The 57,671-nt window shown below is 44.8% G+C and carries 48 protein-coding genes and 1 pseudogene (2 of these 49 cut by a window edge); 8 read left to right on the forward strand and 41 right to left on the reverse strand.

Annotated elements, in window-relative coordinates; all coding sequences use genetic code 11:
* The 18 genes from LDN30_RS10920 to LDN30_RS11005 form a co-directional block, all read right to left on the reverse strand.
* A protein-coding gene (locus LDN30_RS10920) for a ferritin (protein WP_223929494.1) crosses the window boundary here: on the reverse strand, positions 1-358 show its 5' portion. 164 nt of this gene lie to the left of the window's left edge; 358 of the gene's 522 nt are visible here — the first part of the coding sequence; the start codon lies at positions 356-358; its stop codon lies off the left edge, out of view.
* Positions 359-589: 231 nt separating this feature from the next.
* On the reverse strand, positions 590-1,600 hold the full coding sequence (locus LDN30_RS10925) for a hypothetical protein (RefSeq protein WP_223929495.1): 1,011 nt from the start codon (positions 1,598-1,600) through the stop codon (positions 590-592).
* Positions 1,601-2,100: 500 nt separating this feature from the next.
* On the reverse strand, positions 2,101-4,536 hold the full coding sequence (galA, locus tag LDN30_RS10930) for a beta-galactosidase GalA (RefSeq protein ID WP_223929496.1): 2,436 nt from the start codon (positions 4,534-4,536) through the stop codon (positions 2,101-2,103).
* 144 nt (positions 4,537-4,680) lie between these two features.
* Positions 4,681-5,574 (reverse strand): DMT family transporter, encoded by an 894-nt coding sequence (locus LDN30_RS10935; RefSeq protein ID WP_223929497.1) that lies wholly within the window; start codon positions 5,572-5,574, stop codon positions 4,681-4,683.
* Between the two features lie 8 nt (positions 5,575-5,582).
* On the reverse strand, positions 5,583-6,962 hold the full coding sequence (locus LDN30_RS10940; protein ID WP_223929498.1) for a cytidylate kinase family protein: 1,380 nt from the start codon (positions 6,960-6,962) through the stop codon (positions 5,583-5,585).
* 132 nt (positions 6,963-7,094) lie between these two features.
* Positions 7,095-7,805, reverse strand: coding sequence for an SDR family NAD(P)-dependent oxidoreductase (locus tag LDN30_RS10945; RefSeq protein WP_223929499.1), 711 nt, complete (start codon positions 7,803-7,805; stop codon positions 7,095-7,097).
* Positions 7,806-9,566: 1,761 nt separating this feature from the next.
* Entirely contained in the window at positions 9,567-11,033 is a 1,467-nt protein-coding gene (locus LDN30_RS10950) for an NADH-quinone oxidoreductase subunit N (protein ID WP_223928019.1), read from the reverse strand.
* Positions 11,034-11,044: 11 nt separating this feature from the next.
* Positions 11,045-12,562, reverse strand: a complete 1,518-nt coding sequence (locus tag LDN30_RS10955; protein WP_223929500.1) for a complex I subunit 4 family protein — start codon at positions 12,560-12,562, stop codon at positions 11,045-11,047.
* Positions 12,563-12,565: 3 nt separating this feature from the next.
* Positions 12,566-14,593 carry an NADH-quinone oxidoreductase subunit 5 family protein gene (locus LDN30_RS10960; RefSeq protein ID WP_223929501.1) on the reverse strand — a complete coding sequence of 676 codons (2,028 nt, stop codon included), beginning with the start codon at positions 14,591-14,593 and terminating at the stop codon, positions 12,566-12,568.
* Between the two features lie 13 nt (positions 14,594-14,606).
* Positions 14,607-14,915 carry an NADH-quinone oxidoreductase subunit NuoK gene (gene nuoK, locus LDN30_RS10965; RefSeq protein WP_223928013.1) on the reverse strand — a complete coding sequence of 103 codons (309 nt, stop codon included), beginning with the start codon at positions 14,913-14,915 and terminating at the stop codon, positions 14,607-14,609.
* Complete coding sequence (locus tag LDN30_RS10970; RefSeq protein ID WP_223928011.1) at positions 14,912-15,466, reverse strand: NADH-quinone oxidoreductase subunit J family protein; 555 nt, start codon at positions 15,464-15,466, stop codon at positions 14,912-14,914. Before LDN30_RS10970 ends, nuoK begins: the two co-directional genes overlap by 4 nt.
* Before the next feature lie 2 nt (positions 15,467-15,468).
* On the reverse strand, positions 15,469-16,050 hold the full coding sequence (locus LDN30_RS10975) for a 4Fe-4S dicluster domain-containing protein (protein ID WP_223929502.1): 582 nt from the start codon (positions 16,048-16,050) through the stop codon (positions 15,469-15,471).
* A gap of 85 nt (positions 16,051-16,135) precedes the next feature.
* Positions 16,136-17,242 (reverse strand): NADH-quinone oxidoreductase subunit NuoH, encoded by a 1,107-nt coding sequence (gene nuoH / locus LDN30_RS10980; protein WP_223928007.1) that lies wholly within the window; start codon positions 17,240-17,242, stop codon positions 16,136-16,138.
* Between the two features lie 41 nt (positions 17,243-17,283).
* Positions 17,284-18,858, reverse strand: coding sequence for an NADH-quinone oxidoreductase subunit D-related protein (locus LDN30_RS10985; protein WP_223928006.1), 1,575 nt, complete (start codon positions 18,856-18,858; stop codon positions 17,284-17,286).
* The gene (locus LDN30_RS10990) at positions 18,858-19,667 is read right to left on the reverse strand and encodes an NADH-quinone oxidoreductase subunit B (RefSeq protein ID WP_223928004.1); all 810 of its coding nucleotides are present in this window, start codon (positions 19,665-19,667) and stop codon (positions 18,858-18,860) included. Before LDN30_RS10990 ends, LDN30_RS10985 begins: the two co-directional genes overlap by 1 nt.
* Complete coding sequence (locus LDN30_RS10995; protein ID WP_223928002.1) at positions 19,658-20,020, reverse strand: NADH-quinone oxidoreductase subunit A; 363 nt, start codon at positions 20,018-20,020, stop codon at positions 19,658-19,660. Before LDN30_RS10995 ends, LDN30_RS10990 begins: the two co-directional genes overlap by 10 nt.
* Positions 20,021-20,591: 571 nt before the next feature.
* Positions 20,592-22,163 carry an FN3 associated domain-containing protein gene (locus LDN30_RS11000; RefSeq protein ID WP_223929503.1) on the reverse strand — a complete coding sequence of 524 codons (1,572 nt, stop codon included), beginning with the start codon at positions 22,161-22,163 and terminating at the stop codon, positions 20,592-20,594.
* A 251-nt stretch (positions 22,164-22,414) separates the two neighbouring features.
* Positions 22,415-23,374: a helix-turn-helix transcriptional regulator gene (locus tag LDN30_RS11005; RefSeq protein WP_223929504.1), complete on the reverse strand. Its 960-nt coding sequence runs from the start codon at positions 23,372-23,374 to the stop codon at positions 22,415-22,417.
* A 700-nt stretch (positions 23,375-24,074) separates the two neighbouring features.
* Between LDN30_RS11005 and LDN30_RS11010 the strand changes: the two genes are divergently transcribed.
* Entirely contained in the window at positions 24,075-26,306 is a 2,232-nt protein-coding gene (locus LDN30_RS11010; RefSeq protein ID WP_223929505.1) for a cytochrome c biogenesis protein CcsA, read from the forward strand.
* A 268-nt stretch (positions 26,307-26,574) separates the two neighbouring features.
* The gene (locus tag LDN30_RS11015; protein WP_223929506.1) at positions 26,575-27,441 is read left to right on the forward strand and encodes a GLPGLI family protein; all 867 of its coding nucleotides are present in this window, start codon (positions 26,575-26,577) and stop codon (positions 27,439-27,441) included.
* 21 nt (positions 27,442-27,462) lie between these two features.
* Here the strand turns inward: LDN30_RS11015 and LDN30_RS11020 are convergent, their stop codons facing one another.
* The gene (locus LDN30_RS11020; RefSeq protein WP_223929507.1) at positions 27,463-28,230 is read right to left on the reverse strand and encodes an MBL fold metallo-hydrolase; all 768 of its coding nucleotides are present in this window, start codon (positions 28,228-28,230) and stop codon (positions 27,463-27,465) included.
* Positions 28,231-28,401: 171 nt separating this feature from the next.
* On the opposite strand from LDN30_RS11020, the gene LDN30_RS11025 reads away from it, so the two are divergent.
* Positions 28,402-28,785 carry a rhodanese-like domain-containing protein gene (locus LDN30_RS11025; protein ID WP_223929508.1) on the forward strand — a complete coding sequence of 128 codons (384 nt, stop codon included), beginning with the start codon at positions 28,402-28,404 and terminating at the stop codon, positions 28,783-28,785.
* Between the two features lie 648 nt (positions 28,786-29,433).
* Here LDN30_RS11025 and LDN30_RS11030 read toward each other — a convergent pair.
* Positions 29,434-32,766, reverse strand: coding sequence for a pectinesterase family protein (locus LDN30_RS11030; protein ID WP_223929509.1), 3,333 nt, complete (start codon positions 32,764-32,766; stop codon positions 29,434-29,436).
* Positions 32,767-34,802: 2,036 nt separating this feature from the next.
* Complete coding sequence (locus LDN30_RS16410) at positions 34,803-35,060, reverse strand: RtcB family protein (RefSeq protein WP_262901949.1); 258 nt, start codon at positions 35,058-35,060, stop codon at positions 34,803-34,805.
* A 260-nt stretch (positions 35,061-35,320) separates the two neighbouring features.
* On the opposite strand from LDN30_RS16410, the gene LDN30_RS11040 reads away from it, so the two are divergent.
* From LDN30_RS11040 to LDN30_RS11060, 5 genes and pseudogenes are all read left to right on the forward strand, one after another.
* The gene (locus tag LDN30_RS11040) at positions 35,321-36,274 is read left to right on the forward strand and encodes a WCX domain-containing protein (protein WP_498043768.1); all 954 of its coding nucleotides are present in this window, start codon (positions 35,321-35,323) and stop codon (positions 36,272-36,274) included.
* A gap of 51 nt (positions 36,275-36,325) precedes the next feature.
* A pseudogene (locus LDN30_RS11045) lies at positions 36,326-36,813 on the forward strand (exonuclease domain-containing protein).
* Positions 36,814-37,287: 474 nt separating this feature from the next.
* Positions 37,288-37,791, forward strand: a complete 504-nt coding sequence (locus tag LDN30_RS11050; protein ID WP_223929511.1) for a hypothetical protein — start codon at positions 37,288-37,290, stop codon at positions 37,789-37,791.
* A gap of 79 nt (positions 37,792-37,870) precedes the next feature.
* A complete protein-coding gene (locus LDN30_RS11055; protein ID WP_223929512.1) occupies positions 37,871-38,020 on the forward strand; it encodes a hypothetical protein in 150 nt (49 codons plus the stop codon).
* Complete coding sequence (locus tag LDN30_RS11060) at positions 38,017-38,445, forward strand: type II toxin-antitoxin system VapC family toxin (protein WP_223929513.1); 429 nt, start codon at positions 38,017-38,019, stop codon at positions 38,443-38,445. The genes LDN30_RS11055 and LDN30_RS11060 overlap by 4 nt, the downstream gene beginning before the upstream one ends.
* A 391-nt stretch (positions 38,446-38,836) precedes the next feature.
* Here the strand turns inward: LDN30_RS11060 and LDN30_RS11065 are convergent, their stop codons facing one another.
* The 20 genes from LDN30_RS11065 to LDN30_RS16345 all read right to left on the reverse strand — a co-directional run.
* Positions 38,837-39,394 carry a hypothetical protein gene (locus LDN30_RS11065; protein WP_223929514.1) on the reverse strand — a complete coding sequence of 186 codons (558 nt, stop codon included), beginning with the start codon at positions 39,392-39,394 and terminating at the stop codon, positions 38,837-38,839.
* Positions 39,395-39,505: 111 nt separating this feature from the next.
* The gene (locus LDN30_RS11070) at positions 39,506-40,693 is read right to left on the reverse strand and encodes a hypothetical protein (RefSeq protein ID WP_223929515.1); all 1,188 of its coding nucleotides are present in this window, start codon (positions 40,691-40,693) and stop codon (positions 39,506-39,508) included.
* Positions 40,690-41,205 (reverse strand): hypothetical protein, encoded by a 516-nt coding sequence (locus LDN30_RS11075; RefSeq protein WP_223929516.1) that lies wholly within the window; start codon positions 41,203-41,205, stop codon positions 40,690-40,692. The genes LDN30_RS11070 and LDN30_RS11075 overlap by 4 nt, the downstream gene beginning before the upstream one ends.
* Position 41,206: 1 nt before the next feature.
* Complete coding sequence (locus LDN30_RS11080) at positions 41,207-42,265, reverse strand: nucleotidyltransferase family protein (RefSeq protein WP_223929517.1); 1,059 nt, start codon at positions 42,263-42,265, stop codon at positions 41,207-41,209.
* Between the two features lie 93 nt (positions 42,266-42,358).
* Positions 42,359-43,108, reverse strand: a complete 750-nt coding sequence (locus LDN30_RS11085) for a WecB/TagA/CpsF family glycosyltransferase (protein ID WP_223929518.1) — start codon at positions 43,106-43,108, stop codon at positions 42,359-42,361.
* 12 nt (positions 43,109-43,120) lie between these two features.
* Positions 43,121-44,134: a DUF2971 domain-containing protein gene (locus tag LDN30_RS11090; RefSeq protein WP_223929519.1), complete on the reverse strand. Its 1,014-nt coding sequence runs from the start codon at positions 44,132-44,134 to the stop codon at positions 43,121-43,123.
* Position 44,135: 1 nt separating this feature from the next.
* Positions 44,136-46,097: a hypothetical protein gene (locus tag LDN30_RS11095; protein ID WP_223929520.1), complete on the reverse strand. Its 1,962-nt coding sequence runs from the start codon at positions 46,095-46,097 to the stop codon at positions 44,136-44,138.
* Complete coding sequence (locus LDN30_RS11100) at positions 46,094-46,693, reverse strand: hypothetical protein (RefSeq protein WP_223929521.1); 600 nt, start codon at positions 46,691-46,693, stop codon at positions 46,094-46,096. Before LDN30_RS11100 ends, LDN30_RS11095 begins: the two co-directional genes overlap by 4 nt.
* Positions 46,680-48,206, reverse strand: coding sequence for a VPA1262 family N-terminal domain-containing protein (locus LDN30_RS11105; RefSeq protein ID WP_223929522.1), 1,527 nt, complete (start codon positions 48,204-48,206; stop codon positions 46,680-46,682). The genes LDN30_RS11100 and LDN30_RS11105 overlap by 14 nt, the downstream gene beginning before the upstream one ends.
* Positions 48,207-48,240: 34 nt before the next feature.
* Positions 48,241-49,431 (reverse strand): glycosyltransferase, encoded by a 1,191-nt coding sequence (locus tag LDN30_RS11110; protein ID WP_223929523.1) that lies wholly within the window; start codon positions 49,429-49,431, stop codon positions 48,241-48,243.
* Positions 49,432-49,439: 8 nt separating this feature from the next.
* Positions 49,440-50,639: a Coenzyme F420 hydrogenase/dehydrogenase, beta subunit C-terminal domain gene (locus tag LDN30_RS11115; protein WP_223929524.1), complete on the reverse strand. Its 1,200-nt coding sequence runs from the start codon at positions 50,637-50,639 to the stop codon at positions 49,440-49,442.
* Positions 50,640-50,641: 2 nt separating this feature from the next.
* Positions 50,642-51,331: a glycosyltransferase family 32 protein gene (locus LDN30_RS11120; RefSeq protein ID WP_223929525.1), complete on the reverse strand. Its 690-nt coding sequence runs from the start codon at positions 51,329-51,331 to the stop codon at positions 50,642-50,644.
* A 67-nt stretch (positions 51,332-51,398) separates the two neighbouring features.
* The gene (locus LDN30_RS11125) at positions 51,399-52,562 is read right to left on the reverse strand and encodes a polysaccharide pyruvyl transferase family protein (RefSeq protein ID WP_223929526.1); all 1,164 of its coding nucleotides are present in this window, start codon (positions 52,560-52,562) and stop codon (positions 51,399-51,401) included.
* Positions 52,559-53,575, reverse strand: a complete 1,017-nt coding sequence (locus LDN30_RS11130) for a glycosyltransferase family 2 protein (RefSeq protein ID WP_223929527.1) — start codon at positions 53,573-53,575, stop codon at positions 52,559-52,561. The genes LDN30_RS11125 and LDN30_RS11130 overlap by 4 nt, the downstream gene beginning before the upstream one ends.
* Complete coding sequence (locus LDN30_RS11135; RefSeq protein ID WP_223929528.1) at positions 53,559-54,290, reverse strand: beta-1,6-N-acetylglucosaminyltransferase; 732 nt, start codon at positions 54,288-54,290, stop codon at positions 53,559-53,561. Before LDN30_RS11135 ends, LDN30_RS11130 begins: the two co-directional genes overlap by 17 nt.
* A gap of 157 nt (positions 54,291-54,447) precedes the next feature.
* Positions 54,448-55,380 (reverse strand): alpha-1,2-fucosyltransferase, encoded by a 933-nt coding sequence (locus tag LDN30_RS11140; RefSeq protein WP_223929529.1) that lies wholly within the window; start codon positions 55,378-55,380, stop codon positions 54,448-54,450.
* A 10-nt stretch (positions 55,381-55,390) separates the two neighbouring features.
* Positions 55,391-56,191 (reverse strand): family 6 glucosyltransferase, encoded by an 801-nt coding sequence (locus LDN30_RS11145; RefSeq protein ID WP_223929530.1) that lies wholly within the window; start codon positions 56,189-56,191, stop codon positions 55,391-55,393.
* Complete coding sequence (locus tag LDN30_RS11150; protein ID WP_223929531.1) at positions 56,188-57,243, reverse strand: glycosyltransferase family 2 protein; 1,056 nt, start codon at positions 57,241-57,243, stop codon at positions 56,188-56,190. The genes LDN30_RS11145 and LDN30_RS11150 overlap by 4 nt, the downstream gene beginning before the upstream one ends.
* Entirely contained in the window at positions 57,234-57,536 is a 303-nt protein-coding gene (locus LDN30_RS16530) for a DUF1919 domain-containing protein (protein WP_373316919.1), read from the reverse strand. The genes LDN30_RS11150 and LDN30_RS16530 overlap by 10 nt, the downstream gene beginning before the upstream one ends.
* Positions 57,537-57,559: 23 nt before the next feature.
* On the reverse strand, positions 57,560-57,671 hold the final stretch of the coding sequence (locus LDN30_RS16345) for a DUF1919 domain-containing protein (RefSeq protein ID WP_241865342.1). 233 nt of this gene lie beyond the right edge of the window; the window shows 112 of its 345 coding nt (coding positions 234-345); its start codon lies off the right edge, out of view; its stop codon occupies positions 57,560-57,562.

Raw genomic sequence — 57,671 nt, forward strand, 5'->3', positions numbered from 1 at the left:
GCATACTCTGGGTGGCGAAGTCGTTCTCCGCGAGCGATACGGAATAGAGATTATTGATGAGTGAGGTGACTTTCTGCTCGTGTTTAAGGGTCTCCTCAAACATATTCAGTGGTGATCCCCACTTCGTTGGAACGCCATCAATGGGCTGGAGCTGTACTTCGCCGTCGCGCTGGAGGACATAATCGAAGAAAATCTTCACATGGTCGAGTTCCTCCTGATACTGAATCTCAAACCAGTTGGCAATGCCGGGATAGCCCTTAGTATTGGCAAAAGCCGACATCGACAGATAGAGATAGGCCGACCAAAACTCAGCGTTGATCTGTGCGTTAATTGCATCTTGTACTTTCTTGTTTAACATAGTGTATTGATATTTAAATGGTTGGATACTCCTCATTAAAGTCATTGATAAAGATGATTATGGCAGATGATGCCAAAGACTGTCGACCATCGCCCCATCCGTATCATCATTCAGCTCAAATGACATTTGCAAACTTACAAAAAATTGTTGGAATAATCACAACATCACACGTTAATAAAGAATAATCGGCCGAAAAAAAACTGCCCTTAACGTTCCGTCGGCAGGAGCGTTTCAGAATTCGCCCTGCCAGCCTATGCTCACGTCTATCGATGCTTTATGGTGCTCATTAGTAGGATTCATGCGCGCGGCTTCAGCTTTGAAGGTGAATCCCAATGGCAATGTCGCGTTCAGACCTACGGTCCACTTATTGCACGAGGCGTTCTCGACATGGAATACACCGTCGTAGCGGGCGAAGGGAATAATTGAGAATTGTGTCAGCCTCATGAGTGTAGCCACATCGTAGCCCACCTCTACCCCCGCCGACCGGTTGCTGTTGGCACTACTGGCGATAGCCTGACCGTCGATGGTCCACCCTCCGGCGAGATAAGCAAAGTCGAGAGCCACATGGGCCACATGCCGACTGTCACCGAGGTCGAGGCCCTGGCGCTGTTCCATACCCACCGTCGTCGTACCATAATAGCCCGACAAGCTGACATCAAGTCCGCCGCCAGTCTGGATGCCCACTCTCGAGGCAGCTCCCACTAACCGCGACTGCCGTAAAGGCGCAGCACCATAAACGTAGGCACCAGCCTCATAGTGGAAGATGCCGCTTCGTCCCCACACTGCCGCACCACCCTCATGCCATGTCATAGGCAGCAGGGCGCTCTCGCTGTAGGGGTCGTAGATGGTCAGCGCAGGACCACCGCTGTTGGTCGTTCCAACGGGAATATCGACGATACCGGCCTTGACGTTCAACGCCTCGCTCCATTCCTTATTGATATACAGCTTGTTAGTGGCGTAGTTGTCGACGAAACCATTCTGCCAACTGCCATCACTATGGAACCGCTCATACTCCATCTCGACGACTGCTGACCAGCCGCGGCCCATCTGCCATTGTCCACCGACCACAATATGCGGTAAGTCGATAATGGAAGGATGCTCCTGATTATGGCGATGACCGAAGTTCACCTCTGTCATCACATTGCCACTTATTCGTTTCTCCTGAATACTGTCTTGTGCGCTGACTGCCGTTGATAGCATCGACAAGCCCACGGCGCAAAATAGAATTGTAACTTTTTTCATATCTTTGTTTTTGGGTTGCAAAGGTATGATTTAGCCGAAAAATGAACAAAAATTGTGCATACCCAAAAATAGTGATTTTCCATTCGTGGGTATGTTCCTGAACTAATCAAAACGTATTACCGGCAAGCGGAACGGTGAGTTTAATTACTTCACACGAGCCGAAGGAACACGTTTCTGAACGGACAGGAACCATTATACAATTCCATAAAAGCGGATTCAGAATTACGAAAAATATTAACACAAAAGAAATACATATCGTTTGGCGTCCTAAAACGGGCCGTTTTGCGTCCTCAAACGGTCCATTTCGCAAGGTGAAACGGACCGTTTGGGAACACCAAATGATATGTTTTACAATCTCACTGATTATGAGACAGTTAGAAAGTCGGACTAAAACCGGATATCAAGTGAAATATTATTACAATATTTTTTTATCCTTCCATTTGATTAGGCTGACAACAATCAGACCCTGCGGCATCCGACCCATCATCTTTTAGGGGTCATTACTGCGTCAGCAACTTGACTGCCGACGAAGCGAGACCTTCCGATTGACAATTGAGAGTGATGCGTCCGGCAGTCTTGGTGCTCTGAACGAGGACCTGCGCGTAGCCGTTGAAAGCGGGGATGGTCATCTGCTTGCAGTCGATATCCGTTGGATGGTCGATGCCATGGTATGCCGGATCGCCATTGCCGACACCGATTATGCGTCCCTCGCCGACGATACTGAAGGTGAGTTTGCCGCATGCGTCGGGCACTACGCGCCCTTTGGCATCGCGAACCGACACATTGACGACAGCCACATCGCGCCCATCGGCGGCAATCTGCACCCTGTCGGCCTCCGTGCGCAGTGCTGCGGCCTTGCCGGTAGTTTCGATGATGTCGGTCTTGACCAACTTGCCGTGGCGATAACCCTTGGCTACGACCTTGCCGGGATGGTAGACTGCCGTCCATTCTAAGTGGCCATTGCGTGGCATCGGCTTGCGTCCGAGGTTATGACCGTTGACCGTCAGCTGGACCTCGTCGCAGTTGCTGTAGACCCATAAGCTGATTTTCTCGCCCTCATGACCATGAAGATTCCAATGCGGGAATACATGGAGTACATCCTCATTGGTCCACCATGACTTCAGATACCATGCCTCGTTCTTTGGGAAACCGCAATAGTCGAGGATTCCGAACTGTGATCCGACAGCTGGATAAACCAGCGGGTCGGGCTCACCACGATAGTCGAAACCGGTCCAATAGAACAGTCCCGACGCCCAGTCGTGACTGTCGTAGAACTGCCATCCGCGCTCAATGACGTTCATAAAGCCGTCGACACCGCGACGATTCTTCGATGCCATGCGTCCGGCACCGGTCTCCTCGGGTGTCATAAACTCATAGATGCCGCGCGTACCGCAGCCGGTGGTCTCCTCCGTTCCGGTGATTTTCCATTCCGGATGCTGGTTATGGCGGTTCATGACGTCGTTCTGCACAATGTAGTTATATCCTACGACATCGAGCTCCTTTATCAGCTCGCTGCCTCCGGCATTGGCTACGGTGGAATGGCGCGTAGAGTCGAGCAGATGGGTATAGGCCCTCATCGAGGCTGCCACGCGCCGGCCCATATCGTTGTTTTCGAGTCCCCACTCCTCGTTGCCGTCACTCCATAGGATTACAGACGGATGGTTGCGGTCGCGCTTAATCATATTCTCCAAGAGCCGGATATGCTCGGTGTTGGTGCCCATAAGCCGGTTTTCGTCAATGGCCATAATGCCCTCGCGGTCGCAGATGTCGAGCAAAGCGGGACTCATCGGATTGTGCGACGCGCGATAAGCGTTGCAGCCAAGGTCCTTAAGCCGCTTAATCCGGTACTCCATGAGGGCCTCCGGTACTGCTGAACCCACTCCTGCATGGTCCTGATGCATGTTCACGCCTTTAATCTTTGTCTGTACTCCGTTGACCAACAAGCCTTTATGAGCATCAAAAACGATCTCGCGGATACCTGTCGGCGTAGTATATTCGTCGACAATCCGTCCGTCGCGTTTCACAGTTGTCTTTACATTATATATATAGGGGGTCGTGGGACTCCACAGATGGGGATTATTGAGTGCCAACGACTGCACACATTTGGCGTTGTCTTTCGCCCTCATCGACAAGGGTTTATCACCGCTTTTGGCCACGATGTTGCCGTCGGCATCCATCAGGGTCTGGCTGACGGTGCACTCAACGTTGTCCAGCGAGCTGTTGTTGACCTCTGTTTCGACCACGACAACAGCCTTGTCGTAAGGCTTGCTGATATTGGCATGGACGAAGGTACCGTAGTCGGCAACTGCCACTGGAGCCCGCTTGTCGAGCCACGCATCACGGTAGATGCCGGCTCCCTCGTAGAACCAGCCCTCCTCCATCGACGCGTCGGCACGCACGCAGATGGTATTGTCGCCACCGTAATTGGCGTAGTCGGTGATGTCATAAATCTGAGAGGCATAACCACTGGGTTCCGTTCCCATATACATACCGTTGAACCACACCTGCGCAGCACGGAAGATGCCGTCGAAACGCAACGAGAGCCGCTTGCCGAAGTCGGACTTGTCGATGTGGAGGGTCTTGCGGTACCACCCCACACTTGTAGCCGGATACTTATAGCCCACGGTCTTATAGCCATGCGACTTGCTCGCGCTGCTGTCGTAGGGCAGCGATGCTGCCCAGTCGTGGGGCAGTCGGACAGCTTTCCAACCGCTGTCGTCGAACTTCGGCGAGTAGGGTCCGGTATTGTGGATGGAATTGGCTTTGGTGAGATAATTGAAATACTCGGTGCCGCAGCCGAAGTCTTTCGTCGCGTCGCCGGCATAGCCGAAAGCGAATTTCCAGCCGTCGTCCAAGCGAATGGACTCCCTGACGCTCTGACCACGGGCTGCCGTTATCGACAAAAACAGAAGAATGAAGAGAATTACTTTTTTCATTTGGGTAAGAAGTTTTATTGGTTTACGTTTTCAGAATCATTGGTCGCATGAGCCGGAATGGATAATCGGCTGTTATTGAATTAGTTGTATTGGATAGTTGAATCTATGGTTTATGGGTAAGAAATTGTCTTTAGGGATTGCCGTTTATGAATAATTCTTCTGCCGGTTGGCCACAAACACTCCGGCAAGGATGAGCAGCGAGCCTATGAACGACATCGGTTTCATGGGTTCGTCGAGGAAGATGGCGCTGACGATAACCGTCGATATCGGATTAAGATAGACGTAGTTAGTGGTTTTCAGAGCACCAATCTTCTTCGTCACCCAGCTCCAGAGCAAGAAACAAATGTACGAAGCCACGAGACCAAGGAAGAGCAGATTGCCCCACACGGCGGTGTCGGTGAACTTTGCGAGGGGGAAGGTCCAGGGCTTGACGGCGAAAAACGGAAGCATGGTCAGGAGTCCGTAGAAGAACACCTTGCGAGTGATGAAGACGGCACCATAACGCTTGCTGACACCGCGCAGCAGCAGACTGTAGACGGCCCAGCACAGGCATGCGCAGAGGGCAAGGGCATCGCCGAGGGGATTAAGATGGAGGACAAAATGGCCATTGAAGATAACCATCCCAACACCGATAACGGCAAGGATTGAGGCGGTGATAATCTTCCATGTGGCATGGACATCGCGGAAGATGGCTATGGCCAACAGCGTTGTGGCCAATGGTGCAGTACAAACAATGAACGACACATTATTGACGTAGCTTATGCCGATGGCAGTATTCTCAGCAACAAAGTAGAGCGATCCGCCGGTGATGCCGAGAAGTGCCATCCGGGCCTCGTCGCGCAGATTGTCGGCAAAGAGACGGCGCGGCGTGAAAATCCATATACAAAGGTACGCGATAATAAACCGCACGGTGAAAATCTCCTCCGGGCTCATGCCGTGGAGAATAAGAATCTTACTGTTGACGAAGGTGCAGCCCCATGTCAGGGCCACGACGACAGCTATGAGGTGGTAGAGTATTTTCTTGTGGTTCTCGTTCATAAAAAATATCAGCTTTTCGTAGCCGTTGCGGGCAGTCCGCCACGGTGACGGATGCACTCTACAATGAGGTCGGCACACTCGTCAACGCCTAAGGCACTGGTGTTTACAACAAGGTCGTAGTCGCGGGCATCGGTCCAGTGGCGACCGGTATACTGGAAATAGTGGTTGTTGCGGCCGGTGTTAACCTGCTCTATGCGCTTGTCAGCCGACGGTGCGTCGAGGGAGTCTTTATCCATCACGCGCCGTACGGCATCCTTGCGGTTCGACGTGACAAACACGCGGAAAGCCTTGTCGTCGTTGCGCAGTACCCAGTTGGCGCAGCGGCCGATGATGACACAGGGCTTTTTCGTAGCGAGATTGCGGATAATGCGGCTCTCGCTGACGAAGATGGCATCGTCGTGGGAGGGGTTCATAGATAACGGTATGCTCTTGTCGGTGAAGATAAGCTCCCAGAGTTTGGCGTTACTGATGTTCTGCTCGTTCTCACGGACGAAATCGGTGCTGTAGCCAAGACGCTCGGCGGTGGCATCGATAATATCGTGGTCGTAGTAGTCGACACCAAGGCGCGTGGCGAGTTTACGGCCAAGGGTCAGACCGCCACTGCCATATTCACGGGCGATAGTGATGACGAACGGAACGGCATCCTCCTCCTCACGGACGATTTCTTCCTCCTCGGCCTCCTTAACGCGCTCATTCTCAGGGATAAATATCTTGTCGAGCCACGCAATATGAGGCGCATAAATCCTCACCATGAAACCAACGTAGAACATGCTGACAATGGTTCCGACGCCTACCATCTTCCAGTTCCAAGTGTGGAAAAATACGAACATCAGCACTACGGCTATAGCAACAAGCATGGTGTCGGAGCACATCTTTACCTTACCGAACTCCTTTTTTACAACTTTCGAGATGGCCAAAGGGAGTCCTTCGCCGGCAAGCATAAGCGAATCGCAACGCACCTCACAGGCTATGCCGAAGGCTAACAACGCTCCACCGACTAACAGCTCAATGAATTGCAGGGGCCAGCCGATGGCATGAGGAAGGGTCTGGGGAATCTGCAGGAAACTCGTCATCCACATCGTAACATCGGTGTAGAAACCGAAGAGGAAAGAGACAAGAATCTGCGACAACTGTCTGATTTGAAAGTCTTTACGCAGAAGAACAATCTGGATGATAATGAAGGCCACATGCATCATGATGACTATCTCGCCCATGGTAAGCGGCATGCCGTCGACGAGCGACAGGACGTAAGGTGGAGCGGAGATTGGCGACGAACCGAGATTGGCACGTATCGAGAGCGATGTGCCAAAGGCTATGATAAACAGTATAAAGACGAAACTGATGTATCGTCTTGTCCATTCTTCCTTACTTCTCTTTACTTTCTCCATTCTCTTTCATTCATGTGTACATTTCTATTGCCCCCCAAGAAGAATAATTCTCTCGCCCTTAGTCAAAATTGAGATACCAGGATTCCGAACTATTGATACAGAGTCCCTTAGGCCGATGTAAAAGTCTGAGAGTCAATAGTTTCCTTCGTCAACAATAGGATATAGCTCAATGAACTCGCCATTATGCCGCTGGCCGTCGTCGATAACTTTTTCAATCTTATCGCCTATAACGTCAGGCTTGTGCGAGCCGGGACCATCGTAGTGGTTGTTGAGATCGGTGGACGTAGCGCCGGGATGGATGTCGAAAATCTCAAGGGGCTTCTTGTAATGATCGAACTCCCAGGCCATTATACTCGTCATGGTGTTCTGGGCTGCCTTACTTGCTACATAAGCCATAGGGTGCCAGTAAGTACTGAAAAGGGAGGGCACGGTGATGTTGACAATACGGCCGTGGTTCTTCTCCAATAATGGAATAAGGTGCTTAGTAAGACAGAAAGTGCCTATATAGTTGACCTGCACCGTTGCAGCCACGTCGCTGACAGTCTGCTCATAGCTCGGAACAGACATATCGCCGGGAATGCCGGCATTATTGACAAGGAGCGATAAATCGGGATATTTGACCGTAATCTCCTCAGCAGAACGGACGATAGAATCATTGTCGGAGAGGTCGACGAACTGCCATCCGATAACATCGACTTTATCGGCTTTCAGCTTTGCGATAGCATCGAGAGCACGCTGCTCGTTCCTCGCACCAATGATAACCTGCCAGCCGGCTTTTCCAAGATGGCGGGCAGTCTCATATCCAATGCCTTTGTTGGCACCTGTCACCAAAACCTTTTTCATTTCACTATATTTTTTATTGTGTAATGACATTTCAATAATTCATTGCAAAAGTACAAATAATTCTTCAAAAATGATAATATAATTTAGGATTTTACGGTGAGTAGAATTTTTTATGGCATCTTGTTCCGACAAAAACCGGGAAAAGCCCTTGCCGTGATGCAAGGGCTGCACCCTGTGTTTCTTTCCGGTGCCGACTTGCTTCGAAGCAAGCTTCGGCAAGTCGGCACCGGGAAGAAACAGCCCTCGTTCCTCATGTTTGCATCACGGCAACGAAAACCTGGAAAACCGCTGACGCCGCGATTTTTACTCAGCCAACGCAAATCCCCGAAGGCTTAAATTGGTGACGAGTTCAGCATCTCTGAAGACCGCGATTTTACTCAGCCAACTCAAAGCCCCGACGGGGCATAATTCTCAATAACCCCAGACTAAGGGAGCGCAGCGACCGCAATCTGGGGTAGAACGTAAACGCGAGAAATCCACTACCAGCCTCGAAGAGGTTGAATAGCGGGACGCGCAGGAATACATACGCTTTTGCGCACTCCGTGCTATTGTGCGTATTCGAGGCACTGAGTGTATGTCTGTCGACCTATATGTTCCCCGGACTGCGCTCGCTATCGCTCACTTAGTCCGGGGTTATTGATGATTCAGCCCCGTCGGGGCTGGTAGTGTCAGAGATTTTCTGGCCGATAACCCTGCCTATCTGCAACCTCCAAAGGAATCATGTCGACAATGTGTTTATGATGAAATGATTACGTTGACAACACCTTGATAATTAATGTGTTGCACGCATCCAGTAGGGGTGGGGTTTATCCCCACCCTACCAGCTGCGGACAAGATACAAAACAATCACAACGCAGCTGCGAGGGTGTGGATAGACCCCACCCCTACGCGTGACTGAGTGCTGCAAGAACCTTTGTATTAGAGGTTTACAGGGTTTACCTGCGATTGCAAGCCTGAGGCGAAGGAGAAGAAACAACGGGTACAGCCCATTGCAAGCGCGACCCGGTTTTATTCGTTTTTTTACATAAGAGAATGCGCTTCCATGTCCTCGTACTTACTTATATGAACCGATATTATGTCCTTATTCCGCTGAAGATACCTTCGTGAGCCATTGAAGATATGTTCGTGGGGCATTTAAGATATATTCGTTGGCCATTTAAGATATGTTCGTGAGTCATTGAAGACATGTACGCTGTTGGTAGGACGGGGATAAACCCCGTGCCTATGGTAGAAGAGCACTGCAAATATCTTATTATCAGCGGTTTGAATAGTAATACATTATTATATACTGTATCGAGTCACGACACATCAAAACCGAGGCAACGAGCATCGTTAATGGGGAATTAAACGAACAATCCTATAACCCTATGAAATACAGGCTCATAGCTCTATACCCCTTTCTATACCACAATCTACCCTTCTTTCTATACCACTGAAATTTGGAATCGGTAAAAAGATTGTGTACCTTTGCACCGAAATAACAATCGACTTGACTCAGAATAATTGCTGCCGGGTATAATATCTCTATTCCGTCATCACGGTTATCAGCTGATAACTATAGCTGGGAAAAGGAATTTCAGATAAATGCAAAATCCATTTTGATTAACCGACAGGAAATCAGATTTTACAAAATCATCCGACAAAGGAACAACAGTAGACTTAGATATAGGGTACGAAAAAACGGTTCCCCCATCCTCATCAGCATGTTGAAAATCTAATGAAAGTTGGGAGAACCGGTTTTACAGAATGACTGACTGATAATTAGGCAGCCATTGAAATCCAGTCGTAGACGTACGAGCAAATACCGAACAAAAGGATGCCGGTAGTGCAGAGTGCGAGTGCGAACTTGGTGTTATTGTCGGAATTGAATGTTGGCAGTGGGTTGTCGTTATGCTTGATGTACATAGCCTTCACAATCTTCAGATAGTAGTAAAGGCTGATGACAGTGTTAAGCAATGCGATGAATACGACTGCGTAGCTCCAAGCACCCATGGTTGTGTGGATATCGGAACCATCAACACCAGCCATGAAAACGAAGAACTTCGAGAACATTCCTGCAAATGGAGGGATACCACCGAGGGAGAACATCGCAAGAGTCATAAGGAATGACAGTTTCGGGTTCGTCTGGTAGAAGCCATTGTAGTCGTCAATGTCGGTCTTGCCACCATTATTCTGTTCAACAACAGAGATAATAGAGAACACGGCCATATTGGCTACAACGTAAACAAGGATGTAATAGCTCAGTGCTGACACCGATGTAGGCCACTTGTCGCCGATAGCTGCAAGCATGATATAGCCGGCCTGAGAGATAGAACTGAAAGCCATGAACCGCTTCAACTCACCCTGACGGATGGCAAAGAGGTTGGCGACAGTGATACTCAAGACAACAACAATCATCAGCAGAACGTGCCAATAGCGGTCCATAGGTGTGAAGACGTTGAAGAGAATCGACAAGAGTGTGAATGCTGCCGCACCCTTAGAGATAACACTCAGATAACCAGTGACGGTGGTAGGTGCTCCCTGGTAAGTGTCGGCTGTCCAGAAGTGGAACGGTACAAGAGAAATCTTGAAGCCGAGACCGCTGAAGAAGAAGACAAGGCCCATAACCGGAAGGAAAACCTTAGTGAGGTCGCCGCTGGCAATGACAGTCATAAGAGTGTGACGGACATCGTCGAAATAGAGTGTTCCGCAAGCTCCATAGATAAAGCTGATGCCATAGAGCATGACACCGCTGGAGAATGTAGCGGTGAGGATGAACTTAGCAGCACCCTCTGCACTCTCGTTGCGCTTCATATCGAAAGCGACCATTGTTGCCAATGGAACGCTGGCCATCTCAAGGCCGAGGAAGAACATAAGGAAGTTTCCGGCACTGACCATGACGAACATGCCAAGAAGTGTAGAGGTGAGAAGCATATAGAACTCACCCTCCTTACCGCTGGCCTCAGCCCATGAACGGCTCTGGAGAACAACGATGAGGGAGCCAAAGGCTAAAATGGCCTTGATGACGTTGACCGCCGACGATGTGACATACATATCGCCAAAGGCATGGACAGGAGCCATGGGCAGAAGACAAACAACTGTCAGAGCTGCGAACATGACGCTAACCAGTGGATTCATCCACTTACGCTCAGTCTGACGGGCAGAAGCAAAATCGCAAATGAAGGTAATAACCAGAATGGCAGTAAGAACTGCCTCAGGTATCATCTTTAAGAAATCTGTATAGTTCATTGTCCTTTATTTTACATATTTGCCAATGCTGAAACAGCCGGCGCGTTGGCGATAATTGTGTTAAAGATAGGTTTGACCGCATTGACGATGATGTCCTGGAAGAACAGCGGGCAGAGACCCAGACCGGCAACGCAGAAGATAAGTCCGCCAACAGCGACGCGCTCATCCCATGTGGCATCATGAAGCTCAAAGAACTTCTTGTTCGGCACAGCCTGATAAAGAATCTTACCGACAACACGAAGGATGTAGACAGCGGTGATAACTATCGATGTACAAGCGATGATCGTTGCCACACGATGGAACATTCCACCATTCTCGAATGAACCTACGAAGATGGTCATCTCGGCAACGAAACCTGAGAAGCCCGGTAAACCGAGGTTGGCAAGACCGGCAACAACGTAAGCCACGGCAAGGAATGGGATAATCTTCATCAATCCACCAAGCTGACGGACATCACGGGTGCCGCAACGGTGATAGATCATACCGATAACAGCAAAGAAGAGTGCTGTCATAAGTCCATGCGAGAGCATCTGAAGGATAGCACCGGTGATAGCGGTCTGAGTCATCATCAGAAGCGCGAAGAGCACCATACCGCAGTGCGACACCGACGAATAAGCGTTGATGTACTTAAGGTCGGTCTGAACGCAGGCTGAGAGAGCTCCGTAGACAACCGAGATACATGTCAGAACGAGGAAGAAAGGTGCCCACATAGCCAGTCCGTCAGGCATGATGAACATTGCTATACGCAGACAGCCATAACCACCAAGCTTCATCAGCACACCAGCGTGGAGCATAGATACTGCCGTCGGGGCACTGGCATGTCCGTCAGGAGACCATGTATGGAATGGGAAGAGGGCTCCAAGAACTCCGAAACCGATAAATACGAACGGGAAGAAGACTTTCTGAGCCGTCACATCCATGTGGAGTGATGCAAGCTTCGATACGTCCATCGTCGTAGCACCGGTGAAATAATAGATACCGAGGATACCGAGGATGAGCAACGACGAACCTCCCATAAGCATAAGAGTAAGCTTCATGGCGCTGTACTCCTTTGGACCTGTTCCCCAGACTCCGATGAGAAGATACATAGGAATAAGAGCCACCTCGTAGAACATGAACATAGTGAACATGTCGGTAGAGATGAAGAAACCGAACACACCTGATGAAAGGAGGACAAACCAAAGGAAGTACTCCTTCTTCATCGGCTCAAGTTGCCAGGATGCAAACGTTCCGGTGAACACGATGATTGCACTAAGCAGAATCATCACCGTAGAGATACCGTCAACACCAACGGCAAAGTCGATATGCAGCGGGGCAAACCACGTCACGCTGTTAGCAAGCAGCATGGCATCATTATTGCCGGCATTGCGCTGCTGAACAAAATATATTGTCAGCCAAATGGCAGCAGCAAGCAACACCGTAGCTCCTGTAGCCATCACACCACGTACCTGATTGTCATTGCGGGCCATCCAAAGGCCGAAAAGCATCAGGACTGGAATAATCACGAAAATTGTTAATATCCAACTCATCTTTTAAACCAAGCAAAGTAATACTAATGTTAAAGCGACGGTACCGGTGATGAACCATACTGCATACTGGCGCACGTCACCGCTCTGCCACGGGCGAATAGACTCACCGGCCTCGTTGGTACCCCAAGCCAGGAAGTTGAACGTGCCGTCAATGACATGGCGGTCGAACCAGGCGATTGGAATAGAGAAGCAGCCGAAGACAATCTTATGTGTGAAGAACTGCCAGGCATCGTCGATGTAAAAACGGTTGAGGGCAGCCTTGTGAAGCTTCGGGAAGGTTCTTTCCAGAGCGTCGGCAACTGGCTGTTTCTTACCCGCATACATCCATGTGGCAAGGCCGAATCCGATAGTAGCAGCAAGGAGAGAGAACCAAGCGGTTGAGCCGAACTCGAAATGCTGAAGTGCAATCTCCTCTGGCAGACCGTTAAGAGAAACGAAATGTCCGAAAGGTATCCAACCAGCTACACATGAGATGATAGCGAGTAAAACCAGGGGACCCCACATAACGAACGGAACCTCCTGCGGACGACGGCGATGCTCGGGATCAAGCTCGTAATAACTCTGTCCCCAGAAGATTACATAATATAAGCGGAACATATAGAACGCTGTCATTCCTGAGACAAGAGTCATGAACCAGCCGAGAGCCGGAGCAAAGTTGAAACATGCGTCAACAATCTCATCCTTAGAGAAGAAACCTGCCAATGGCCAGAAACCGCTGATGGCGATGGTTCCGATAAGGAAGCAGATATTAGTAATCGGCATGTACTTATGCAGTCCGCCCATATAATCCTTGAAGTTGCTGCCGATGATAACAATGATTGCACCGGAGCAGAGGAAGAGCAGGGCTTTGAACATAGCATGAGTGAAGAGGTGGAACATGCTGGCCATATATCCAAGACTACCCTCACCCTCGAGTGATGTGCAAACACCAAGAGCAACGAGCATGTAGGCAATCTGCGAGATGGTCGAGAAGGCCAGACCACGCTTGATATCACGCTGAGCACAAGCTACTGCGGCTGCATAGAAAGCGGTGAATGCTGCAATGTAAGCAATCCAGTGGAGCTGCTCGGTAGCATGGAACTGGATATAAATAGGCAACAGCGATGCAACCTGATAAACACCGGCAACAACCATAGTGGCAGCATGGATAAGAGCCGACACAGGCGTTGGACCCTCCATGGCATCAGGCAGCCAAATATGCAATGGGAACATTGCTGACTTACCGGCACCACCGATAAACATCAGGAACAGGGCCGTCGGCAATACCCACTGAAGAGCTGGATTTGCGGCGATAGCAGTTAGTTTTTCTGTAAGTCCGGGGGTTACATTCATATCATAGTTGAACGTTCCTACATAGAAACTGAAGAAGAGGATACCGATAAGGAAGAACAAATCGGCAAAACGGGTGACGATGAATGCCTTTTTCGAAGCGTGAACGGCGGCGTGTTTCGGATAGTAGAATCCGATAAGCAGATAAGAGCAGACGCCGACGAGCTCCCAGAAGAGGTACATCTGGAAGATGTTCGTTGCAACGACAAGGCCGAGCATAGACATCGTGAAGAGCGACAGGAAAGCGTAGAAACGCTGGAATCCCTTTTCGTAGCCCTCAGCCTTATAGTTCTCATCACGCTCAGCCATATAACCGAACGAGTAGATATGAACCATGAACGACACCGTTGTAATGACGATAAGCATCATTACGCTGATTGGTGTCAGACGAAATCCTATATTAAAGGTAAGGAGCTCAGTGAACCGGAGCCATGTGAAGTTGAACACCGTCACCGTCGGGTAAACACCCTGACCACCGTCGAGGCGACCATTGACGACGTGGAATGTCTCCTTCATTGCCTCATACTCTCCTGTATAGAAGAAGTAGTGGTAAGCCGTGTACAGGCTAAGGCCAAAGAGCACCGCCAAAACGCAGGTGCCGATGATACCGGCAACCTTCTTAGGCATCTTCATACCTAACAATCCGAGCAGCAGAAAGCTCAGAAACGGGAGAAGAAGTATCAAAAATGCGTAATCAAACATATTCTTTTCTGTTTTACCATTTCATGTTTTCAATACTGTTCACCTGATCGCTGTGGAAATGACGGTAAACATTGATGATAATAGCCAAAGCTACGGCTGTCTCGGCCGCACTGATACCAATGGAGAAGAGAGTGAAGAACATGCCCTCAGAACCATCGGGGAAAAGCAGGCGGTTGAAAGCCGCGAAATTCAGATCGACACTGTTCAGTACCAACTCAATAGAGATGAGCATGGCTATGAGGTTGCGGCGTGTGACGAAACCGAACACACCGATGAAGAACAGCAGTCCGCTGAGAATAAAGAAATATTCAATCTGTATCATTTTGTTTCCTCCTTATCATTATTATTACCGTCCTTCTTAGTGTTCAATATCACCAGACCACCGATGATACAAGCAAGTAGGAACAGTGAGATAAACTCGAACGGAAGCACATAGCCATACTTGTCGGCACTCATAAGAGTACGACCGATGTCGCTCATATTAACCTCATTCGACAGTGCGTCGGCAGAGACAACTTTCTGAATGAAAGCGTTCTTGAGCAAGACGAGCACTACCGTAGCAAAACCGACGAGCGAGATGGCACCAGCAAGAATCGTCTTCTTGCCAAGCCAATGCTCACGCATACCCTGAAGAGTATTCTTGTCGACAAGCTGTATGGCGAAGATATACATCATCGTGATACCTCCGGCATAGATGCTTATCTGAGCAGCTCCGAGGAAAGAATAATCGAGAATGAAATAAAGTCCGGCAACTGCAAACAGCACAAAGAGCAGAGCTGTGGCAGCGCGCATGATTCGCTTCGTTGTAACACAGAACACAGCAGAGGCCAGTATCACAACAGCGAGAATGATAAACATTATTAACCTTGCCATGATTATTTTGTTTTAGTGTTAAACGTTCCTACAGACCAGTCGGCACCACCGTCGATAATATTCGGCAGAGAACCGCCCTGATACTTTTCTTTGTCAAGATGCAAAACGAGCTTGGACCTGTCGAAAACAGAGTTCTCGAAGTCGTTGACAAATTCTATTGCGTCGAAATTACAAGCGTTGACACACAACTCGCAGAACATGCAGTCGCCGAGGTCATACTGATAGTCATCAAGAACCTTCTTCTTGCGGCCAGTCTCTGGGTCGGTCTCCATGTGCGATGTGATTTTAATAGTGTCGTTAGGGCAAGCACGCTCACACATTGTGCAGGCGGTACACTTGTAGTCGCCAACCTTCAATCCACGCTTCTGAATCTGCGGGTCGTTGACCTCATCCTCTGTGACACGCTTGAAGACCAGACGACCACGGTGGCGCTTAGCGACATGAAGAGTCGTTTTGCGGTTTTCAGGATACTGCTCGGTGGTCTTAGGAGTGAAATACTCCTTCATCGTCACCTTCAGTCCCGTGGCAAGCGTCTTTAAGGCACTTCCCACCTCACCGAAATATGATTGTTTTTTATCTTCCATTTCCTTAATTTATTGGTGAAATTCAAGATTAATGATAACTCACTACAGCTCAGAGCCTAAGAGAATATCATCATCCGTGAGATGATCACCCATTGATAGTGAATGTTAAGCCAAAGCTGACGCAGATGACCATCAGAACAATGATGCACAGCGACAGAGGCATGAGATATTTCCACTCGAGTTTAAGTATCTGATCGATGCGCAGACGTGGGAATGTCCAACGAATCCACATCAACAGGAATACGACAACGAACGTCTTTCCGAGGAACCAGACGATGCCAGGAATATAATCCATGACACTGTCGAAGGCAGCAATACCGATGTTCACCGGAGCCCATCCGCCGAGGAAAACTGTTGTAGCTATTCCACTGACAACGAAGAGATTAAGATACTCAGCAAGATAGAAGAATCCAAATCCCATACCTGAATACTCAGTGTGGTAACCGGCTGTAAGCTCACTCTCGGCCTCAGCGAGGTCGAAAGGACCACGGTTAGCCTCAGCATTACCTGCAATACAGAACACGAGGAAAGCTAAGATTGCCGGGATGTGACCCTGGAAGATAAGCCACTGCCAGGGACCCGTCTGAGCTTCAACAATACCGGAAATCTGCATAGTACCTGTGAGGATAACGGCAGAGATAAGGCAAAGTCCGAGTGACATCTCATAAGAGATAAGCTGAACGGCACCACGCATAGCCGATACTACAGAGTACTTATTGTTCGATGCCCATCCGGCCATGAAGATACCAATTACTCCAATGGAGCTGATAGCCGTCAGCAGGAATATGCCGACATTAAAGTCGAGAACATTCCATCCCTGGCTCCAGGGCAGGAACGAGAACGTGCCCACCGAGGCAATAATCACAAGGAACGGAGCAATGCAGTAGAGGAGTTTATCAGATCTGTCGACGAAGAAAATCTCCTTTATAAGCATTTTCAGCACATCGGCAATGACCTGCAACGTTCCCCACGGACCTACACGCATAGGTCCGATACGGCACTGGAAATAAGCGCAAACCTTACGTTCCATGAAGATAAGGATAATGGCGAGGGTAGCATAAGCTGCCAACACCAGTAATCCTACAAGAACGCATTCTATCAGGACAGCCCAGAAGTTCGACAGCCCGCAAGTATCGCGGAGCAGCGAGTCGAACATTTGGGGTAAAGATGACAATATATAAACCTTTTCCATAAGTTTTTTATCTTTTCTATTCTACCTTTACTTCATGAAACTTATCTGTCCAAATCAGGAATGACGAAGTCGATGGAGGCTCCGGTAGCAATAAGGTCGGCAATCTTCTCACCGCGGAGCATCTTGTCGAAGGCTCCAGTAAGTGTAAGTCCCATCGGGCGCATCTTAACACGGTAAGGACTCTTGTCGCCACGGCTGTCGAGATATACGCCGAATTCGCCGGCACCGCCCTCGACGGAGAACCACCATTGTCCTTCCGGAACCTTGATGATTGGCTTCTGCTTGATATAGAACTCACCCTCAGGGATATTGTCGATGAGCTGCTCAATGATATTCAGACTCTGATACATTTCGTTGATGTGAATCATATATCTTGTCATCGAGTCACAGCCAGTACCCGTAATTTCCTTCCACTCCACCTTATCGTAGAGGTCATAAGGATGATTCTTACGCACATCATTATGCCATCCGGCTGCACGTCCGGCAGGACCGGTGAGAGCATAGTTGATACTGTCGGCAAGATTCATGTAGCCTACACCCTCAAGACGCTGGTGAGTAATTACATTATCGCCGAAGACATCGAGATATTCCTGAATCATCGGGCGGAGATACTTGCAGAGAGCCTTGACGTTCTCAACGAAGTGCGGGTCGATATCAGCCTGAAGTCCACCTATTCTATAATAGTTCTGAATCAGTCGTCCACCAGTAGTCTCCTCCATAACGTTAAGGACGTGCTCACGGTCGCGCATGCAATAGAGGAATGCGGTGAGCGCCGAGAGGTCCTGAGCGCATGTTCCGAGGAAGAGCAAGTGGTTGTCGATACGCTGGAGCTCATCCATAATTGTACGGATGTAGTGTATGCGGTCGCTGAGTTCTACACCCATAGCCTCCTCGATAACACCCACGAGGGCATGGCGGTGGTGCATGGCGCAGAGATAGTTCAGACGGTCGGTGAGAGCTAAAGTCTGAGGATAAGTCATTGCCTCCATCATCTTCTCCATACCGCGGTGGATATAACCGAGATGCGGATAGACGTGTTCTATAGTCTCATCGTTGACAACTGTCTGCAAGCGCAGCACACCGTGTGTTGACGGGTGGTTAGGACCGAAGTTCACAACATAGTCGTCGGGACCGAAAAGACGGTGCTTTGTCTCGACAAGCTCACCGAGGTCGTTGAGGTTCCACTCCGATGTCCAGTCCGTTTCGGGCTCATCGGTCATCGGGAACTGGTTGTGCTCCGGACTCATATCGTAGTCCTTGCGCAGCGGATAACCCACAAAGTCATTACGGAGGAACAGCCGACGCATATCGGGATGACCTAAGAACTTAATTCCGAAGAAGTCGAAGACCTCCCGTTCCATGAGGTCAGCCGCGCGCCAGATGTAGTAAACAGATGGGATAACGTAGTCGTTGCCAATCTGCCGTGCCATCTGCTTTACGCTGATGCGCTCATGAGTTTCCGTATTCTCAAGAATATATATGCAGCCGAGGCCTTCTTCACTGCCGAAGTCCTCACCGATAATTGTTACGAGGTAGTCGAAATGCTTCGCGTCCCTGAGCTTCGTCATCTCTTCCTTGAAGGTGTCGAAGCTGAAAACTGTATATTCTAATTTCATTATTTGCTTCCTCCCTCCTGACTCTCCACGGGAGCGTCGTTTTGTGCTTCATACTTCGTCGTTCCCGGCTCAGCCTGATCGAGGGCATCGAGTTCCTCGCCGAGTTTCTCAACATCCTCCTTGTTTGGCGACTGCCTGACGATTATTGGTTCCTTATTACCGATAACGGCACCGGAGAGATTCTCATTGCTGATGCCGTGAAGACCGCCGAGACCCATGGAGATTTCCTTCTCCTCTTTAGTCATCTTATGGTTGGCACCGCCGAAGAACTTCTCAACCTTCACCTTCCGCTGGAGCTGCATCATTCCGTAGAGGATAGCCTCAGGACGTGGTGGACAGCCAGGGATATAGACGTCGACAGGAACAATCTCGTCGATACCGCGAACTACGGAGTAGCTCTTCTTGAAAGGTCCGCCGCTGATGGTGCATCCACCGACAGCCACGACGTACTTTGGCTCGGCAATCTCGTCATAGAGACGTTTGAACACTGGTGCCATCTTGTTAGTGATGGTACCGGCACACATGATGAGATCGGCCTGACGGGCTGAGTTACGTGTCACCTCGAAACCAAAACGAGAGAAGTCGTAACGCGCGCAACCTACGGCCATGAACTCAATACCGCAGCACGACGTACCGAAAGTCAGCGACCACAGCGAGTTGGAGCGACCCCAGTTGATGAGCTGGTCGAGGGAACCGACGACAACATTCGTTCCGCCCTCGTTGAGCTCCTGAGCAATCTTCTCCAGTGTGTCGTTGTCTTTGAACTCGTTGTAGGGGATGGCCTTGATAGCCGGTTTTCTTACTTCCATTCAAGAGCTCCTTTCCGCCAGGCATAAGCCAAGCCCAGCACTAATACCAACATGAAGAAAAAGATCGAGAAAAGCATTGCACCGCCGTAATTTGCTGACAGCGAGTTGAATACCGTTGCCCATGGATACAGGAACACCGTCTCAACATCGAACATCAGAAACAGTACGGCAAAGAGATAATAGCCAACATGTGCCGGCATCCATGAGCTACCACGCGTAGGAATACCGCACTCGAAAGGCTCGCCTTTCACCGGGTTATACGAACGCGGACCTACCAGTTTGGCTATGACGTAAGCGCCAACAACCAATACTACCGCCGTAAGTATAACGGTTATAAACAAAGTGTAATACATAATATTATTATTGCAACAATTTAATCGTGTACAGATAGTATATTTTCTATGCCTGCTTAAGCGTGTGCAAAGTTACAAATTAATTCTAATAAATGATAACGTTTGCAAGGTTATTTTTCCGTTAAGACTCGTTAAAGGTTTTTTAGAACAAAGTTTAAGAGTTGCGGAATATTAAAAATGCATGACAAACAAAAGGATAAGCAGGAGGAAAATATATGTTTTTCATCACCTCACACAATCATTTCACAGCCCAAATCAGACCACTAAAAATATCCGACGATGATTTTCAGTCGTCGTCTCCAAAAGCCTTTCGACCAAAGAAAGAAATTTGTTGCAATAGATTTCAGCCAATAAGACTGGGATTCTTATAAGATGGAGGATGCCTTCCAAAAGCGAAAGACATCCTCCATTTTGTTTATCGGCAGTTTCTCCTCTGCCGCCGTTTCATCAAAAACCGATTATTGCAGCGGCGAGCGGAAAAAGAATCGCCGTTCCTCCAGCACCACCCTTTCATACTGATGGCTATTACAACAGGAGTAAGCGATGTGCCGACATTGTCAGTACCGCATCCTTACTTGAGGATGAACTTGCGGCCATTCTGTACGACCACGCCCTTATAGCTCTTGTTGACGCGCTGACCGGCGAGATTGTACACTGGTGCATTTGCATCAAGAGCAGGTGCTGCAACAACGCTGCTGATACCTGTTGGGACGGTGTTAAGAGAAACGATATAGCTGTTAGTCACCTCCTTAGTCACGGTATCGCCCTTCTTGTAGTTCTTCAGCACACCGGCAATCTTCACCTCGTCGCCAACCTTAATCTGATCCTCAGCGGTGAACTTCTCGTTGTTGAGATACTTACCACGGAACACCATGAGCTGGTTAGCTGTTGTGCCGTCGTCAGAGATATAATATGTAGCGTTGCCATATTGTGCCGATACCTCGTCAATCTGGCTGATCTTACCAGTTATGTAAACGACATCAGTAGTCTCAGCGTCAGAAACGAGCACAGACAAAGCCTGATCGACAGTGTAGCTTGCGGTATCCTTAGGCTCTACAGGCTCGTCACCGGCGGTAGTCTTGCCGTTGAGAGAGTAGATGTAGTTCCTCTGTCCGAGCTCAAGAGTACCCTTGTAGTCGATGAGCTTACCCTTGACGACGACCTTATCGCCGACCTTTATCTGGTCTTCAGCAGTGAACTTCTTGTTCTCAAGATAGTAGCCACGGAACACTTCGAGGCTGTCCTGAGCGCCGGCAGCAGCTGCGATGGCGTAGGTAGCGTTACCAAACTGCGTGCTTACCTCCTTGACAGATGTGATGACACCGGTGTAGAAAGCAGTATCGGCAGGCAGAGCGTTGGCATCGTACATAGCCACAGCGTCAGCAGCAGTATACGGATTCTCCACGGTACCATTGCCGGTAGTCTTCACGTTGGCCTGTTTCTTGAACTCCTTAGTAGCTACAGTACTCTGCAGGTCGCCCTTGTAGGCGATAGCCTTGACGGTAGCAGTCTCCGAGAGTGTGAACGGAGCAGTGTACTGAGTGCCCTCGCGGTCGTCAGGATCCTGGCCGTTGGTGGTGTAGTATACCGTAGCGCCGTCCTCAGCAGCGATAGTCACCGTAGTGGTCTCGGCAAATGGAGTCTCACCACTGATGGTAGGAGCAGCGAGCGACGGCGTTACAGTACCGCCGATGGTAACCTCAATCTTCGTGGCACGTACCTGAGAGCCGCTTGCTGTGAGCTGGAAGGATGCATCGTTGCCCTCCCATGTACCTTCATTACCGTCTTCCTGATAAGTGTAGGTTCCGGCAGTAGCATCGGTGAAGTTTCCAGGACCCCACTTTGCAGTACCATTCACAGTGCAAGTGAATACCACCTTTGTGATGTTGCCTGCCGTAGAAGAAATCTGGGCGAAGCCACCTTTACCGAAACGGTACTGCTTGCCGGTAGCGAAAGCACCCTTGTTGCAAACAACGACAACACCCTCCTTGCTGAGAGTGTCGTACTGCTCACCGCTTGTTGGAGCTTGGTCGTACTTTCCCTTGTCTGTTTTGGCATCGAAGGTCACAGTGGTCTGGGCCATAGAGGAAGCACTGATGAGAGCCATTGCAGCCATTAATGTGAAGCGTAAAATTTTTCTCATAAACTTGTTGAATTTAATTATTAATTAATAAATGTTTAGTCACTTTGTCGTCCAATTTGCGTACGACCGGAACGAAGATTCTATAGTCTACAAATCCCAGCCTGCTGAAACACTGCTACAAAGATACTAAATAAATAATGTAGAAGCAAGTTTATTAGTATTAAAATTGTATTAAAAATTAAAATATCCAGTTTTGGCGGTTGGCATCAATCCCGGATATTTCAATTTGTAACCTTTTGGCGGTTTGTTACTTACAGTTTTACGCTGCTTATGTCGACGAGTTTGTTCACGATGGCATAGATGGTGAGGCCCGCCGGTGAGTGAATTTGCAATTTCTTGGCGATATTGCGGCGGTGGGTGATGACCGTATTCGTCGAGATGAACAGATGGTCGGCAATCTCCTTGTTGGTCATTCCCTGAACCACACCCACGATGACATCCTTCTCACGGCTGCTGAGCGTCTCCGACGACTCAGGGTTCTTGTTTATCATCTTACTTATCTGGCTCGACACATCCGAATTCTTCGTCTTTTTTTCTAAATGCCGGATGGCCGGAACGAAAATCTCATCTTCCACCTTCGCATGCTGGCTGAGGAAGTTCTCGCAGTTGTACAGGTCGTAGAGGGCAGCCATGAGACGGTTGTTATGCTGCACATCGGAAGGCAGATACTTGATGATAATGCTCTTGAGCTCACCGAGTTTCTTGTCCGTCTGACCGTGATGGTCGGAGTAGGTGTCGATGTCGAAGCTGCCTTCGGTAGACTCGCCATGGAGAAGTTTCTCGACATAGGGGAATACCGTTTTCTCCTCATATTTCATGTGGTTTTGGATAGACCGCGAATATTCGTCATAAAGTCGCATAATGAAGCGGCCCAGATTGTCGTTCTCGTCGAGGGCCTCAAGGAGTTCGCGCCTTAGAAAAGGGAGCTCAAAACCGAGATAGTACTGGTGACTGGCCTTGAGATACTGTATGAGAGTCGATACCGACAGGCGGCCGGCATCATCAAACTCCTTATAGTTGTTGATGACGAAATTGACAACGGCAAGAAAAGTATAGGCATCGACGTTCTGCTGCTCGCAGACCTCCCTGACGGTCTTGTCGCCGAAACCAAGGTTTATTCCGAAACAGCTCAGTATCTGCAACAGGTCGTAGTTGTCGCGAATGAGAACAATCATCTTGTCGTCAGCCTCATACATCTTCTGATTCTTCATAATTTAGATTGGATTCTTTGTTACGTTAATTTCCACAATGCAAAAGTAAGCATTTTTAATATAATTATGGTAAGGGAGAGGAGAAAAAAGGGACATCAGCGGCCAAAATACCTAATAATAATGATGGCTAATACCCAATGTTTGCTACCTTAATAACAGTATTCGCCATGATCCGCGACCGCAGAAACGAATCGCATGTCCACCACAGTCGTGACTCGTCGTCCACCGGATAATAGTCGCGAAACATGGAACCCGTTTATTCCTCAGTATCCTTATGAGGTTACGGCGAAATTGGATTAGAATGATGAAAAATATTAACACCATTCCGATACCTATCGTTTAGTGTTCCCAAACGGCCCGTTTCGCATCCTGAAACGGGCCGTTTGAGCTTGCCAAATAGACCGTTTCAGAACGCCAAATGGTATGTTTCTCGAACACATTGAATATGAGACACTTACAGAGCCGAACCATTTGGCACAAAGAAACGAAATATTTTTACACTTATGTGTTTACATTGAATCGCCATGGATCGACCATAGATGATAGATTTGTGGTTGATTCATGGAGATTCATGTTTACATTTGATTGCCATGAATTGACCATGAATTATAAATTTATGGTTAATTTAGGGCGGCACATCTTCCGCAAATCATCATTATTTATGTAATTTTGCATCACAAAAAAGCAAACATTGGTTTCCATGCTAAAGAAAGTAACAATCAGTCTCTACACCATGCTGCTAATCGTCATGGCAGCGGCAACGATAATAGAAAAGATCAAAGGCACCGATTTTGCAGCCACAGCCATCTACGGTTCGTGGTGGTTCACGGTGCTGTGGGCACTGCTCGCCGCTGCCGGTGCTGCTTATATCCTGCGCCGAAGGGTCCGCTACTTCCCCACTCTGCTGCTCCACTTCTCCTTTCTCGTTATCCTCGCCGGAGCACTTATCACCCACCTATGTGCCCGTCAGGGTATGGTCGACCTCAGAATGGGTGAGACCACAGCTACTTTCTATGTCAAGGACAGCCGCAGCGGAATTACCGAGGAACGACTGCCGTTCAAGATGCGACTGAATAAATTCGATACGAAATACCACACCGGCACCAACGCCGCAGCCGATTATGAGACTGAATTCACTATTATTGACGGACAGCAGATGATACCGGCACGCGTATCGATGAACAAGATATTCACTTACCGCGGGGTGAGATTCTATCAGGCGTCCTATGACGACGACGGACAGGGCAGCGTTCTGACCGTAAACAGCGATCCATGGGGCATAGCCGTGACATACACTGGCTACGGACTGCTCTTCTTCGCGCTGATTTACATGCTCTTCGACCCCAAAGGTGCCTACCGCAGGGCTCTGCGCAGTCCGCTGCTGAAGAAGGGGACGCTCGTGGCCCTCATGCTCATAGTACTCGCTCCGGCACAAGGCAACGCTCAGAGGGTGCTGCCGCGGCAAACGGCGGAGGCCTTCGGACGGCTACACATATTATATAATGGGCGTATATGTCCGGTCAAGACGTATGCCTCCGACTTCTGTAAGAAAATCAACGGCCACAGGTCGTACCGCGGACTGACACCCGAGCAGGTGCTCTCGGGCTATATTTTCTATTACTCCGACTGGTGCCGTGAACCTTTCATCAAGGTTAAAAACGGGGAGCTGAAGAACGATCTGCAACTCGGCGATTATTGTACGCTCAACGATCTTTTCTCGCCCATGGCCGCCAACGGCTATGTGCTGGGCCAGTATCTCGAAGATTATTATTCCGGCCAAAACGACGAAGAGCATCGTCAGGCCGCCGACCTCGACAACAAGGTGATGCTCCTCATGCAGCTCCGCGAGCAGTCGTCGCTGAAAATGCTGCCATATACCGAAAAGAACGGGGCAACAACGTGGTACGCGCCCACCGACACGCTGCCAAAGAGCATCGAGCCGCAGCATGCACTGTATATCAACAGCGTATTCCATCTTATGGCGGAGGATGCTCAGGCCGGAGCTTTCGACCGTATCGACGCATTCATCAGCAAGATGGCAAGATACCAGAAAAGGTGTGGCGGGAGCAGTCTGCCGTCGCCAATGCAATACAAAGCGGAGATAATCAACGACTCAGTGCCCTTCGCAACAATCCTGTTCATAGTCAACATTACATTAGGATTCGTCACGCTTTTCTTTTTCATATACCGCCTTACGACTGACAGTCAACGACATAGCCGTACCAGAGCAGTAATGCTGTGGAGGGGATGGCACTTCGTTTTCGCCCTCATCCTCATTCTGTCGTTCCTCACCCTCACGGCAGCACTCGCCATACGGTGGATTATTAGCGGAACAATACCAATGGCAAACGGCTACGAGACAATGCTCACCGTGGCCTGGATAGTGCAGCTCATAGCCATCATCATGCAACAGAGGTTCAGAATTGTAATGGTATTTGGATTCTTGCTGTCAGGATTTTTCCTCCTCGTAAGCCATCTCGGACAGATGGATCCAGCCATAGGACGGGTGATGCCCGTTCTCAACAGTCCACTGCTGAGCATCCACGTGAGCATAATAATGATGAGCTACGCGCTTCTGTCGCTGACATTCATCTGCGGTTTGCTCGGACTCTTCCTTCCCTCGCAGGCCGCTGAGCTGCAAGCACTTAGCCGTGTATTCCTCTATCCTGCAATATCAGCTCTCGGAATCGGCATCTTCGTCGGAGCCATTTGGGCCAACGTAAGCTGGGGAACATACTGGAGTTGGGACTCGAAGGAGACATGGGCTCTGATAACTTTCATGCTGTATGCCGCAGCCATCCACACCGAGAGTCTGCCGGCCCTCAACCGTCCGAGAAACTATCATCTCTATCTTGTCTTGGCTTTCCTCAGCATAATCATGACTTATTTCGGCGTAAATTATTTCCTCACCGGCATGCACAGCTATGCCTAACGATACAAGCATCATCAATGCATCACATCGGTGCAGCGTGCGCGAAAGAGTTAGTTGGTACGCTGAGTTACTAATACAACGGACATTCAGCTATGGTCGTTTGCATGGCGCGACGATTGCTGTCGTCCGCAACAAAAGAAATATATCGTCTGCCGAAATAATTGAAAGATTTTTTCTGTTTCTTCAAAATATTTATTACCTTCGCATTGATATTTCCTTAAAAATGATATATATGAACAGAATATTTAAAGTTTTATAACTCGCATCAATGTTGCTGATTGCTGTTCAGCCATCGGCGCAGGGGCAGAATACCAACACCGAAGGCAGCTCTCAAGGAAAGGAACCGGCAACCGTCCTCGATAAGGTGCAGTACCGCGTCACGTATGCAGCACGATTGGTCGAAGATACCACAAAAGTTGATTCTATTGGCGGTTATGACTATAGCGACGATGACATGCGACTCGATATGGGCAAGACTGTCAGCGAGTTTTACAGTGGCCGCAAGGCGATAGTCGACAAATGGATGAAGGAGAAAATGGACCGCGGCGAACGCGATTTCACTAACATGCCGGCACAATCGTCAATATCGTGGATTGTATATCGCAATTATCCTGAGGGCGAGACAACTACCTTCGACGATGCCATGATGAACAGCTATCGGATATCGGAGAAAACACAGACACCACAATGGAGCATAGGCTCAGACACCTGCACAATCATCGGCTATCACTGTATGAAAGCTGAAACCAACTTCAAGGGGCGTCATTGGACTGTGTGGTACGCCGAAGATATTCCTCTCGATAATGGTCCATGGAAACTGATTGGGCTCCCCGGACTAATCCTTAAAGCTACGGATGCTAAAAAACAATACATTTTTGAAGCAAAAGGACTCGAGCAGGTTGACGGCAAAGAAGATATTACGCTCATTAAAAACTACAAGAAGTATGAATCGGTAACGCAGAAGCAATTTGACAAAATTAACCGCACCACTTCTTTTGACGATGCCATGAAGGCCTCGGGAATAACCATCAGCTTGGACAATGTCACGATTGAGGAAGGAGGCTTCAAAGACGACTTTATGAAATATATTATTAGCACGCCGATTCCTCAGATAATTAGGAAAAGCCTGGGGTAGTACCGATTCTGTCAGTGCCACCTATTTGTAATTTCTTATCCTCACATCGATGCCAGATCCCTTCAAGAGGTTCGCAACCTGCTGAATATCAGTGTCGGAGTAATGATAAGGGAAGAGAACCTTCGGCTTGATTATCTTTGCTGCGCGAGCCGTCTGTGCGGGAGTCATCGTGAACGGCTGATTGGTGGAGAGAAAGGCCACGTCGATGTTCTTAATGTTCCGCATCTCGGGAATGTCCTCAGTATCGCCGGAGATATATACTCTGAAACCGTCAAGCGTGAGAATAAAGCCATTATCACGTCCTTTGGGATGGAACTTTTCCCTACCCAGAGTAATATTGTAGGCCGGAACAGCATCTACGGTAATGTCATCAGCGAGACGCAGATGGTCGCCATTGTGCATAACTTTCCCTTTCCCGATGATTTTGGCACAGTTGGCATTCGTAACAATGACCGTCGAGGGTTTTTCCAACTGTCTGATAGCCACCGTGTCGCAGTGATCGTAGTGCTCATGGGTAACTAAAATATAGTCAGCCTTGGGCATCGTGCTGTAATCGGTCGTCGGTTCCAGCCTACTAACGGGGTCGACTTCTATCTCCCTGCCGTCGAACGTGATTCGTATACTGCCGTGTTTAATAGCGGTGAAAGTAATCTCCTTTCCACTCTTCGTTCCGAATGTATCTGTCTGAGTATCAGAGCCCGACTTCTCCCTACACGCTGCTATGGCCAATGTAGCTATCATGAGCATCATAGTGAGCAGCAGGTTCTTCTTTAGGTGTCCTGTCATCATATTTCAGTGCGGTTTTCGTTTGTTGCTAATCCCTGGCAAATATACGGAGAAATCCACGAATATTGAAATCAAAACGCAGTTATTTGATGTATTTTTCCGTAAAACAAAATTTTTCCGACGTTCGGGCATGATTATTCAAATTTAATTCGTAAGTTTGTAGCAAAAACGGATATGAAGAAGTTATTGACACTATTGCTCGGACTCTTAGGCTTTGCATCCGGTTGCAGCGGCCAGCATGATTCTATTAAAACGGTATCGGCTGCTGAGTTTGCCGAAATCATCAAGTCGGATTCTGTCATTCTTGTGGATGTCAGGACGGCTGACGAATATGGTGCCGGCCACATCGACGGTGCACGCAATATCGACGTTCTGAAGGACGGTTTCAAGTCCGAGGCTGTCGCCAATCTCCCCAAGGACAAGACCATAGCGGTGTATTGTCGGTCAGGGAAACGGAGTATGAAAGCAGCCCGCATCCTCGCTAACGAAGGCTACAAGGTTGTCAATCTCCGTGGTGGTTGGCTGGAGTGGACTGAAAAGTGTAAGCCCAAGCCATAAAACCTCGTAATCATACCCCCGCAGTCTAAGGCCTCAGCAGTGATTAATCGTCAAAGAAATTGAAGTTCAGGGGATTGAAGATGCAAATGAATGGGAACTCATGTAGCCACGTGAACACTAAATTAAGAAAACATTTGCAGCATACATACATACAACGTAGGGGTGGGGTTTATCCCCATCCTCTCAGCTGCGGGGTATTTGCTTTGTATCTTGTCCGCTGTTGGTAGGACGGGGATAAACCCCGTCCCTACGGTGGATATGTGCAACACTTTGATTATCAATGGATTACCAAAGGGATTGTAGCACTCGGTAGGGTTGGGGTTTATCCCCACCCTCGCAGCTGCGGGGCATTTGCTTTGTATCTTGTCCGCTGTTGGTAGGACGGGGATAAACCCCCTACGTTGGATAGGTGCAACACATGTTGTATATGGTTAAAATTCTAAACAAATTTCACATCGCAATGAGGACGGAGAAAAGGGATCAGATGCTACTCTGCCGTTCTGATCACGCTGGTAGTTCATCGATGAGATCCGGAGGAAATGGATCAGATGCTACTGAACGCTGATTATTCGTATATAAAAAACCGCCAAATCGTCCGAAAGAGTGGTTAAAATTGCATACAATCGGACAACTTGGCGGTAATCTATTTTATTTCACCATTACCTTTCTGACAGTCGTTTTGCCATTGGAATAGTGCGTCTTAACGATGTTCAGACCATGCTGCAACGAGTGCTGGCGGACACCGTTAGCAGAGTAGTAGATGGTGCTCACCACCGTGGCTCCGTCAGCCTCAGCGGCATTTATAGCCGTAGTGGTTTCTCCCCACGCCGCAGCCTTTGCCTTTGCCGATGGAGCCGAGATATTCATTGTGGCTCCGGCGTGTGCCGACACCTCAGCCTTCACCTCGCTGGCAGGATATGCCGTCAGCTTATAGTAGGCCGAAGGAATGAAGTAAGCGATGTTGCCCGACCGCTGCTGCACGTCGGCGGCACCATAGCAGCCCTTTACCGTGATATTGTAGTCGGTGTATCCCTTTGCGGTGGCATAGACCTTCCACGGGGTTTTCTGAGCGTTGGCACTGGTGAAAGCCGAGTTCTCTACATATATATTACTGCGGTAAGCGGCTCCCACGCAATAGTTGGAGACAGATGACGAGTAGAGGCAGTTGACGATGTGCACCTGTCCGAAGCGCACACGTGGCTGACGCTCCTTGCAGCCCTCGTCCCACCAGCAGTTGGCGAAGGTGGTGCGGAGCTTGCCTAAGTCCTTGGTATTCTTGTCGCTGCCACCCCAGAGATCAGAGAAGCGGTGGTCGTTGCTGCCACCGGAACCACCGGCGTAAGGAGCCTTCAGGTAGCGGAATCGGCACCACGTGACGCAGATATTGTCGGAGGCGTTATTGCAGTCGAAGTTGCCGTCAACAGCATCCTGGAAGTCGCAGTGGTCAACCCATATATACTGCGAGTTCTGCAGCGTGAGATTGTCCTCACCATCGATGTCGTAAGCTCCTGATCCTTTGAAGGTTATATTGCGCAGAATGATATTCTTGCTGTTCTTTATCATCAGTATGCCCGTCTTCTTCACAACAGCGGTGTGGGTAGGATTGATGAGTACCGATCCCGGCAGACCATAGACGGTCTTGTTCTGTGCGCCATTGACTGAGAGCTGTCCGTCGAAAGTGAGGGTGCCCTTGATGTAGATGGTCTTGGCGTCGGTGCCGGACATAGCGCTGACGAGGTCAGCGGCAGTGGTGACGACAACGGCATTGCGGTCGCCGGAGCCGGTGATGCTACCGCCTACCGTGCCCCATCCCACTGGAGCGTTGGCATCGTACTTGCTCAGTCCGGTTGTGCTTGTACTTGACGACGACGATGATGACGACGATGACGATCCGACACTCGACACCGTAAGGCTCTTGGCAGTACCGAAACCGCCGTTAGGATTGGACGCTCTTACGCTGTAGGTGCCTGTTGCCGTGATAGTATACGAGGTCGTAGCACTGCCGACGATGGTCAGCAGAGTGCCGTCCTTGAAGATAGCATAGGAGCTTGCTCCGCTGACTTTACCCCACTGTATGCTGTTGCCGTTCTGCGAGAGCGTATTCAGCGTGAGCTGAGCCGCATCGTTATATGGCTTCCATGAACCGAAGACGTTGCCGATGGCATAGTCCTTTGCTGCGGCTGAGGAGATGATGGTCTCCTTAGTGGCAGAGTTCGATCCCTGATAGAACTTAACCTTGTTTGAACTTGGCGAGACTACAGTACCGTTGCTGTTGACAGAGCGGTACTCGACGAATTTATCGGCTATGACGTTCATGCCCTGAGCCGTAAAGCGCGATGCAATGATTTTGGTTGGAGCTCCGAGCGTGGTATTGATGTAAGCCACACGAGGCTTTCCGCCCCATGCGCGTCCGAGGGAGTAGCTCTCGGCGTAGTTGACAATCTTACAGTCGTTGAACACATATCCCCATGTACTCTCGGTGTATGGTGCCGCAATAACGCAACTGCCCTTGCCGCTTGCAGTACGCTTCTCGACGGTTAGGGTGCACTTGTTGAAGAATACGTCGCCGCCACCACAGATAAAATCGACTGTTCCATGGATGTCGCAGCCCTCAAAATAAAATTTTCCACTGCGGTTGGCACTGTAATAAGTATCCTGATAAGACAGCATACGCACATTCTTGCAGATGGTGTTGTTGCCCTTGTCCTGGAGACATACGGCGCGTCCGGCCGAAGTGGCGTTGTAGTAGTTGAGCGCATTCTTGAGCGTAAGGTCCTGAAGATAAGTGTTTTGGCCTTGGTTGAGCAGCGTGGCCGTAGTGCCTATGCCCTCGTTAGCCACGTCAGGAGCATTGCGGATGATGGTCTTGTCCATGCTCTGACCGATAATGGAGATGTTGTTTCCGGTGATGGCGGTGAGACATGTGGTGCCGAGGTCGTAAGTGCCGTTGGGGAGGAAGATATACTTGCGGCCGGACGACTTGCTGGCGTTGGCCTGCTTCAGAGCTGCGAGGAAGCTGCTTGCCGACCCGGCCTTGACAACGTAGTAGTTCTGTGACACAGCGGTGAAGGAACCGGAGCTCTCGGTGCTGTTGTCAGTCTTATTATCGTCGGAGGATGAGGATGAGGACGACGGTGCGGAGTATTTGTTCAGCACCACGCTGATACTCTTGAGATACGACGATCCCGTAGCGTAAATGACGACGTAGCCGGCACTCACCTCAGCGGCCGTTGCAGTGTGGTTGGTGACATCGGCTGTTGCTGCCACACCGCCAACGTTATAGTTGTGGTATCCCGTTGCGCTCGTTACCGTCACGACATCGGAGGTCGTCGTTACCGGTACACGCAGGGCCGTCTTGGCGTTGAACTGCGCGTCGTTAGTGCGCTGTGCGAACTTACCGTATTGCGCTATGCAATAGATGGTTATGCCGTCGAGGGTCGACGGTATGCGTCCCTGCTTTCCTTCGATGGTAAGTCCACGGAGCGACGATGGATTCACGTTGGCAAAATCCCATTTCGCCGTAGCCTTTGTGGTGCTGGTCTGCGATCCGGTCTGAGTCGTCGACGACGATGAAGAACCTGCGTTGTTCTGCACGACCTTGATGCTGTAGATATAGCTCGTTGCTGTTGCCGCGAGCTCGACGTAGCCCTTGCTTACGTCGCTGCTCGTAGCCGTATATGTCGTAGTGTTGGAGGTGGCAGCCTTGCCGCCGATTTTGAAGTGGTAATAGCCTCCGTTGGCCACTACCGTCACCACATCGGCGGTGCTCTTCACCGGAATGCGGAGGTAGGTGTTGGCGTTCACCTGTACGTCGTTGGTGCGTACGGCAAACTTACCGCTCTTGGCAATGACAAACATCTGAATGCCAGACTGATTGGACGCTACATGGTCCTGTGATCCTTCGATGTGAATACCTTTCAATGACGAGGGATTCATGTGCTGGAAGTCCCATAAAGCCGTGATTGTTGATTCTTGCACCATTGCCCTGGCAACAAGTGCAAACAGTAGAACAAGCATTATCGCCAGTCCACATTTTTGTTTCGCTTTCATCTGATAAGTTTTAGTTAATTAGTTGGTTGAATTACAGTTAGATTCGTTCAAGATGACGGCTCGTTATCAAAGTCGTCGCTTATCGAGCGCAAATTTATGAAAATATCAGATTAAGTTAGCACTGTGTATACGTAAAAATACACGCAAACGTTTACGTAATTCTTCTTCTGAAGGCTACAAGTGCCGCGACATGCAATAGTAAATTGGCGTATGTTCGAGGATTACGGCGTCGCCCTCCTACCCCTACATTAACTGTCGTGCAATTTCATCTTCTCAGATTCCGTTTGTAATAATAATTCAAATCGCAATCGAATCTTTTCTGCTTCTGCTACGCACTGACTCACAGCCACTTACAAAGCAAGGCCATTTTACGTTGCGAAACGGTCCATTTAAGGCTGCAAAACGGTCGGTCGTAAGACCGAATCCTTTATTTCTTAGACGGCAACTAACCCTGCTACCGTTCCTGCTAACGACCATCGTCTATTGGTGGTTTCCGGACGTCTACAAGCGCAACCTAATCCCAGGGGGGGTGTATGGATTTTTTGCGGCATCAGCGGTTTTGCCGGTTTTACTTGCGATTGCAAGCCTGAGGAACGAAGGCTGTTTTCTTCTCCGTCGCCGGCTTGCCGAAACTTGCTTCGGAGTAAGCCGGCGACGGAGAAGAAACAATGGGCACAGCCCATTGCAAGCGCAAGAGGTTTTATTTGGTTTTTGTCAGAAAAGAATAAGTGCCAAGCCATCGTACGTATTGATATCAATCGCATCAGCCATGTACTATAATTTTGGGTGACGCATTGACGAAGTCGAGAGAGTTGTAATTTGTCTGAATCAGCGGGCTACTAACAATTTATGACCGATATGCCACTTAAATAACGTTGCTGAGTTTGGCATATTGCATGACGGAAGCGGGAATCGGAGAAGCCATCTTCCACTTTATTTGCATCTGACGGCCATAGCTGACGCGGTTGTAGGTGTGGCTTTTTGGTATGACCGACTAAAACAGACACAATAAACGTCATTCACCGACTCTATTTATCTTTCAATAAAGCTGAAAATTTGGTTGTGGGGAAAATATTTAGTAACTTTGCGGTCAAACAACATATAGTGTCATAATGCTCCCGCGGAATCAGCCACAGAAAAAACGTAGAAGCAAAAGAAGAATAGTTAGTTGGATGTTGGTAGTCGATTATATAATATATGTTTTCTATAAGCTTGCGTGCCTCGACCCATTTTGGAATACGTGGCCACGCATGGGAAGTTCGTTTTTTCTGACAATCCCGATAAGTTATTTAGTGATAAGGCTCTTGGATGTATTCGGTATACTCAACACTTTCTTCGTCCTAACATGCTTTGTTCCGATATGGATAATGCTCTATTGTCTTGTGTCATTAAGATTCGAAAAAGCGTGTAAAAGATTCAAGAATAAGAAGATCGTAACCGATTGGCCGACATGTATGTTTTTCTATATAGTATTTAATGTCACAATGATATTATTGATTTGAGCAACGGGAATATATGAAATAATGATTCAATTCCATTAAACTGCGATTCCGCCGGAACACGTAAAATATCACTATAATCGTCGACGATGAAAATAATATCCTATTTCTTTATCGGAATGGAATATGTCCTCTGCAAAGTCCTGTCTTATCTGCTTGTCATCTTTAAAGGACATAGAACTGGCAATTGCAGTCATGATGCTTCTGTCTATTTCAGAGCTATCTTTTGTAATAAAAAATATGTATTCGACGGTATGGGGAACATAAAAGGAATATCGGGATTACTTTGGTTTCTAATGATTGCATTTTTGACACCTGTAGCAATTAAACAATATGGAATAATGGGCCTTCTTATTATTTCCGTATTAGCTCTCTTAAATATATTTAGCGACATCTTTAAATACAAAATGAATTTTGTGAATGAGAAGAGAAGTGTAAACTGGGCGAAGTCAATTAGCAAGTGCAAATTTACGAAGTCTTTTTGTAAACGACTTCATCTGGAGTGAGAAAATTTTCCACACCGACAGCATTAGGTATAACCACACCATTGGTTGCAAGTACTGTTCCTATGGGTATACCCTTGCCTCCGTGGAGGTCCAGCATCAACGCAACATGGTGATAGACAAACGGAAGCGAGCAGATATTGGTCACTTCCTTCCATGCATGGGCGTCGCACGTCCGTGCCCACATCTTGACGGGCGTGTCATTAATCATGAATTCTTTCATATCTGTTGATTATTATCCGGTCATTATGGCCTTCATTGCGGTTGCAAAGTTAGCGTCGCGCTGCGCAAGGTTTTTGCGCAACCAGAAAAAAGTGACGTTCCGGCGATAAAAAAGCAGAATTGCGCAAATAGGTTTCGCAGAAATGTCTTATCTTTACACCCGAAAAGCTAAAACGCAGCGATTATGCCAGCCAACAAGAACGCTCTACTCCGATATAAGACCATCGACAACTGCCCCGCAACCGTCAACGCCGTTGGACGCTGCAAGACCTTGTCGATGCCTGCTCCGATGCCCTTTACGACTTTGAGGGAATCAGGAAAGGCATATCCACCCGCTCCGTACAGCTTGACATACAGATGATGCGAAGCGACAAACTCGGCTACAATGCACCGATAGAGGTCTATGACCATAAATATTATAGGTATGCCGACCCCGACTTCTCCATCACGGAGTTGCCGATGTCGCAGAACGATTATGACAAGCTTGCCGAGGCTGTGGACATGCTCAGGCAGTATGCCGACTTTGATGCCTTCACGGAGCTGTCGGATGTAATCGGCCGTTTGCAGGATACGCTTGCCATTGCCAAGAGTGAGCGGGCTCCAATCGTGGACTTTGAGCGCAACTCCAACCTCATGGGCCTAAAGTTCCTCAATCCTCTCTACAACTATATCGCCAACAGGCAAACGATAACCGTCAGCTATCAGCCCTTCAACAATCCCAAGCCTAAGGACTGGACCGTATGGCCCTATCTGCCGAAGGAATACCGCAACCGTTGGTTTCTGTTCTGTACGCGGACGACAGACCACCGATTGTTCAATCTGGCACTCGACCGCATGAAGGCCGTAACGCCCAACCGCGACATCGCTTTCGAGGACGACAAGCACTTCGATCCGTCAACGTTCTTCAAGGATGTCATTGGCGTTACCAAGACGAGGAGCACACCGCTTGTAACCGTCCGCTTCGTAGCCAACAGAGAGCAGGCTCCTTACATCGAGACAAAGCCCGTCCACAGCTCACAGATGGTACTTGAGCGCAATGAGGAAGACGGCAGCGTGCTCTTCCAATGCCGGGTCGTCCTCAACTTCGAGTTCTATGCCCTCATGCTCTCTTACGGGTCGGGAGTGAAAATCGTCTCTCCCAAATGCGCTGTCAAGACCATCAGAAAGATGCTTAACGAGGCAGCGGAACAATACAACTCCCAAAATAATCTGTGACTGGGCAACGTTTAGTAACGCCATAGGTTTAACTTTGCCGACAAAGAGACAATGAAAGACTTCGCAGCTATAGACTTCGAGACGGCCAACTTCGAGCGGACAAGCGTCTGCTCAGTCGGCGTTGTAGTGGTCCGTGATGGCAAGAAAGCAGACCAGTTCTACTCTCTTATCCATCCTGAGCCGGACTATTATAACTACGTGTGTTCCAGTGTCAATGGTCTCTGCCGTGAGGATACAGATGATGCACCCATCTTCCCCGACGTATGGAAACAGGTAGAACCGATGATAGAGAGTCAGCCTCTCGTTGCCCACAACAAGGCCTTCGACGAGACATGTCTCAAGGCCGTGTTCCGTATGTACAGATGGACTATCCCGACTATCCATTCTATTGCACTCTTATAAAATCCCGCCAGGTATGGCCGGGCGGTCATCATAACCTCGACATCATCGCCGAGCGCTGCGGTTACGACCTTAAGAACCACCACCATGCGCTTGCCGATGCCGAGGCGTGCGCTGCCATCGCCCTAAAGATATTGTAAATTGCGGAGGGACACATTTGTTTCCGTGTGGTGATGTTATCTTTCTGTTTGCCGTTTTTTCTAAGGCCACCACCATGGGCAAGAAAGCATATCTTTCGGACATGATGAAATACACGCCTTTGTCCATCAGCCGTTGCCGCTCATAGGTGGGGCCGGGGTGAAGAATGAACACCGTCGGCAAACCAGTTACCCCGGACAGTCTTCTGCCAGTAATGTCGCATTCTCTTGGCGTCGGATTGTCTCCTTTGGGCTTCACAAAAAGAAGGGACACCCCTGATACTCGCCGTCAAAGAACCGGTAGGCAATTTTTCTCACCTATGGTAAATCCTTTCAGCCCTGCCTTCAGCCTTGGACTCAGCCGCATTTTTTCCCCAGTATGACGGTTTCCATATTAGAATTCATTTTGCTACATTTTAATGCCATATTAAAACGTTGCAAATTTAATAATAAAATTCAATATATAAAATAGTTACCATGTATTTTTATGGTTACATTCTCATCGACCATAAGAACAAGACGGTCTTCAAAGGTGGAGAGTTCCTTAGCATCAAGGAGCTGCTCCAATTCGAGGATGCCACCACACGTTTTGCTAAAATAAAGCAGACCATCGACAATCTGCTGGCTGATAACCCAAGTCTTACAACGGCGGACATCAACCGCATTCTCTATCGGCAATTAGGTACTCGCATACACAAGGGTTCAGTATCTCGGAATGGGGAGACCATCCAATTACGGCCGGAAGTCACGGATCAACTTCGTCAAAACTATCTCTTCAGCAGGGGCATCAGCCCATCATCACACACAACTACAAACAGAAATCCCCTGCCGCCTCAAGGAGACAACAGGGGAAATGGTGTTCATGTTCAGAGCCCGGCCAGCACCGGTGCTACAGACACTAACCGCGAATGGGAGCTAAACGGTAATATGGATATGTCAGTCGATGACGAGGAAACACAGAGAAGGAAGTGGAGGAGATGATTTTAGAATCCAAATAAGTCGATAAATCCTTGCGTATTTAAAAACAAATTCTTATCTTTGCCTCAAAATAAACATAACTATGGCAACAAGAATAAAAAGGAAAATTTCAAGAGAGGAACTTAGGGCTATGATGCCTAAGAAGCTTAACAAGCTCGGCGAATGGTTTTTCTCTGATGATGAGGATAAGCTCTATGTAGAAGTGAAAGACATGAGAGCCGTCCTCAGATGAATCGGTACTACCTCGACACCAACATACTCGTCTTCTTATTAGAAAAAAGAAGTGATGAAATCTCCAAAGAAGTGGGCGAGTTAATCATGGACTACGAAAACTTGCTTTTTACGAGCACCGTCTGTGTACATGAGCTCATTCATCTATCCCAAATTGGGAAACTGCACATCAAGCGTAAAGGGAAGAATGCTGATATAAGCGAATTCTCTCAGTGGCTTGATGAAATGAGTATTAAGATTGTACCTGTAACCGTACAGAATCTTCAAACATACTCTACTCTGCCATTATTTGATGAACACAGAGACCCCAACGACCGTCTCATCATAGCTCAAGCAATTTCTGATAAGATTGCGTTGGTCAGTTCTGACCGTAAATTCGATATGTATGAGAAATATGGTCTTGAATTCGTTTTCAATAGAAGATAAATTGCCATATTAATGAAAATGATTATCCACATCTACATGTAACCTTCTTGCCGTATAGTCGATGTTCAATGCACTGTCTCGACATTGGCTCATCTCGCAGTCTATACCGGACGTTAAGTGGAGAGGATAAACAATTTATACGTATCCGTCGCACATCATTCTGATAAGACTTTTATGCCTTCTTTTTCTTTGCGACCTCCACGCCTCTGCGAGCAAAATCTGTGTCATCCGTGTTATCCGTGAGAAATAAAAACAGTGCGAGAATAAGTCTCACAGATTCTACTCATTTCACAGAATCTCCAAGTCTCTCGCCAAACCGCCAAGCTAATCATTCCGTAGGAATCTTTGCGTACTTCGCACCTTTGCGAGAATATAAATCCTCGTGCGTGAGCTAATCTTTCTCCCACTGCATATCGGCAAACATCTGGCGCAGATCTCTTGCCTGTATGTCGAGGGTAGGGGCAAGGCGGAGATGAGCGACCTTCAGCGTAAAGCCATGAAAAAGGCCCTCCATCGTGAAGCCATCCTTGGTCTTCAACAGTCGCTTCACGTAGCTTTGGCGGTCGGCAATCATCTTCTTCTCATCTTCTTCCGTCAATCCCTTAAGAATATCATATTGCGCATAGAGCTTGGCACGTGGATGTTTCTTCAGTACCGCATTGACAAGCTTCACATATAGGCTCACATCTGCGTCCGATGCCCATGGTGACAACTCTAATGACAGCGCATGGACGTTCTCATTGTAAGCTACATATACGCCTGTAGCAGACTTATTGTATTCATACACCATCATCGCATCCTCACCCTCGTCGCCATCTGCCGGCCATTCATCATAGATGATGTCGTCAGGATTGTCCGGCAACTGACAGCCAGAATAGAGATAATCCAGTGCATAATACACCTTGAACTTCTTCGGTAGTCCCATTATCGTCAACTTGTCGTACTTCATACATTCATCCTTTTATCAATATATCTTTATCAATGAATCCAAGCCGCCAGCATGTGTCTTGTCGCTATCATTGTATCTGGGACTTTTGAGCTTACCGCCAATAACGCGCCATTATGACTTTAGGGAAGTGTCAACATAATTGAACTGGTTGAAGCGTGGCAAGTTATTTGCCTTACTAAGCAGCTGTTTGAACTTGGCAATACGCTCTGCCTTCATCAGGCCCCGCTTGAGCAGTCTCTTGCTGTGCTTGAACCAGTCGAACAGCACTAAGTCCTCGGCACGATGTTTTGACGGGCGACGCTTGTTCTTCACCATGAAATCCTTGTACGCCTGCCACTTCTGGTTCCACAGGTCATCTTGTTTTACATGATTATGCTTGGATTTTGATAAGCTTGATGATTCGATATCATCTCCTGTAGTTTTCTTTCTTTTACGACCACCCACATTCGGTTTTTGGGGATAGTTCCTCCTGATCTCATCTATCTTCAAGAGCAGTTTATCAAACTCGGCTTTTCTGCTTTCTTTCAAACTTCCTGCAGTCAACAGCTTTCTTTGTCTTAATAGCCATTGATACAGTTGTAAGTCGCTTTTATCCGTTGGTACTTTTTTGTTGTCGTCAAGGTATTTCGAATACCTGTCACACATCTCAAACCATCTTCGCTCCCAAGCTCCCACATGAACTTCCGTTCCGTTATCAGCGTACAGAACTTCATTTCTACCTTTCTGATTAGGGACGTCCTCCGTAAGTCTTGACACGTGATTGATGACATTCTCGTTCCTGTACTGTTTTGTACTCTGAAGGAGCTGGTCAAAAGCGTGTTTCTCTTGATCGGTGAGTTTGTTATTAGAGAAGTCGTCATTAGCCTTAAAGAACCATTTGGCAATTTCCATTTCCTCCTTTATCTCCATCAACGGAGGACGCTCCAACCGGTTGCTGAAATCTACATACATCATGCAGGCGTCAAAGAAGCTCACCTTTCCTTTACCATTGACCTCGTTCTCGGAAATGCTGTTTTCACTTCCTAAGAAAGCCAACCTTTGTATATTCGTCTCTCGATTGAAGACATAAAACCGATAGGTATCGCCTTCATCGGTGAGTTTTAAGAAAGAAGCCACAAGTTCCTTGTACAGTAGTCCGTTATCTAATTTAGACCTGTTATTACTGTACCAAACATATAGACTTCTTTCCTTATAGCGTTCATGTACTGGTCTACGGCCGTTCTCTCTCAAGAACTCTGCATACCTGCGCCATGAATTACGCCATCTGGAGTCTGTCGGTTTCTTAAGTGGATCTATCATAAAAAATCAGTTCTTGAAAATGTCAAAAGCTCGTAACCATTCTTATGGGAGCATTCCGTCATCTTATATGTAATTTCCATACCGCCCGTCAGTGTTATGAATAGTGAGCGTGAACGTTCACCAGCCAAACTTCTTCCTGGTAAGATCTTATACCATGCGTTTACATACTCTTCATTTATGCGTGAGCAGATGTAGTCCTTCACGATTTTGCCTTCCCGCCAATCATTGATAAACCTTGGTAGCCATGCATATAGTTTTACACGAATATGTATTTCCTTATCATTCTCTACAATTTCCTTCAATGCGTTGTAATATTTACCATCATCGTCATTTAAGGGATATTTTGCATGTGACTCAAAGAATTCTATGCCATGAATAGCTTTTGCTTCATGATAATAATGTGGGATGATGTTGTCGACATTAAAACCTTTGGGAGTCATTTCATAAGCTAACTGCTTACGGTCTCTTCTTGACATAGCCTTTAGCTTTTTCCAAATATCTTCGTATTCCATTTCAATTGCGTTTATACCTCCAGTGTGCATGCCACAGCCTAAAGATTGGCTCACTCAATGCCTCTGAGGGAAAGTAACGAACAAGACGGAGGTCACGGTTAAGGCGCTGTAAGTTCTTACCAATCTTTGAATGTCCGAATCGGGCATTACGCTCATCATACTTTCCAAAGTTACCTCCTTGTAATATCTCATTAAGAATGAATTTTCCTCGATTTTCATCAGTAGGAACTATTGCCCATTCGGCATTCATGCCAAACTTATTTATTAGTATCCATTCTATAGCTGCTGTAATATCCTTTAGGCCTAAGTATGTAAGAGTTTCCTTCCAGTCTATATTTTCTTTGTCACCCAGCTCAGCATAACTTTTCAATACATAATAATAGTCAAGAACTTGCCTTAAACCTATGCCCTCTTTGAAAAGATGCTGATAGATGTGGCTTATCTGAAAGACTATATTGAAGGAAGGAGTTGGAACTGCAACATCTTTATCTCCTATCTTTGCAAAATTTTGGAACTGCTCGTTAGCATTATCTAAGAAATATCGTTGTAAACGTGCATTGTTTACAAAGTCTTGCATAAAGTGTGGACGATAATGCACTTCTACTTCGGTACCATTCCATTCTAACCCGTCCACGTGATGGTAAATAGCTCGGCATTTTGAAGAAGAATTCTTACGGACAAATGAAATGATGTTACTTATATTTTCTTCTAAGTCTTTGCACTCTTTTGGTCTTACCCATAAGTCAATATCTCCGCAAGTTCTGAGCTCAGGAGTTGGATACAGCAGCGCATTTCCTTGTCCTTTCAATAGACAAGTTTCATAACCTTGCTTGGCGAACCAATCTGTTACTTCTGCAACATCATTATTTAACTTCTCATTCCGGCGAGCAATTTTAACTTTATCCCCCATCCATTCCATGAGCAAGTCTTCGAACTCGTCTTGATGCTTATCTATATCGATTGGCTTAAGACCGCTTTTGTCTAATGCTATAAAGATAACGCCCAAAAGTGATTGTTTCTTGGCTATATCATAAATGCCTTTCATCTCGGCATAAGTCATAGTTGGCAGACTATGACTTGTACCTATCGCAAATCTCAGAAAGGAAAAGAATTTATCCGTTAAACTTCTCATAGAGCTATCACAAAGAGGAATCTATTCAAACGGATTCTTATATACCCCTAGTAACTGCTTGCCGAAGTACCAAAAGAATTTAACATCGTCAACAAAGTAACGCTTAAACAGACGCTTTGGCTCACGTGTGAAGCGATAGAGCCATTCCATCGCCAACTTTTGGTATATCTTCGGAGCTCGCTTCACATTGCCAGCCTCAAAGTCAATGGTAGCACCTAACGCCATCCAGACTTTCACACCGGGCATCAGATGTTTCCATTTCATGATCCATTTCTCCTGTTTAGGAGCGCCAACGCCCACAAGCACTACGTTCGCTCCGCTCTTGTTGATAATATTTACAATCTCCTTACACTCCTCTTTTTTCTTCTCGAATCCAAATGAAGGTGAGTATGCACCAACAACTATCTGACGTTCTATCTTAGCATTAATCCGTTCCATTGCTTTAGCTGCCACCCCTTCTTTAGCACCAAGCAGGAAAATCTTGCAGTCAGCATCGTCTTTATGATACATATAATAAGAGGTGAAGAAGCTCGATCCTGGTATTGCCTCTACAAAGGGTTTCTTCAACAGCTTTGAGAAAAGTCGAAGTATGTTTGAATCGCATACCACCCATTTTGCCTTCTTATAACAATCATAAAATTCCTTATCTTTCTGAAGTTTTATCAGATGATCAAGGTTAGGGGTTATCAGCACACCTTCGTGCAGATTCTCCAGGAGCTGTTGACGGGTAATGTTCAGAATATCTATATTTAATATTTTTACAATTTCCATGTATATTTGTTTTTAGAGTTTTACAAAGCTATCTAATTCTTCCTCTTTAATATCGATAGTCCATCCTGCGAGTAGATGATCTTCAAAATGTTCACTTTGAATATCCATTTGTTCTTTTGGGGTATCTTTATCAAAAATCCAAATATTACATTGGCGATTTCCATCAGCATACTTCTTTCTGAAGCTTTTCAAAAATGTAACAAGCCATTCTTTTGTTGTTGGAGATACCGTCAATTTTACGAAAAAATTGTCAGTTACGCCACATTCAGTTTTTATGGGAGATAAATAGGTGGCAACATCTAAGTCTGACGAAATTTCAAACTTCTCGTCAAGAACATATTCATAACCATAATCATTCTTCTTACGCTGTAACTGATAAAAGCAAACATTTCTATTTTTAAGAGTATCCTTGATTTTATCTTTGTCTTTATCTGACATTTCCGAGCCAAAGATTATTCCATGTAAAGCAGAAGGTACCAATCTTTGCATTCCAAATCGGTCAGTAACAATTCTAACTTCCTCCTCAGCAGACCATCCTGCTTCTTTTGAGCCAAACAATTTCTGTGGGAGTTTACCTTTTGATATGTCTCGCAAGTCTGCTTTGGGTGCAAGCCTTGAATATTTTACTTCAAGCATGAGTCTATCATTCATATATACACTACTTGGTGCTTTCAGCAACGCATCCTTATTGTATATGATACAATATCCTCGCCTCATAGAAGCATATAAAGCCCACATCATCCCTACGCAAGGATTTTTACTTAAAGAAAATATGCCAACCTTGTCCCTACAAGAGACATATTTTTCAAAAGTCATCTTCACGTTCTCGACAGAATTTTTATTTCCTGGAAACATTTTTAGTAAAATCTGTAAAGAATTTATAAAAAGTTGCCCATCCAAGAAACACTCTTGATCATCATTGAGGTCTGTAATGCCAGCCGCAAAAAATGAATCATTTGCTATCATAGCTAAATCTCTATCTAGATTTTCTATTGTACGATATTTATACAAGTATTCCTGCTTCATTTTATATTCCTAATTTTACCATTTTCTCCTCATAGAAAGGAATCTCTCGTTTTGTCTGAGCCAAATCCTCCATTGTTGACTTGATATACATCCATTCATGAGATTTTCTTACAGCAAGCATCCGATTACTTTCTTCCGTTAAAACAGCATTGCCATCTGTCAAGATTCTCAACAGCACTCTAAAATCGTCAAGCTCCTTAAGCAATAGCAAGTTATACCAATCTTTTACATCGGTAAGTATTTGATTTGCTACAAGCTCTAAAATTAATAATGGCTGATAGTAATATTGCTGGATATCCCTTTCAAATACACAGCAATGACATTGCTTGATAATACATCGAGCAATTTGCTTAAAAAGTATTGACTTTTCTTTGTCATTTTCAAAATAATCATCCTTTTCAAAAAGTAAAGCCAAAGTGGACATCACAAAGCATTCTCTACGCTGTTGTTTGTATATTCCTTTTAGAGGCGTTGTGTTATATCCTTCCCATATAGTTAAATTTCTATCAAGAAGTTCCAAAGGATATCTTTTATTCAACAAAGAGATTAGATTTAACCAACAACGCATTTCTTTAAGGGATGTTTCATCCAAGTTCATACTCCAAATAAAATCATCCCTTCCAATAGCTGTTTCCATATCTTTGGAAAGTTCCAACAACTTTTCCTCAGCTACCTTTCCTTCTTTCAAACAACTTGATATACAGAATAATATGAAACGGTAATCGCTATTACTGGTATCAAGATCTTTCCAACAGACATGTTGCAGCAAGCAATCCCAAACCCCTGCAATAACAATATTATTAGCAACCGATTGAGTTGTTTTTCTTGAATTATCAAAAATGCTTTTTTTTAAGCACCATTTGGAAAAGGCAGTTGGTGAGAAAACTTTTAGGTTCTGCTGTACAAAAATACTTATACCTTTCTCCAACATAGCTTCCCATTCTGAGTTTGCCTTTTCTATGTATGTCTTTTCATCATCATTGATATCCTTAATGTTAACTGAATCTTTAATATTCTTAGTATTCTCAATGAGACAATCCAACCAGCGTTTTCTAAGCAAAGCGAGAACAATCTTTATATGAGGTGTTTTACAATTGTTTTGCAAAATATAATCTACGATTTGCTCAAACACAGTATAATCATCAATGGCAAATAACAATTCATTCTGTAAAACAGGAATTTCCATTTTCATTATGAAAGATATCCACAAACCGAGTTTTTTTTGCTTCAGCAAATTCCTTGACAATATATAAAAGATGTCGTTTATCGGCAAGATGCCTGAAGAAGTCAGAAAGCTATCCAAATTATCGATGATTTCATCGTCAGTTTTCCTGCTGATTTCATCTAAATATCTGTTGGCAGTGTCCGCATAAGCAAAGTCCCTGTTTTGCTTCAAGATTTCCAGAGGCACTATTCCGTCAACAAATGATTTCACAAGGTTGTCCTCTAATATAAACGTATCAAAGAATCCATGCAAAGGTCTTTCGGCTATCTTTTCAAGAAATGACTCACTCTGATGTTCTTTCGTTTCATTACAATATAATCCATATACAGAGAACACCATATATTCAATATGACAGTAAGCAAAGTAATTAATATTCTCTTTGCTCCCCACATTACTTACCTTAGCATGGAAAATCTCAAGCAAGGTAGCCATGCAATTCTCCAAACTAATCAAAGTGTCATTATTATCCAATGCTGCCAAATTGCCAATAAATGTAATTGACTCTTTGCTGACTTTAGATTGCAATAAGGCTGATAAGTCATCATTTAATATTTTAACTAATTGCTCATTGTTCAACAGATTATACTTACTCTCCAATCCTGTAAACAAGGAATATAATTCACTTACAAGACCATCCTTGCTCTTTACCTCATCCACCATTTTTTTATCTCGGAATGTCTGTAAAGCTGTGCTTGCTATGCGTGTTCTAAATATCTTTATTATGCTATCTTCTTTCATAATCTTCCAATTGGTTTCATTTTGACTGTACCATCATTCTCTGCTACCTGTCTATATTTGTCAAACATAGACTGTATCAATAATTTATCTCCATCCTCCGTAATTTCATATATGCCAGTTGTGCCTGGTGCACCTTGCGAAGAGTAATACCCCCATGAGGTGCCTACCAAGAAATACCTATCGTCCACTATAAGAAACCTGTCATGTAGGAAATAGTTAACATTATTGGGTCCCTGATGTATCTTCGAGTCCACATACATCAGGGATATTTTCATGTCGCTCAATATGCTGGTTATGATATTTTGTTTGATGTAATTCAATCCGTTAACCATTCTCTGATCCTTATCGCTGGAACAGTTTGTCAACACCACCAAGTCCAAAGGCTCTCGAATATGAGAAAACACATCATATTGATTAGAGTTGTCGTTACAGTAAGGATCCCAGATATAAACTCTGTTTTGTGCAGTTTCCAACAAAATGCCATAATATCCAGGATCCACGTTGCCATAAATGCTATGATCAAATAGGGCATAATTCACCCCATGTTGCATTTTGTCCGTTGTCGATGGTGATGAACCAAAATTAATTTGCGGCATAGCTTCCCAAATCCTCTGTTATATTTTTATCAAACCACCAAGCCTCTATCTTAGATATGATTCGTTTTCTTGACTCTTCCGGTATCAAGGCCACGCTTGTAGCCCTCTCACCAAAATTGTTAAAGGAAGTCCCAAGAATCCAAACTCTGTCATCCACGATAAGAAAACGGTCATGCAAGTCAGACTTACCTCTCATCACACGACATGTGACCTTATTACTATCTGTTATCAGATTATACTTATCTTGTGCCTCTTTTAAAGTCTTTGCTTGAATCTTATCGATATTCTTGCTGGTCAATATCCACACATTTACATCCAGAGAACTTTGAGGAAAAACATAATGGTATAATTCGTTTGCGCCAAAATATGGGTCACAAATGATTATCCTTCGGTTTGCTGTGTTTAGAATTTTCATGAGAACATCACGCGCTTTTTTCAGATTATCCTCTTTTCTGTCCTTGTCTCCATCGAAAAATATAAAACGAAGTTCTTTTTCTGCTTGTTCAAATGATTTTGTGTCAGCAACAAAAGTATTGTCTTGTGTACCACCTTCTCCAATGACACTGTGAATGCTTGAATATTTCGGAATAAGTTCTGTAGTCTCATTTCCATTATTGTCTTTTCCTTTCAGAACAACATTAACAGAATTTATCCCCATCCCGATGCTTATACTTCTGATAAAAGCCATTTTCTCCTTGGCATAGACGATTTGACCTTCTGCATCCACAATAGTGATGCCTATTTGGTCAATCTCTGTATGAAACGGTATAAAGATAAATCTGTCACCTGTATGAAATTCAACTTCGCTACTTTCCAAGATAAGCCCATTTCTGTCAGTATTAGTGGCAAAGCATTTGTATCTTTCACCACCTTCTTTTCGATATTTTATCTTGCCGAGTAATCCTTTTAGTGATGAACATACTCTCCAATCCACGGTTCTAAACTCTGGATGATAATGTGTTATATAGATGTTTCCTAATACATTCGTATATCGTCCAACATCTGTATGCAAGTACTTACAAGAAAGCTCTGCGAGTTGTTCCATTAAATATTTATTTTCTTTCAATAGTTTATCTATGGCAGCCGAGTTTCCTCGCAATACATGCACCCCACACCCACAATCTCTTTTGGGAAGCATTTGTCTCAAAAGATTGTTGCTATCATCAAAACTTGGTAAAAAGCTATTGGAAGAATTCGGATATAAACGGAAGCCATCTGGCGAAAGTATTTGGATAGTATCTGTATCTACATTATAAGCATTCTCCGTATCTTTCAAAAATGACTCACTTAAGGTAATCACATCTTCCGTATAATACAAGTTGTAAGGATTCCTTCCCGAAGAGTTATGAGAACGTTCACAAACCATCTTTCTTTTATCTGCTGGAAAGTCTTGCATATCAGGTTCCACAACATCTACAATGCCTAACAATAGATAATATTGCTTAGTATTTTCACTTCTAAGCAGAAGGGAATGTCTAATAGCGCATTTACCAATAATGCTTTTTAAATCCATAACATAATATCTTTGTAAAGTATGGTTTGATATCTTAATTTATACATTCAAACACCTTCTCCCATTCACTATAAATCTTCTCTACGGAATATTCTTTGCTTTTCTTAATGGCAGCCAAAGCCATTTGCTCACGCTTACCATCATCCTTCATGATATTGGCAATCATACCTGCCGCTTCATTGGCATCATATCCCTTCTCATGATAAGGAAGCACGATACCATCCTTGCCCCCATCAATGATATCACATACAGCAGAATAGCTGTTATATACGGCAGGAATCACACCAAAGCTCATACATTCAGCAAGCACCAAAGGAAAACCTTCGTATTCAGATGTAAGCATCAAGATTGAAGCACGCTCATAATATGGTCTAGGTTGCTGGAAGCCTTCAAAAGACACTCTTTGCAAACCATACTCTTTGACCTGTTTCTCTATGTCCTTACGAGCTGTACCATCACCAACTATCGTCAACTTCCAATCTGGGAACACAGGCTCCAGTTTTGCCCACGTATCCACAACTCGATAAACACGCTTCTGGTTATAATCAATTCTACCCATATAAATAATCTCTTTCTGCTTTTTAGAAAGAGAATAATCATAAGAGGAAGAATCGATGGTCACAGGATTTGTCAATACTTGAAGATGACTAGGATGAGTTATTCTAGTAAACTCTTTAAACTTCTTGACAAAGCTAGATGAAAGCACCATATACAAGTCTGTATGCTGATATACATACTTCATGCTCCTGCTTGTGATTTGCTTGAATGCAAACATCTTAGCATAGAGCATGGCTCTCTTCAAAGGATTAAGAGTTTCTGACAGTGCAATTTCAACATCCTTGATACGAGCGTTGGTATCTGGAGAATTATGATAAACCGCAATAGTCTTAACAGCCATTCCTTCTTTAGCTTCATTTAATATCTTACATGGTACGTATGGCAATCCCCACTGGTTGATAACCACATTGATGTGATTTTCCAGCAATATTCTTCGAACAACATTCACATTCTCCTTAGAATACTTGAAGTCTCCTATCGTATAAAAACGTACAGAAGGATTGGTGCGTTTTACCATCATGTCATTAGGTTGCTTAAAGCTCGCAATAACAACCTGATGGCCTTTCTTTATAAAGGTATCAGCGAGTGTTGCAGTAACGACCTCCTGGCCTCCTACCTCGAAGACCTTCATTAAGAAGAGGATATTCAACCTATCTTCATTTTGCATTCTCATGTTTATTTTGATGGACATATTGCGCCTTTCACCTTCATATATAAAGAGAAAACGCCTATTTTAAACATAAAAGGTTTAATCTTTGAAAGCACTTTATGTTTCAAAGAACAATCCAAATATTTACGCTCAACTTCATCCAATGGCATAGTATTCAAATCCTCAAAAAACTTATTACGTCTAGGATTTACAGGAACCAAGTTCTTTATCATGACTCCATCTCTTTTTATAATAGCATTAATTTCAGATGGATGACAAATAAAATCAGTTTTAATTTCTTTGAAGACAGAAGCCCCATGTTCTGTATGTATAAATACATTAGTTGCACCTTTTGAAGAAAATTCAGAAGATACAGAAGGAGCATCCCAGCAATCAAATATAGTAAAATCACTCACTCGATTGATGGTTTTGAAATGACATTGATAACAGCTCGGACGACTACAAATATTCTTAAAATAGAACCGGAGCATCATATCAGATTCCTTTCCTTTGTGATATTCCTTATCAGAATCGGAGAACCAAATAGATGCAGTACTATAGTTATAACCATAGAATTTATCTCTTGATCGGTAATCCTTCGGTTTACTTCCAATTTGAGCAGAGTGATATGCCAAATACTTCCTTAGTAACAGTGGACTTGGTGTGCCGTGGCACACCAAGTCCACTGTTACTAAGTTGTCATATTTCCGCCCACGCAGAAAATGATAAAGCCCAGAAATCTGACAAGGAGTACCACTAAATACAACGACTCGCCCTTGGGCGAGAAAATTTTTCGCTTGCGAATAACAGTCACCAATAAGACTTTGTACATACTTGGAACCACGAAACTTCTTACAGCCATCCAATGTTTCAGCATAAGAATGTCTCAATTCCATATCTTCACCAAAGGCAGCTCCAAAGACAACACCTCCATGCTCTATTGCCCATTTAGATATAGCTGTAAAAAAGCCGCCAGAAGTACTTGTACGTAACACTTCTGTATCCTTTTGCTGTACCACGAAACTCTCAGGCAACGTATCGTCCATTTTCGGCTTTTGCAAAGGACACACCTTTTCGCATAATCCGCAATTAATACACTTATCCTTATCAACATGAGGATAGCGGAATCCTTCCTCATCCTCTTTCATCGTGATACATTGTACAGGACAAACATTCTTGCATGCCCAGCAACCACAACATTGACTTTTGTTTTTTATATCTATCATCCTTAATCTCTATATAAATCTTCAAGATATCGCTTATGGTATCCTGACCTACGCAATAACTTATTTCTAAAATAATTCTGATACCACCAGTCAAGCAGAGGACAATAAAATCTAGACCATTTGAATACCTTACGAATCACATTCTTAAAAGAGTCTTTATGGCAATGCCAAGACCCCATGAAATGATGAACAGAATAACCACCATCCTTACCAAAAGTAGGAACTTCGAAATAGTATCTCGGATATATAAAACCATTAGGTATAAACTCTCGAAACTTCCCATTCAACCTAAAGTTAGGATAATTGGCAAGCGTAAAATCATTAAATATACTATTGTTTGGAATTCTTCTATCAAAAGCCATTGTCTCATACATATCAAGCAATCCTTTGATATATGGATGCTTAGGGGCAGCCATTATCACAGCCGTAGAAATGGCACACTCATACATATAGCCTAATACGAGGTCTGCCTTGAAAAAATTATCAGGAAAGGGCTTTTTTACCTGAATATCCGTATCCATATAGATACCGCCATATTCATAAAGCCTCTTCAAGCGATAATAATCACTAACATGTGCCCAAGACCGCTGCTCATAAGCTGGCTTAACATATTCCGTCTCGTCAAAACTACAATTGGTCTCATTCCATTCTACAATCTTACCCCCCCTATCTGTCCAAAAGACTCTATGCATTTTTTCGCCATATAGTCTTTCGGAGCATTGCCAAACCAGCAATAATGAATAATCTTTGGTATCATCGCTATAAATTCTTTAAAGCACTATGTAAATAATCCATCGATGACTTTCTATAGGCATTCAATCTAGCATCCACCCCATCGAAGGAACCTTTATAGCTTATGACATCTTCAACAGTCTTATCGTTTGTCATTCTTCTTTCCTCTAAACCTGTGATATGAAGCAAATTATCGATACGAGTATTGGTACTCTGCTTTGCACCTTCCGCAAATCGGCTGAACGTAAAAAAGTTCTTCTTATACAAGATAGAGAAAACTGAACAATGGAAAGAATCAGTAAATACATACTCCGCATTGCGAATGTAATTAAGGAATTCACGAGGACCAACGTATGGTGCCTCGTCAGCAAATCCCTCATCCGAAGGAATATAGTCATCTAATTGCTGAAGAGCTACAATCTTGAATCCTGTCTTTTCCTTTACTCTTTTAATGAATTCCCTTTGCGAAGGATTGTCTCCCAAAAGATAGCAAAATATGTATTTGCCATTTGTTAAAGGCTCTTGTTGCTGGATTCCCAACCATTGGTCACCAGTAAAGAGAAGTGTGGGATCAAGAACAACTGGTACATCTCTGCCTGTTAACGATTTGACTATATCACATGCAGACTGTTCTCGCATGGCGATAAAGTTGAATCGGTTCATGAACTTTTTGTTTTTGCCAACTTGAAACCAAGGTATTTTTTTTACCCCTATACTTGTGGAATATGCGATTTTTCTGATATTATCAGGTACCCACTCCAGCGTGTAGTAACCATGTTCTACACTGTCAGTTCTCCAAAGTTGATCACTACCAACAAGGAATGCAGAGAAGTCGTTGGCCATGGCTTCAAGTTCTGTTCTGTTCCGGCAAAACTTAGATGTATGAAAATAACACTTTGCAAACTCGTCGAAAGCAGCTTCTCGCATAGACCATTTTTCCCCGAAATCAGGATGCTCTCTGATAGCCTTTTTAAGGCGCTCTTTGCCTAAGAACATTTTCCAGTCACCAATAAGAATTTTCTTTAGGTAATAGAGATATTTGTTCTCAACCATGTAATCACGTGGACGCTTACAAGATATAGTCAAGTAAGGAAGCCCCATCTTTTGCATTATCATCTCTGTGGCATACGCCTGAAGCATACTACCATAATTATGATGGAAGTAGCAAGTTACTAATCCTATTGGTTTCATTTTGATATCTTAGATTTTATCATCAAGAGATGATGTCTCAACCATCTCATAGATAGAGCATATGATTTCATCAAACAATAATTAGAAGACAAGGATAAAACTATCTTTTTTCCAAGAGTTACGTTTTTCTTACAACCCGGAGCAATACATTTCAATTGAGTACGGGCATATTCATAATAACATTTAGATACAGCTCCACTAGTTTTTGCACTGATCATCAAATCATCTGCTATCTGACGCATTCTTCCACAATCGACAGCATACCTATACATGTTACTTTTATCTTCAAAAAAAGACTTAACTAAATTCATTGACTCCCAATTCTGATCATGTTTACTTATAGTAAAGCTATTAGAATAAGCACCCTCGTTGGAACAATCATAATAATATAATGGTTCTGTTAGATTGACTATTTTCTTAGCATAGTATAGCAATATAGGAACAACCTGGTAATCTTCACCTTGATTGCATCCTTGTTTACACTTTATGCCATTATCAACATACAAAGAACGTCTTATCAATTTTGCCCAAATACTATTTGAATTTTTGCGAGACAAAACTGTAAGACAATATTCTTCAGGATTACTGAATGAAGCATATCTAGTTATCTTAGAAAAACCAGGGCTAGCCTTTTTAAAATCAATGACTACAATATCAGCATCGAATTGTAATTGTTTGTCAATAGCCTTACGAACTATTTCCTTATCTACATAGTCATCGCTATCCACATGCATAATAAATTCTCCAGTAGCATTAGCAACTGCCGTATTTCTTGCACCTGCCAAGCCTTTATTTTGTGCATGGTTAATGATTCGAACAAAAGGCTTTCGATTAGGATAGCGATTTATGACACGTTCAAGTACATTGATACTATCGTCTTTAGTACAGTCATTTACAAATATATACTCTATATTTTGATAAGTCTGTTCAAAAAGAGAAATAGCACAACGTTCAATGAATTTTTCAACCCCATATATGGGAATTAAAATCGAAACTTTAGGAGTTTGATTCATTCTTTATCTTATTAATCAACATGTTAATTATCTCCTCATCTACATTTTCATCAAACTTTCTTGCAAAAAGTTTGTTAGAATGTGACAAGTAATCGTAATCTTCTTTGCGCCAAATATATGGTCGACCTCGTTTCCAGTCAATCTCTCGCAAACAACCTTCAAATTCATCAGTCAATTTGTAAATGCGATTTCTGAATTCCGAGTTATAAGCGAATGTTTGTTTGTAAATTTCATCAGGACAATAAGCATACTGATACATTTGCAGAATCTCGTCTTTCCTATCAAGCAATGAAAGAATAAAATCATGAGTAACACTAACCCAATTGCATCCTGCCTGAAATTCATAATCAGGTTGTTTCATTTTATAGCCAACAAGAATCTGAAGCTTATTATAAAGCTGTCGCATCTTCTGCAAACCACCTCTGATATATTGATTAGGGAATCTCATATACTGCATAAACAAATTATGACAGTAAACACGCTCTCTCATATCCCACTTTGGGCTATATCCAATATATTCAAAGTTCTTACCATCAAAAAAATTATGAATATAGTTTTGGGAATGAAGAGGTAAATCGATACCTGAAATCAGATGATAGTAAGCGTGCTCGACCTGAGAAGCCAATTCAAACAAATTCATCTCAGCCTGAATAAGGCTGACATTTCCCCAACGCACATCAACTCTCTCGCAGAATTTACAATGAGAATATTTCATATCGGGGGGGGGTAATCTTTTTTATATCCAAATTTGACTTCAAATCCAAATGGATGTATATGTCATTGCGAGGGTCATCCAAGAGAAGCAAAAGCTTGTGTAATTGCTTCAAATTGGAATGAGCGATTATTAAATATGCATGTTTCATCATTACATTCTATGGCTCTATTTTAATAAAACTCTCATCTAGCAAATCAGACGTTCTACCATCATTATACCAACGATTAGGAGAAATGACTATTTTGTTCTCATTGCGTGACAAGTATTGGGCCCACCAACTAAAAGAACTATTGGATATAATAAAGTGTTTGCAGCTGTACATCAAACGCAGTTTCTCCCATACGGGATCAACACCTCGTTCATAATAGCAGACGCATCCATCAACTTTAATGTTTTCTTTGACCCAATTTATGTCATCTGAAAAGAATATAAAGGTAGGATTATCCACCTTATCTTTCATCAAAGCGATGGCTTTTAGAAAATATGATTCCTGACAAACTGCATGTAGTTTTTTTGTTGTTGGATTAGAGAAATAATCACCACGACGAATAGAAATACACACAGAATTCGTATTTGCAATTATCTCGTATAGTTCGCTATTACAATCTATAGGATCAAACTTAGGCGTAAATTCCTTTTTAATAATGCTTTTTATAGAATCAAAATGTTCTTTATTCTCAAACCATCCGTCGAGCAATACATTTTTTGTCTTAGGAGTCTTATAGAGAAAATTGTTTTTGTATGCCAACAATAGGCCTGACCAATTTAAGATCTTATATAAAGGATTGGTCTTGGATAATTTTTGCCTTGTTGCCTTACAATATCCCTTTACAAGAACTTGAAGGTAAAAAGTCAAATGTTGCACTAAACTTCCCATGTTGGGAATCATTGCCTTATCTGTTTTTCTATAATCCCGCACATTGAAATCTTCAAGCCAATCTCGCCAACCATCATTAACGTCCTTGCCTTTGAAGGACTGAAAGCCAAGCAACAGTTGTTCTTTATCGCCACGATCGTGAAGAATCTTTCTTGCCGCAGCGTATCGAAACAACTGATTACCAAGGCGTCCTCTAACTTCTAATAATATCATAGAATAGTGTTTATAGATACCACGTCAATGCACGTAAGTTCCGCTTTATTGAATTGCAGACCTTCCGCCAAAGCGTTTCGGGAGGAATTACCTTTCTGAAACTCTCATCTATCTTAACTTTATTACGAAATATCATCTTAGGTTCAAAATCAGGCTCCCAATCCTCTGGCCAACAATATTCCTTACCCAAAATTTTGCAATCATGATCCCTAAAATATCTATTGATATGCGATTCGTCATGAACCTTAGCGATAATGCCATGACCATAATCCGTTCTGATGTTTTTAGCCAAGGTTTTTATCATCTTTAAATACTCAACAGAGGTGCCACCATTCACTCCGCCCATGAAATAATGATATGGTTTCTTCTCGTAAGGAGATATATAGGCTAAAGATTTCTTGTTGTGCTCATAGGGCCAAAAAGCTGGAGAATGGGTGTGGAAACCTTTAGACACATAAATCCATGGCCACAAAGCTCCTACTAAACCAGACTCATCGGGCAAAATCTCGACACCGACTTTTTGTAGAAACAACGAATTGCTATTAAAGAAATAGATGAAATCAAACGCTTTAAGCTGATCCTCCACTTCTAGAAAATACTCAAATCTGAACAAGGAATCAGCAGGGAATCCTTGACACTTTCTGTAAGTTACAGTTACATTATCTTCTGTTGATAAATTAACATCATCACTAAAGACAAAATAGTGTTTATATGCATCGATAAGCAAGAATTTCTCCGCTGACTCATAAAAACCTTTAAAAAACTGATTGTACTTGCCTGTGCAAATGTACAAAATTGCAATTTTCTTCATTTTCCCTTTATTTTATTTTTCATTTTACAAATGTATGACAAAACTTTAAGCATAAAGAAAGAATTATATCGAATAGACTTCACAAAAAGTTTGTTTTTAAAAGACAAATTAGCATACGAAGAATATTCAACATCATTACTCCACACCTCATCACATAGAATCTTTTTAATAAAGTTCTTATAATCCTTGCTGGTAAAAAATTGCTTATAGTTTTTAATAATATACAAAGTTATAACCAACAAATATCTATCCGTAAAAGAGTGAAAATTCTTAAAACTCTTAGAAAGAAACTTTTTATTGGCATAGAGATATATCTTTTTAGAAGAGTCGAATATAAAAGGGCGAAACTTAGCCGACAGTGAGTCCGGATTAAAATCATAATTATACAGAACATCATCTATAAAAACTACTCTATTAGCCTCGGTAAGAAAATCAATGTGGAACATCAAATCTTCTGAAATATATTCTCGCTCTGTCTTAAATAATATATGATGATCCTTTATGAAATGAAGGTCATACATAGAATGCCAAACAGACATATTTATAGAACCATCTAAGCGGTTAAGGTTATAATTAGAGAACATCCCTAAAAGAACCTCTTGTACCTCTTCATTTTCATAGAAATACTTTGGTACCGATTGGATAACATCATTATTGACTCCATGAATAGTATCTACTCGACGATAATTACAATATGCAACCTGAGATTTAGAATCAACAAGAGCTTTCAGCAGCTTAGAACCCATATCCGGCTCTATGAAATCGTCGGAATCAACAAATATCACAAAATCGCCACAAGCAACCTCAATACCACTATTCCTAGCCATGCCTAAACCTTCGTTCTGTTTATGAACGACCTTAATGCGCCTATCTTTTTGTGCGTAATCGTCACAAATCTTAGGGCAACTATCGGGCGAACCATCATCAACAAGTATTATCTCTATGTTGTTGTAATCTTGGTTGACGACGCTATCAATACATCGAGACAACTGCTTTTCTACCTTATATATGGGTAATATGTATGAGATTTTATATGACATAATTATATCCATTTTTGGGATGATGCATATTTCAACAAATATTTGTAAAACACATGAGCTTCATGATATGCATCACCAACATTATTACAATTTGCATACTCTTTCATAAAAACAATACCATTATGGTGAACAACCTTAGAGGAAAAGAATATCTTTTTCTTATATGGCAAATTAGAAAAACTCGCCATATCATTTTTAGTGCAGAGATTTTGATCTACACCTATAACTAACAGATCAGAGAAATTAATTCTTTTACATCTTCTATGCCATTTTTCCTCAGCTTCTTTTTCTGAGCCGTAATGCAAGAAATGAATTTCAACTTTCCCGTCTAAGAGGCCAATTGGATAGGGGGGGGGGTAAGAAGCCTACGTTGCTCTCCAAGTTGATAACGTGAATGTTTCACAAACGAGAGTTTAGCTGTATGAGTATAATACTTCAAG

Origin of the sequence: Prevotella lacticifex (genome assembly GCF_019973375.1) — a bacterium.
Taxonomy (GTDB): domain Bacteria; phylum Bacteroidota; class Bacteroidia; order Bacteroidales; family Bacteroidaceae; genus Prevotella; species Prevotella lacticifex.

What these genes read in the sequence shown, in the direction of transcription:
- LDN30_RS11080 (WP_223929517.1), bottom strand. Translation starts at nt 42,265, where the DNA reads ATGACTTATGCCGAGATGAAAGGCATTTATGATATAGCCAAGAAACAA.
- LDN30_RS10945 (WP_223929499.1), bottom strand. Translation starts at nt 7,805, where the DNA reads ATGAAAAAGGTTTTGGTGACAGGTGCCAACAAAGGCATTGGATATGAG.
- LDN30_RS16410 (WP_262901949.1), bottom strand. Translation starts at nt 35,060, where the DNA reads ATGAAAGAATTCATGATTAATGACACGCCCGTCAAGATGTGGGCACGG.
- LDN30_RS11085 (WP_223929518.1), bottom strand. Translation starts at nt 43,108, where the DNA reads ATGGAAATTGTAAAAATATTAAATATAGATATTCTGAACATTACCCGT.
- LDN30_RS10940 (WP_223929498.1), bottom strand. Translation starts at nt 6,962, where the DNA reads ATGGAGAAAGTAAAGAGAAGTAAGGAAGAATGGACAAGACGATACATC.
- LDN30_RS11090 (WP_223929519.1), bottom strand. Translation starts at nt 44,134, where the DNA reads ATGAAGCAGGAATACTTGTATAAATATCGTACAATAGAAAATCTAGAT.
- LDN30_RS11145 (WP_223929530.1), bottom strand. Translation starts at nt 56,191, where the DNA reads ATGAAGAAAATTGCAATTTTGTACATTTGCACAGGCAAGTACAATCAG.
- LDN30_RS11065 (WP_223929514.1), bottom strand. Translation starts at nt 39,394, where the DNA reads ATGAAGTACGACAAGTTGACGATAATGGGACTACCGAAGAAGTTCAAG.
- LDN30_RS11125 (WP_223929526.1), bottom strand. Translation starts at nt 52,562, where the DNA reads ATGAAACCAATAGGATTAGTAACTTGCTACTTCCATCATAATTATGGT.
- LDN30_RS11060 (WP_223929513.1), top strand. Translation starts at nt 38,017, where the DNA reads ATGAATCGGTACTACCTCGACACCAACATACTCGTCTTCTTATTAGAA.
- LDN30_RS11015 (WP_223929506.1), top strand. Translation starts at nt 26,575, where the DNA reads ATGTTGCTGATTGCTGTTCAGCCATCGGCGCAGGGGCAGAATACCAAC.
- LDN30_RS11130 (WP_223929527.1), bottom strand. Translation starts at nt 53,575, where the DNA reads ATGAATCAAACTCCTAAAGTTTCGATTTTAATTCCCATATATGGGGTT.
- LDN30_RS11030 (WP_223929509.1), bottom strand. Translation starts at nt 32,766, where the DNA reads ATGGTGCAAGAATCAACAATCACGGCTTTATGGGACTTCCAGCACATG.
- LDN30_RS11005 (WP_223929504.1), bottom strand. Translation starts at nt 23,374, where the DNA reads ATGAAGAATCAGAAGATGTATGAGGCTGACGACAAGATGATTGTTCTC.
- LDN30_RS11025 (WP_223929508.1), top strand. Translation starts at nt 28,402, where the DNA reads ATGAAGAAGTTATTGACACTATTGCTCGGACTCTTAGGCTTTGCATCC.
- LDN30_RS11000 (WP_223929503.1), bottom strand. Translation starts at nt 22,163, where the DNA reads ATGAGAAAAATTTTACGCTTCACATTAATGGCTGCAATGGCTCTCATC.
- LDN30_RS10925 (WP_223929495.1), bottom strand. Translation starts at nt 1,600, where the DNA reads ATGAAAAAAGTTACAATTCTATTTTGCGCCGTGGGCTTGTCGATGCTA.
- LDN30_RS11075 (WP_223929516.1), bottom strand. Translation starts at nt 41,205, where the DNA reads ATGGAATACGAAGATATTTGGAAAAAGCTAAAGGCTATGTCAAGAAGA.
- LDN30_RS10960 (WP_223929501.1), bottom strand. Translation starts at nt 14,593, where the DNA reads ATGTTTGATTACGCATTTTTGATACTTCTTCTCCCGTTTCTGAGCTTT.
- LDN30_RS10935 (WP_223929497.1), bottom strand. Translation starts at nt 5,574, where the DNA reads ATGAACGAGAACCACAAGAAAATACTCTACCACCTCATAGCTGTCGTC.
- LDN30_RS11095 (WP_223929520.1), bottom strand. Translation starts at nt 46,097, where the DNA reads ATGAAAGAAGATAGCATAATAAAGATATTTAGAACACGCATAGCAAGC.
- LDN30_RS10975 (WP_223929502.1), bottom strand. Translation starts at nt 16,050, where the DNA reads ATGGAAGATAAAAAACAATCATATTTCGGTGAGGTGGGAAGTGCCTTA.
- galA (WP_223929496.1), bottom strand. Translation starts at nt 4,536, where the DNA reads ATGAAAAAAGTAATTCTCTTCATTCTTCTGTTTTTGTCGATAACGGCA.
- LDN30_RS10955 (WP_223929500.1), bottom strand. Translation starts at nt 12,562, where the DNA reads ATGAGTTGGATATTAACAATTTTCGTGATTATTCCAGTCCTGATGCTT.
- LDN30_RS11050 (WP_223929511.1), top strand. Translation starts at nt 37,288, where the DNA reads ATGTATTTTTATGGTTACATTCTCATCGACCATAAGAACAAGACGGTC.
- LDN30_RS11100 (WP_223929521.1), bottom strand. Translation starts at nt 46,693, where the DNA reads ATGCCGCAAATTAATTTTGGTTCATCACCATCGACAACGGACAAAATG.
- LDN30_RS11055 (WP_223929512.1), top strand. Translation starts at nt 37,871, where the DNA reads ATGGCAACAAGAATAAAAAGGAAAATTTCAAGAGAGGAACTTAGGGCT.
- LDN30_RS10990 (WP_223928004.1), bottom strand. Translation starts at nt 19,667, where the DNA reads ATGGAAGTAAGAAAACCGGCTATCAAGGCCATCCCCTACAACGAGTTC.
- LDN30_RS11010 (WP_223929505.1), top strand. Translation starts at nt 24,075, where the DNA reads ATGCTAAAGAAAGTAACAATCAGTCTCTACACCATGCTGCTAATCGTC.
- LDN30_RS11135 (WP_223929528.1), bottom strand. Translation starts at nt 54,290, where the DNA reads ATGAAATATTCTCATTGTAAATTCTGCGAGAGAGTTGATGTGCGTTGG.
- LDN30_RS10970 (WP_223928011.1), bottom strand. Translation starts at nt 15,466, where the DNA reads ATGGCAAGGTTAATAATGTTTATCATTCTCGCTGTTGTGATACTGGCC.
- LDN30_RS11070 (WP_223929515.1), bottom strand. Translation starts at nt 40,693, where the DNA reads ATGATAGATCCACTTAAGAAACCGACAGACTCCAGATGGCGTAATTCA.
- LDN30_RS10985 (WP_223928006.1), bottom strand. Translation starts at nt 18,858, where the DNA reads ATGAAATTAGAATATACAGTTTTCAGCTTCGACACCTTCAAGGAAGAG.
- LDN30_RS11120 (WP_223929525.1), bottom strand. Translation starts at nt 51,331, where the DNA reads ATGCATAGAGTCTTTTGGACAGATAGGGGGGGTAAGATTGTAGAATGG.
- LDN30_RS10950 (WP_223928019.1), bottom strand. Translation starts at nt 11,033, where the DNA reads ATGAACTATACAGATTTCTTAAAGATGATACCTGAGGCAGTTCTTACT.
- nuoK (WP_223928013.1), bottom strand. Translation starts at nt 14,915, where the DNA reads ATGATACAGATTGAATATTTCTTTATTCTCAGCGGACTGCTGTTCTTC.
- LDN30_RS10995 (WP_223928002.1), bottom strand. Translation starts at nt 20,020, where the DNA reads ATGTATTACACTTTGTTTATAACCGTTATACTTACGGCGGTAGTATTG.
- LDN30_RS11150 (WP_223929531.1), bottom strand. Translation starts at nt 57,243, where the DNA reads ATGGATATAATTATGTCATATAAAATCTCATACATATTACCCATATAT.
- LDN30_RS11020 (WP_223929507.1), bottom strand. Translation starts at nt 28,230, where the DNA reads ATGATGACAGGACACCTAAAGAAGAACCTGCTGCTCACTATGATGCTC.
- LDN30_RS11105 (WP_223929522.1), bottom strand. Translation starts at nt 48,206, where the DNA reads ATGGATTTAAAAAGCATTATTGGTAAATGCGCTATTAGACATTCCCTT.
- nuoH (WP_223928007.1), bottom strand. Translation starts at nt 17,242, where the DNA reads ATGGAAAAGGTTTATATATTGTCATCTTTACCCCAAATGTTCGACTCG.
- LDN30_RS11110 (WP_223929523.1), bottom strand. Translation starts at nt 49,431, where the DNA reads ATGCAAAATGAAGATAGGTTGAATATCCTCTTCTTAATGAAGGTCTTC.
- LDN30_RS11140 (WP_223929529.1), bottom strand. Translation starts at nt 55,380, where the DNA reads ATGATATTATTAGAAGTTAGAGGACGCCTTGGTAATCAGTTGTTTCGA.
- LDN30_RS11115 (WP_223929524.1), bottom strand. Translation starts at nt 50,639, where the DNA reads ATGATAGATATAAAAAACAAAAGTCAATGTTGTGGTTGCTGGGCATGC.